Annotated in this window: 60 protein-coding genes (1 of these 60 only partly in view); 30 read left to right on the forward strand and 30 right to left on the reverse strand. The window is 54.1% G+C overall.

What is annotated here, in order from left to right; genetic code table 11:
• Positions 1–196: 196 nt before the first annotated feature.
• Together groES and GOX73_RS13235 are read right to left on the reverse strand one after the other, a co-directional pair.
• On the reverse strand, positions 197–508 hold the full coding sequence (groES, locus tag GOX73_RS13230; RefSeq protein ID WP_171127108.1) for a co-chaperone GroES: 312 nt from the start codon (positions 506–508) through the stop codon (positions 197–199).
• 221 nt (positions 509–729) lie between these two features.
• Complete coding sequence (locus GOX73_RS13235; RefSeq protein ID WP_171127107.1) at positions 730–921, reverse strand: hypothetical protein; 192 nt, start codon at positions 919–921, stop codon at positions 730–732.
• A 150-nt stretch (positions 922–1,071) separates the two neighbouring features.
• Between GOX73_RS13235 and GOX73_RS13240 the strand changes: the two genes are divergently transcribed.
• The 11 genes from GOX73_RS13240 (at position 1,072) to GOX73_RS13290 (ending at position 10,969) form a co-directional block, all read left to right on the forward strand.
• Complete coding sequence (locus GOX73_RS13240; protein WP_170619843.1) at positions 1,072–1,809, forward strand: Crp/Fnr family transcriptional regulator; 738 nt, start codon at positions 1,072–1,074, stop codon at positions 1,807–1,809.
• 446 nt (positions 1,810–2,255) lie between these two features.
• Positions 2,256–2,564: a hypothetical protein gene (locus tag GOX73_RS13245; protein WP_170619844.1), complete on the forward strand. Its 309-nt coding sequence runs from the start codon at positions 2,256–2,258 to the stop codon at positions 2,562–2,564.
• 3 nt (positions 2,565–2,567) lie between these two features.
• Positions 2,568–2,921, forward strand: a complete 354-nt coding sequence (locus GOX73_RS13250) for a hypothetical protein (RefSeq protein ID WP_170329075.1) — start codon at positions 2,568–2,570, stop codon at positions 2,919–2,921.
• A gap of 163 nt (positions 2,922–3,084) precedes the next feature.
• Positions 3,085–3,765, forward strand: a complete 681-nt coding sequence (locus tag GOX73_RS13255; protein WP_254429196.1) for a hypothetical protein — start codon at positions 3,085–3,087, stop codon at positions 3,763–3,765.
• Positions 3,714–5,057, forward strand: a complete 1,344-nt coding sequence (locus tag GOX73_RS13260; RefSeq protein WP_254429197.1) for a DUF1611 domain-containing protein — start codon at positions 3,714–3,716, stop codon at positions 5,055–5,057. Before GOX73_RS13255 ends, GOX73_RS13260 begins: the two co-directional genes overlap by 52 nt.
• A complete protein-coding gene (locus GOX73_RS13265) occupies positions 5,054–6,175 on the forward strand; it encodes an alanine/ornithine racemase family PLP-dependent enzyme (protein ID WP_170619846.1) in 1,122 nt (373 codons plus the stop codon). The genes GOX73_RS13260 and GOX73_RS13265 overlap by 4 nt, the downstream gene beginning before the upstream one ends.
• A 379-nt stretch (positions 6,176–6,554) precedes the next feature.
• Positions 6,555–7,127 (forward strand): hypothetical protein, encoded by a 573-nt coding sequence (locus GOX73_RS13270; RefSeq protein ID WP_170743321.1) that lies wholly within the window; start codon positions 6,555–6,557, stop codon positions 7,125–7,127.
• A gap of 557 nt (positions 7,128–7,684) precedes the next feature.
• Positions 7,685–8,317, forward strand: a complete 633-nt coding sequence (locus tag GOX73_RS13275) for a tyrosine-type recombinase/integrase (RefSeq protein ID WP_170403722.1) — start codon at positions 7,685–7,687, stop codon at positions 8,315–8,317.
• 1,502 nt (positions 8,318–9,819) lie between these two features.
• Entirely contained in the window at positions 9,820–9,957 is a 138-nt protein-coding gene (locus GOX73_RS13280; protein WP_170613979.1) for a hypothetical protein, read from the forward strand.
• Positions 9,957–10,646: a hypothetical protein gene (locus GOX73_RS13285; protein WP_170743318.1), complete on the forward strand. Its 690-nt coding sequence runs from the start codon at positions 9,957–9,959 to the stop codon at positions 10,644–10,646. The genes GOX73_RS13280 and GOX73_RS13285 overlap by 1 nt, the downstream gene beginning before the upstream one ends.
• 74 nt (positions 10,647–10,720) lie before the next feature.
• On the forward strand, positions 10,721–10,969 hold the full coding sequence (locus GOX73_RS13290; RefSeq protein WP_170447556.1) for a ParB N-terminal domain-containing protein: 249 nt from the start codon (positions 10,721–10,723) through the stop codon (positions 10,967–10,969).
• On the opposite strand, the gene GOX73_RS13295 is transcribed toward GOX73_RS13290, so the two are convergent.
• The 3 genes from GOX73_RS13295 to GOX73_RS13305 form a co-directional block, all read right to left on the reverse strand.
• The gene (locus GOX73_RS13295) at positions 10,961–11,974 is read right to left on the reverse strand and encodes a fatty acid desaturase (protein WP_254429198.1); all 1,014 of its coding nucleotides are present in this window, start codon (positions 11,972–11,974) and stop codon (positions 10,961–10,963) included. The two genes, GOX73_RS13290 and GOX73_RS13295, sit on opposite strands and share 9 nt — an antisense overlap.
• A 72-nt stretch (positions 11,975–12,046) precedes the next feature.
• Positions 12,047–12,253, reverse strand: a complete 207-nt coding sequence (locus GOX73_RS13300; RefSeq protein ID WP_170430361.1) for a cold-shock protein — start codon at positions 12,251–12,253, stop codon at positions 12,047–12,049.
• 503 nt (positions 12,254–12,756) lie between these two features.
• Complete coding sequence (locus tag GOX73_RS13305; protein ID WP_170637988.1) at positions 12,757–13,146, reverse strand: MerR family transcriptional regulator; 390 nt, start codon at positions 13,144–13,146, stop codon at positions 12,757–12,759.
• A 98-nt stretch (positions 13,147–13,244) separates the two neighbouring features.
• Between GOX73_RS13305 and GOX73_RS13310 the strand changes: the two genes are divergently transcribed.
• The gene (locus tag GOX73_RS13310; RefSeq protein ID WP_170447553.1) at positions 13,245–13,568 is read left to right on the forward strand and encodes a hypothetical protein; all 324 of its coding nucleotides are present in this window, start codon (positions 13,245–13,247) and stop codon (positions 13,566–13,568) included.
• Between the two features lie 4 nt (positions 13,569–13,572).
• The gene (locus tag GOX73_RS20755; RefSeq protein ID WP_237217120.1) at positions 13,573–13,791 is read left to right on the forward strand and encodes a GDCCVxC domain-containing (seleno)protein; all 219 of its coding nucleotides are present in this window, start codon (positions 13,573–13,575) and stop codon (positions 13,789–13,791) included.
• A gap of 711 nt (positions 13,792–14,502) precedes the next feature.
• Here the strand turns inward: GOX73_RS20755 and GOX73_RS13315 are convergent.
• Positions 14,503–15,459: a helix-turn-helix domain-containing protein gene (locus tag GOX73_RS13315; RefSeq protein ID WP_170798918.1), complete on the reverse strand. Its 957-nt coding sequence runs from the start codon at positions 15,457–15,459 to the stop codon at positions 14,503–14,505.
• A gap of 276 nt (positions 15,460–15,735) precedes the next feature.
• Between GOX73_RS13315 and GOX73_RS13320 the strand changes: the two genes are divergently transcribed.
• Both GOX73_RS13320 and GOX73_RS13325 read left to right on the forward strand, forming a co-directional pair.
• The gene (locus tag GOX73_RS13320; protein WP_170386664.1) at positions 15,736–17,409 is read left to right on the forward strand and encodes a sulfatase-like hydrolase/transferase; all 1,674 of its coding nucleotides are present in this window, start codon (positions 15,736–15,738) and stop codon (positions 17,407–17,409) included.
• A 95-nt stretch (positions 17,410–17,504) separates the two neighbouring features.
• A complete protein-coding gene (locus GOX73_RS13325) occupies positions 17,505–18,242 on the forward strand; it encodes a hypothetical protein (protein WP_171127104.1) in 738 nt (245 codons plus the stop codon).
• A 639-nt stretch (positions 18,243–18,881) separates the two neighbouring features.
• Here the strand turns inward: GOX73_RS13325 and GOX73_RS13330 are convergent.
• From GOX73_RS13330 to GOX73_RS13400, 15 genes are all read right to left on the reverse strand, one after another.
• The gene (locus GOX73_RS13330) at positions 18,882–19,577 is read right to left on the reverse strand and encodes an RraA family protein (protein WP_171127103.1); all 696 of its coding nucleotides are present in this window, start codon (positions 19,575–19,577) and stop codon (positions 18,882–18,884) included.
• Positions 19,574–20,269 carry an alpha/beta fold hydrolase gene (locus GOX73_RS13335; protein WP_171127102.1) on the reverse strand — a complete coding sequence of 232 codons (696 nt, stop codon included), beginning with the start codon at positions 20,267–20,269 and terminating at the stop codon, positions 19,574–19,576. The genes GOX73_RS13330 and GOX73_RS13335 overlap by 4 nt, the downstream gene beginning before the upstream one ends.
• The gene (locus tag GOX73_RS13340; RefSeq protein ID WP_171127101.1) at positions 20,266–21,390 is read right to left on the reverse strand and encodes a cobalamin-independent methionine synthase II family protein; all 1,125 of its coding nucleotides are present in this window, start codon (positions 21,388–21,390) and stop codon (positions 20,266–20,268) included. Before GOX73_RS13340 ends, GOX73_RS13335 begins: the two co-directional genes overlap by 4 nt.
• Positions 21,391–21,464: 74 nt before the next feature.
• Positions 21,465–21,821: a class I SAM-dependent methyltransferase gene (locus tag GOX73_RS13345; RefSeq protein ID WP_171127100.1), complete on the reverse strand. Its 357-nt coding sequence runs from the start codon at positions 21,819–21,821 to the stop codon at positions 21,465–21,467.
• Positions 21,818–22,777 carry a cupin gene (locus tag GOX73_RS13350; protein WP_171127099.1) on the reverse strand — a complete coding sequence of 320 codons (960 nt, stop codon included), beginning with the start codon at positions 22,775–22,777 and terminating at the stop codon, positions 21,818–21,820. The genes GOX73_RS13345 and GOX73_RS13350 overlap by 4 nt, the downstream gene beginning before the upstream one ends.
• A 154-nt stretch (positions 22,778–22,931) precedes the next feature.
• A complete protein-coding gene (locus GOX73_RS13355; RefSeq protein ID WP_171124854.1) occupies positions 22,932–23,921 on the reverse strand; it encodes an ester cyclase in 990 nt (329 codons plus the stop codon).
• Positions 23,918–24,961, reverse strand: a complete 1,044-nt coding sequence (locus GOX73_RS13360) for a LacI family DNA-binding transcriptional regulator (protein ID WP_217351012.1) — start codon at positions 24,959–24,961, stop codon at positions 23,918–23,920. The genes GOX73_RS13355 and GOX73_RS13360 overlap by 4 nt, the downstream gene beginning before the upstream one ends.
• Positions 24,961–25,725 (reverse strand): SDR family NAD(P)-dependent oxidoreductase, encoded by a 765-nt coding sequence (locus GOX73_RS13365; protein WP_171127098.1) that lies wholly within the window; start codon positions 25,723–25,725, stop codon positions 24,961–24,963. Before GOX73_RS13365 ends, GOX73_RS13360 begins: the two co-directional genes overlap by 1 nt.
• A complete protein-coding gene (locus tag GOX73_RS13370) occupies positions 25,722–26,777 on the reverse strand; it encodes an ester cyclase (RefSeq protein WP_171124858.1) in 1,056 nt (351 codons plus the stop codon). Before GOX73_RS13370 ends, GOX73_RS13365 begins: the two co-directional genes overlap by 4 nt.
• Complete coding sequence (gene hisD, locus GOX73_RS13375; RefSeq protein WP_171127097.1) at positions 26,774–28,105, reverse strand: histidinol dehydrogenase; 1,332 nt, start codon at positions 28,103–28,105, stop codon at positions 26,774–26,776. Before hisD ends, GOX73_RS13370 begins: the two co-directional genes overlap by 4 nt.
• Before the next feature lie 10 nt (positions 28,106–28,115).
• Positions 28,116–28,646 carry an ester cyclase gene (locus tag GOX73_RS13380; RefSeq protein WP_170566240.1) on the reverse strand — a complete coding sequence of 177 codons (531 nt, stop codon included), beginning with the start codon at positions 28,644–28,646 and terminating at the stop codon, positions 28,116–28,118.
• A 127-nt stretch (positions 28,647–28,773) separates the two neighbouring features.
• Positions 28,774–29,928, reverse strand: coding sequence for a carbohydrate ABC transporter permease (locus GOX73_RS13385; RefSeq protein WP_171124864.1), 1,155 nt, complete (start codon positions 29,926–29,928; stop codon positions 28,774–28,776).
• 1 nt (position 29,929) lies between these two features.
• Entirely contained in the window at positions 29,930–30,952 is a 1,023-nt protein-coding gene (locus GOX73_RS13390) for a carbohydrate ABC transporter permease (RefSeq protein WP_171124866.1), read from the reverse strand.
• 67 nt (positions 30,953–31,019) lie between these two features.
• The gene (locus tag GOX73_RS13395) at positions 31,020–32,231 is read right to left on the reverse strand and encodes an ABC transporter substrate-binding protein (RefSeq protein ID WP_171124868.1); all 1,212 of its coding nucleotides are present in this window, start codon (positions 32,229–32,231) and stop codon (positions 31,020–31,022) included.
• 74 nt (positions 32,232–32,305) lie between these two features.
• Positions 32,306–33,352: an ABC transporter ATP-binding protein gene (locus GOX73_RS13400; RefSeq protein ID WP_171124870.1), complete on the reverse strand. Its 1,047-nt coding sequence runs from the start codon at positions 33,350–33,352 to the stop codon at positions 32,306–32,308.
• A 163-nt stretch (positions 33,353–33,515) separates the two neighbouring features.
• Here GOX73_RS13400 and GOX73_RS13405 point away from each other — a divergent pair, with 163 nt between their 5' ends.
• Complete coding sequence (locus GOX73_RS13405; RefSeq protein ID WP_371808186.1) at positions 33,516–34,517, forward strand: ester cyclase; 1,002 nt, start codon at positions 33,516–33,518, stop codon at positions 34,515–34,517.
• Positions 34,514–35,386, forward strand: a complete 873-nt coding sequence (locus tag GOX73_RS13410) for an amidohydrolase (protein WP_171127095.1) — start codon at positions 34,514–34,516, stop codon at positions 35,384–35,386. Before GOX73_RS13405 ends, GOX73_RS13410 begins: the two co-directional genes overlap by 4 nt.
• A gap of 184 nt (positions 35,387–35,570) precedes the next feature.
• Here the strand turns inward: GOX73_RS13410 and GOX73_RS13415 are convergent, their stop codons facing one another.
• Both GOX73_RS13415 and GOX73_RS13420 read right to left on the reverse strand, forming a co-directional pair.
• Positions 35,571–35,975, reverse strand: coding sequence for a DUF4345 domain-containing protein (locus GOX73_RS13415; protein ID WP_171127094.1), 405 nt, complete (start codon positions 35,973–35,975; stop codon positions 35,571–35,573).
• A gap of 28 nt (positions 35,976–36,003) precedes the next feature.
• Positions 36,004–36,831, reverse strand: coding sequence for an NmrA family NAD(P)-binding protein (locus GOX73_RS13420; RefSeq protein WP_171127093.1), 828 nt, complete (start codon positions 36,829–36,831; stop codon positions 36,004–36,006).
• 137 nt (positions 36,832–36,968) lie between these two features.
• Between GOX73_RS13420 and GOX73_RS13425 the strand changes: the two genes are divergently transcribed.
• Positions 36,969–37,976: an AraC family transcriptional regulator gene (locus tag GOX73_RS13425; RefSeq protein WP_171127092.1), complete on the forward strand. Its 1,008-nt coding sequence runs from the start codon at positions 36,969–36,971 to the stop codon at positions 37,974–37,976.
• Here the strand turns inward: GOX73_RS13425 and GOX73_RS13430 are convergent.
• Positions 37,943–38,428, reverse strand: coding sequence for a GNAT family N-acetyltransferase (locus GOX73_RS13430; protein WP_216598975.1), 486 nt, complete (start codon positions 38,426–38,428; stop codon positions 37,943–37,945). The genes GOX73_RS13425 and GOX73_RS13430 overlap by 34 nt on opposite strands.
• 54 nt (positions 38,429–38,482) lie before the next feature.
• Positions 38,483–39,130 (reverse strand): class I SAM-dependent methyltransferase, encoded by a 648-nt coding sequence (locus GOX73_RS13435; RefSeq protein WP_253282732.1) that lies wholly within the window; start codon positions 39,128–39,130, stop codon positions 38,483–38,485.
• Between the two features lie 96 nt (positions 39,131–39,226).
• On the opposite strand from GOX73_RS13435, the gene GOX73_RS13440 reads away from it, so the two are divergent.
• Entirely contained in the window at positions 39,227–40,126 is a 900-nt protein-coding gene (locus GOX73_RS13440) for a LysR family transcriptional regulator (RefSeq protein WP_171134970.1), read from the forward strand.
• 160 nt (positions 40,127–40,286) lie between these two features.
• On the opposite strand, the gene GOX73_RS13445 is transcribed toward GOX73_RS13440, so the two are convergent.
• Positions 40,287–41,186 carry a hypothetical protein gene (locus GOX73_RS13445; RefSeq protein ID WP_254429199.1) on the reverse strand — a complete coding sequence of 300 codons (900 nt, stop codon included), beginning with the start codon at positions 41,184–41,186 and terminating at the stop codon, positions 40,287–40,289.
• 138 nt (positions 41,187–41,324) lie between these two features.
• On the reverse strand, positions 41,325–41,846 hold the full coding sequence (locus GOX73_RS13450; protein WP_171123528.1) for a glutathione peroxidase: 522 nt from the start codon (positions 41,844–41,846) through the stop codon (positions 41,325–41,327).
• A gap of 559 nt (positions 41,847–42,405) precedes the next feature.
• On the opposite strand from GOX73_RS13450, the gene GOX73_RS13455 reads away from it, so the two are divergent.
• Complete coding sequence (locus GOX73_RS13455) at positions 42,406–42,903, forward strand: lactoylglutathione lyase family protein (RefSeq protein WP_170412909.1); 498 nt, start codon at positions 42,406–42,408, stop codon at positions 42,901–42,903.
• A gap of 213 nt (positions 42,904–43,116) precedes the next feature.
• On the opposite strand, the gene GOX73_RS13460 is transcribed toward GOX73_RS13455, so the two are convergent.
• Entirely contained in the window at positions 43,117–43,959 is an 843-nt protein-coding gene (locus tag GOX73_RS13460; RefSeq protein ID WP_170569478.1) for a cytochrome c, read from the reverse strand.
• Positions 43,960–44,223: 264 nt separating this feature from the next.
• Positions 44,224–45,285, reverse strand: a complete 1,062-nt coding sequence (locus GOX73_RS13465) for a LacI family transcriptional regulator (protein ID WP_170387231.1) — start codon at positions 45,283–45,285, stop codon at positions 44,224–44,226.
• 170 nt (positions 45,286–45,455) lie between these two features.
• Between GOX73_RS13465 and GOX73_RS13470 the strand changes: the two genes are divergently transcribed.
• The 6 genes from GOX73_RS13470 to GOX73_RS13495 all read left to right on the forward strand — a co-directional run bounded on the left by GOX73_RS13470 (position 45,456) and on the right by GOX73_RS13495 (position 51,564).
• Positions 45,456–46,682 (forward strand): ABC transporter substrate-binding protein, encoded by a 1,227-nt coding sequence (locus GOX73_RS13470; RefSeq protein ID WP_170387233.1) that lies wholly within the window; start codon positions 45,456–45,458, stop codon positions 46,680–46,682.
• 69 nt (positions 46,683–46,751) lie between these two features.
• The gene (locus GOX73_RS13475; RefSeq protein WP_170387234.1) at positions 46,752–47,645 is read left to right on the forward strand and encodes a carbohydrate ABC transporter permease; all 894 of its coding nucleotides are present in this window, start codon (positions 46,752–46,754) and stop codon (positions 47,643–47,645) included.
• Positions 47,638–48,543 carry a carbohydrate ABC transporter permease gene (locus tag GOX73_RS13480; RefSeq protein ID WP_170387236.1) on the forward strand — a complete coding sequence of 302 codons (906 nt, stop codon included), beginning with the start codon at positions 47,638–47,640 and terminating at the stop codon, positions 48,541–48,543. Before GOX73_RS13475 ends, GOX73_RS13480 begins: the two co-directional genes overlap by 8 nt.
• 6 nt (positions 48,544–48,549) lie before the next feature.
• A complete protein-coding gene (locus GOX73_RS13485) occupies positions 48,550–49,626 on the forward strand; it encodes an ABC transporter ATP-binding protein (RefSeq protein ID WP_170620711.1) in 1,077 nt (358 codons plus the stop codon).
• 52 nt (positions 49,627–49,678) lie between these two features.
• Positions 49,679–50,419 (forward strand): sugar phosphate isomerase/epimerase, encoded by a 741-nt coding sequence (locus GOX73_RS13490; protein ID WP_171123526.1) that lies wholly within the window; start codon positions 49,679–49,681, stop codon positions 50,417–50,419.
• An 11-nt stretch (positions 50,420–50,430) separates the two neighbouring features.
• Positions 50,431–51,564: a Gfo/Idh/MocA family protein gene (locus GOX73_RS13495; protein WP_171123524.1), complete on the forward strand. Its 1,134-nt coding sequence runs from the start codon at positions 50,431–50,433 to the stop codon at positions 51,562–51,564.
• 256 nt (positions 51,565–51,820) lie between these two features.
• Here the strand turns inward: GOX73_RS13495 and GOX73_RS13500 are convergent, their stop codons facing one another.
• Positions 51,821–52,384 (reverse strand): phosphohydrolase, encoded by a 564-nt coding sequence (locus tag GOX73_RS13500; protein WP_171123522.1) that lies wholly within the window; start codon positions 52,382–52,384, stop codon positions 51,821–51,823.
• A gap of 52 nt (positions 52,385–52,436) precedes the next feature.
• Here GOX73_RS13500 and GOX73_RS13505 point away from each other — a divergent pair, with 52 nt between their 5' ends.
• The 4 genes from GOX73_RS13505 to GOX73_RS13520 form a co-directional block, all read left to right on the forward strand.
• Positions 52,437–53,063, forward strand: a complete 627-nt coding sequence (locus GOX73_RS13505; RefSeq protein ID WP_171123520.1) for a TetR/AcrR family transcriptional regulator — start codon at positions 52,437–52,439, stop codon at positions 53,061–53,063.
• Positions 53,064–53,357: 294 nt separating this feature from the next.
• A complete protein-coding gene (locus tag GOX73_RS20615) occupies positions 53,358–54,299 on the forward strand; it encodes a hypothetical protein (RefSeq protein WP_174825669.1) in 942 nt (313 codons plus the stop codon).
• Positions 54,300–54,916: 617 nt separating this feature from the next.
• Positions 54,917–56,017: a glycosyltransferase gene (locus tag GOX73_RS13515; RefSeq protein WP_171134971.1), complete on the forward strand. Its 1,101-nt coding sequence runs from the start codon at positions 54,917–54,919 to the stop codon at positions 56,015–56,017.
• Positions 56,014–56,340, forward strand: partial view of a sulfotransferase gene (locus tag GOX73_RS13520; protein WP_171134972.1) — the 5' portion only. 543 nt of this gene lie beyond the right edge of the window; the window shows 327 of its 870 coding nt (coding positions 1–327); the start codon lies at positions 56,014–56,016; the stop codon falls past the right edge of the window. Before GOX73_RS13515 ends, GOX73_RS13520 begins: the two co-directional genes overlap by 4 nt.

Raw genomic sequence — 56,340 nt, forward strand, 5'->3', positions numbered from 1 at the left:
TGCGCGGCGCGCCGAAGGATTTGTCCAGAACCACGTTGCGGCCTTTGGGGCCCAGCGTCACTTTAACGGCATCAGCCAAAATATTTACACCGCGCAACATGCGATTGCGGGCATCGGTCGTAAACTTGACGTCTTTAGCAGCCATGTGACTTGCTCCTTAGTATGTTGTTTGTTGTTACCTGGTGAACCTGAGGCGTCAGGCGGCTTTTGCCGCGGCAGAATCCTCGATGATCCCCATGATGTCGCTTTCTTTCATGATCAACAGTTCTTCACCGCCGATGTTGACTTCGGTGCCCGACCATTTGCCGAACAGGATCCGGTCACCTACGGAAACGGCCATTGCGATCAGCTCGCCGTTGTCCTTGCGTGCGCCTTCGCCGACTGCAACAACTTCGCCTTCGCTGGGCTTTTCTTTTGCGCTGTCTGGAATGAGCAGGCCGCCAGCGGTTTTTTCTTCGCTCTCAACGCGACGAACCAGCACACGGTCATGTAGAGGTTTGAAGGCCATTCTGAATTCTCCTCAATTGGCGATTCATCCTATTAGCGCTCCCTGTTGAAGAGTGCTAACAAGCGGGATTTTGGAAAGAAACAGCACCGTTTCAAGAGGTATAAAGAAAAAAATCTTTACGCGAAGTCAAAAGAGAATTGTTGTGTTTGTTTTCAGAGCATTACCGTTGATGAAGTGTCTCGATATTCGGTCATCAATTTCGAAACAACCTCGTTATCACATCAGCGGTCGAACAGGGTAAGCATATCCTTTTCTTCCTTGTTGCCAACCGCTGCTTCGTGGGCAGCGGCTGCGTCACGCAGAACTCCCACAATCTCATGTTCGGGGAGGAGCTCACGATCTTTAATTGCAAGCAAAAGCGCTTCACAGATTGAGAGTGCGGCTATTCCTGAGTAGTCTTGCCGGTCGGCCATGGTAGACGTCCTTTTTTGACAGGCGTCCAAGCAAGGAAGCGCCACGATGAATTGCACCATTCTGGCATGGGTTGCAGTATACTTAACTGATCGAAAGCAGTCTTTGCGTGGTATAGTTTTGCGGACGGCTCATTGATGAAGGAAGAATAGTTGCCCACTATCAATAACAGCCCCCTCACCCGAAAGCTCTCAAACTTCGTCTCTCTGACTGAGGTTGAACTTGCGGTATTAGCGCGCCTGCACAAGCGTCGCAGGACCTTTGAAGCGGGACGTGACCTTGTGCATCAAGGGCAATCAGAGCAGGCTGCCTACGTTCTGTCCTCGGGCTGGGTTTGTTCCTACAAAACCCAGACAGACGGGTCGCGTCAGATCGTCGACTTCCAAGTGCCGGGTGACTTTCTGGGCTTGCGGAGCGTTCTGCTGCACACCTCGGATCACAGCATAGAACCAATCATGGAAATCCAAGCCATTGAGGTAGTAGTGGATGATCTCCTGGAAGCATTTGCGCAAACGCCCCGGCTGGCGACAGCAATCCTTTGGGCGGTCTCTAGAGATGAAGCGATGGTGGTTGAGCACCTGGTCAACATAGGACGGCGAGATGCGAGTGAGCGCATGGCGCATTTTCTTTTGGAACTTGGTGTGAGGCTGACTCAGGTCGGGATGGCAACCAAGATGGGATATACCTGCCCACTGACACAATACCATCTTGCCGATGCGCTGGGACTGAGTGCTGTACATGTTAATCGTGTCCTACGGCAACTGCGGGAGAAGGGGCTGGTTACTTTTCAATCCGGGCAAGTGGCATTTGATGATTATGACGGACTGGTGACGTTGGCCGGTTTTGACCCCACTTATCTGGATCAGGTCGGGCCACTGTTGAAACAATAGGTTCACCCCTTCGGCGATGCCGGGATTTTGACGATAGTTGCCTGGTTAGAGACGGAAGTCGCTTCGGCAGATTTGGGATTTCACTGAAAAAGAAGCGCAAGATAAATGCAGTCCGATTGCGGTACTGGATTTCCTGCGCTTCTTAAATACTCGTTAAGAACACGCCAGCAAAAATCCCGCCAACACATATCACGTTGCCGGAATTCAAACATCGTTGCACTGACGCAGGTTAGTCAATTTTTTGCAGTACCTGATCCTCGGGCACCAAATGTATTTGAGATTCCAACGAAATCTCAGGTCATTGGCCGCAGACTAACATCGATCAGCGCACGTCTGCCATTTGCACATTATTGTAAATTACAACGCCAGTACTACCGCGGCGCTTACGAGCGTGTTCCGCGGCAGACTGCGCGGGGAAGATCCAACAAACTATATGGAGGACCAAGGTGAGCACGAGATCGTCCAGTTCTTTGGTGACGTTTTCAAATCCGTTCTCTTTGTCCGGCTACCCGGATGAACTTCCTGCAGGCGAGTATGAAGTAGTTGTTGAAGAAGAACTACTACAGGGCCTGAGTTTCGAAGCATATCGCAGAACCGGAACCTACCTGACAGTTCAGGGCAAAGGCAGCAAGCCAGGCCGCACGGAAATGCGCCCAATTGACCCAGAGGATTTTGAACAGGCGCTCAAGCACGACCAGACCTTGGCCACATCTAACAATGACAGCGATGCGGCGCTTTCTCCGCAGGAGGAATAGATTATGAACACGCCCGAATGGCTTAAACCCGGAATCTACGGTGCCCTGATCGGAGGGGTTTTCGTAGGCGTCGTTGGATTTTCTTGGGGTGGATGGATGACCGGTGGTAGCGCGGACAAGATGGCCAACGCCATGTCCCGCGACAATGTAATCGCTGCATTGGTTCCGGTCTGCGTCGACATGGCGAGAACTGACGCCCAACGCGCCGAAAAAATAACGACGATCAAAGAGGCTTCTTCTTTCAAGCAGAAGGATGCCGTCATGGCGGCTGGCTGGGCAACGGTGCCGGGATCTCAAACTCCTAATAAAGATCTAGCACAGGCCTGCATCGAGGGGCTGAACCTGGATGGATCGTAATTCAACAACTCAACTCTCGGACGACGCCGTTTGCACTAGGACAAAACGAAAAAATCAGCACTGTTTTTGCTCTCACTTCATGACTGCGTTGATTGTTGCCGTTTTCAGCTGCTTGGCGGGCTCCTTTATCTCATCAAGTCCCGCATCGGCCGGAACAAATTCGATGCCGGATAACGCGCATCCCAAAAAGTATGGCGACGGTTGGGAATGCGATTTGTCCTATCGGTTGGAAGGCGAAGAATGCGTGGCCATTGTCGTGCCGGGAAATGCCTACCCCACAAACAGAACCTATGGTTCAGGGTGGGCATGTATGCATGGCTTTGTTGAAGTTGGCGGCACCTCATGCACTGAAGTGATTGTGCCTGAGGGTGGATATCTCGATCCATCAGGTGAGAGGTGGCGATGCCTGCGTGGATACACAAGAGTAGACGATAGCTGCCAGAAAATCGTGGTGCCGGATAATGCTTACCTGACGAATAGCACTTATGGATCTGCATGGCGTTGCAACCGTGGCTACGAAAAAGACGGAGAAGCATGCGTGGCAGTAGCGGTGCCGGAAAACGCTTTTCTGAACGCATCAACCAGCGGGCGTCCCTGGACGTGCGAGCGTGGGTATTTTGAGCGCGACGGACGGTGCGATTCCGTGTTTGTGCCTGAAAATGCTTTCTACGATGACGCGATCCATGGAGTTGGATGGAAATGCGAACGTGGCTACGAGGCGTCCGGTGATCACTGCAATGCAATCGAGCTACCGGCAAATGCCCATATCGACCGATCCGGCAATGGGTGGCAATGCCACAAAAACTATCATCGATCAGAAGGGCTGTGCGTTCTGAACGAATGAGGTTTCAGACAGAGAGCCCACTTTCCAATCTTCACAATTTGTGCCCGTTCTTACCAAGGACAGCGCGTTTCACACTCCAAAAAGGAACAGATATGAAACCCGTACCCATTGCGTCGGATGCCAAGCAGTTCATTGCCAGCGATGCGCAAAAGCTGCCGCCTGAACAAGCAGTTTTTCCAGAGCTTCACCGCAAGACACTTGTGACAGATACACCGACTGCAATTGTGTATTGCGAAGGAAACTTCGCAAAGATCGATGGCAAGACGGCTAATGGTCTCGTTCGACATTCACAGGCCTATCGCGTTCTTTCGGTGATCGACAGCACGTATGGCGGTTGTGACAGTGGCAAAGTGCTTGACAATGTCGCAAATCAGGTTCCCATCTTCGATGACCTTGATGCCGCCGTCGCTAATGAAGCTACGATCCCGGACACGTTTATTTACGGAATGGCACCGGCCAGCGGCAGAATGTCCCTTGAGGATCGCGAAGTTGTTGTGGATGCGATAACGCTCGGAATGAACATCGTCAGTGGGCTGCATGAATTTCTTAGCGATGACAAGGAGCTCGCCGGATTTGCCAAAATTCACGATGTCACGATACGCGACATTCGCAAGCCGCGGCCAAATCCCGACCTGCGCCTGTTAGATGGCAGTATTGGAGACGTCCAGGCGTTCCGCATTGCGGTGTTCGGCACCGATTGTGCAATTGGAAAGCGTACAACCGCGACAATCCTGACAGGTGCACTTAACGCGCATGGGATCAAAACAGTTTTGGTCGGCACCGGCCAAACTGGTTTGATGCAGGGCGCCAAGTATGGTGTCGCGATGGATTCGGTGCCGCCGCAATTTTGTTGTGGCGAACTTGAGCGCGCTGTCGTTGCGGCATCCGAGGGTGAGCACCCGGATGTAATAGTGATCGAGGGCCAGGGCGCGCTAAGCCATCCGGCTTTTTGCACATCAGCCTTCATTCTGCGAGGCAGTCAGCCACATGCAGTTATTCTTCAACACGCGCCTAAACGAAAACGTCGATGTGATTTCCCCAACATGACTATGCCCGACCCTTGCGATGAAATCACCCTGATCGAGGCTTTTGCGAACACAGAGGTAATTGGCATGACGATCAACCATGAAGGAATGAATGATGTTGAGATTTCAAAGGCCATCACAGACTATAACTGCAAATTGTATCTCCCGGTCACTGACGCATTGAACCGTCCTCCAAAAAACTTGGTGAATATGGTTCTATCTGCCTTTCCGCGCTTGCAACCCGTACGTGCTACGACGATTGAATGAGCAAGCTGCGTATCGACGTTGATCTGGACAAAATTCGGTACAACACACGGTTCCTGGTCGACCACCTTAGACCCCGCGGAATTACGGTGACAGGTGTGACAAAAGCCGTTTGCGGTCATCCTGAGATTGCGAATGCTATGCTTGAAGGTGGCGCGACAGGGCTGGCGGACGCGCGGATCAGCAATATCATGCGTATGCGCGATGCTGGAATCTCGTGCTCCATATCCTTGATCCGAACGCCCATGCTGAGCCAGGTCGCGCAAGTCCTTGATAACTGCGATGTCAGCTTCAACACTGAGATGGACATTATCGCCAGCCTGGCCATCGAGGCGCTGGGGAAGAACATTACTCACAATATTATCCTGATGGTGGAAATGGGGGATATGCGGGAGGGCATCTTGCCTGAACACCTTGAGGGCACTGTGTCTCAAATTCTTAGAATGGAAGGGATTTCTCTGAAGGGGATTGGCGCAAATTTTGCCTGTCTGGGTCATGTGGCACCCTCTGCAGGAGCAATGGAATTGCTTTCGTCGCTTGCCGCCGACACCGAACTTGCAAGTGGACCCGCTCTGGAAACAGTGTCAGGCGGCGGTTCTGCCAGTTTGCCATGGGCGCTTGGCAAGGGGGCGACCGGAAAAATCAACAACCTGCGTCTGGGTGAGGCCATCCTGCTGGGTACCGATCCCGTTTCGGGGTACGCGATCGACGGGCTTTACACAGATGTTTTCACGCTTTGGGCGGAAGTGATCGAAACGAAGACCAAATCAAATCCAAATTCCTTGCAATTGAATTATCCTATACCTTCTATGCAGTGTGTGACTTTAGACAGTCCTTCGAAAACTCGGTCGATCCTTGGCATTGGACTCCAGGACACCGATGCAGCGGGTCTAATATTCCCTGCTGGCGTCACGTTCGTCGGAGCCACCGGTGATCATATCGTTGTTGAAAACACCAATTGTCTGCTTCGCCCTGGTGGCGAGGTAAAGCTGAAATTGAACTATAGCGCGCTCTCGCGCGGCATGGCTGCACCTGATGTAGCAAAAGTCTTCCATGGTGATGGCGCATTGGTTGACTGCACCCCAGCGAACACTGATCGCCCATATTCGAAGCGAAAGTAGCGCGCCAGGGTTGCCGCCGCCTCGGTTCTGCTTCAGCCACCCGTCTTATTCTACGGCTTTACGTAGTAAATCAGGCACCCAATCCCTATATTGGATGTAGCCGCATTCACTTTTCACACCCTATCTGGGCTCGTGAGTGTTGCGGACAATCAAAGGATCAAAATGATGTCTTTCAAAGACCTGACGACCAGAGCGGCTGCCGCACTGAAGGAAAACGATGCGGACGCGTCAAAAAAAGAAGTGACGTCGAAAGGGCAGGACGCCGTCCCCGAAAAATCAAAGCCTAAACCTCAAAACTGATAATACCCTGCCGGGAGCGGGTGGCTTGTTCTTGTTTACATCTCCGAGCGAGCGGTATCAGCAAAGGAGAACTACCCAAATGAACCAACTAATCAGCAAGACAATCGCAGTCTTTTCCAGGCCGTTTACTTTCCCTGGCTTTGACGAATTACTCCCGGCGGGCGAATACGACATAGAAACTGAGCTTTCCGCACCACCAGATTATTTGGATCCAGAAGCCTGGAAAGCATCAGTGCTAATCTTTCTGCTTCCACGGAAATCTCACCCCGGTCTGGCGCGAACCTTGACCGTTTCTCTTACTGATTTGGAGAGAGCCCGCGCAAAGGATAAATTGTCTTCAAAGCAGTTGTCGCAGTTCTTGCTCGACCAACTTTTGGCCGATCCCATGGTGCAATTGATTATGGAAGCGGATGGTGTGTCTGAGACTCAACTTCGGCACCTCTACTCGGAGTCGCTCATTTCTGAGGCAGACGACGGATCATCAGATCAACGAGCCATACCACGAGGATGCGCAAGCGGTTCTCGGTATGCTTTCGCTGTCCAAGCTGCTGAGAACGAAGGAATGCCAGTTCGTCCTATTAAAACCCCTCGGATTACAGGCCGTCCCATCGGACAGTCTGAACCAGGCAGCTCCTTCAATCTCAAGGCTTAGGGCTCGGAACTTTCTTTTCCAGTCGCTGTATAAACCAAAACAGAAATCGAGGCTAAGAACTGATGGAAGACTTCGACAACGACGCAGATACGATCATGGCTCGCGCCCACAATGACGTGCCGCAAGAACGCCCGTGTCTTCGTTGCAGAACGCCATTCTGGAGCGAAGGGTTCGGAGAGCGGATTTGTCGACGCTGCAAGGGGTTGAGCGCGTGGCGAAATGGCGTATCAGTAAGCCCTGGGTTAGCTCGGCGTCGCTGATAACCTGACGCCGGTCTTACCAGCTTTTCTGATCATATCTCATTTTATCTTATTGGTGCTGACCCGGGCCTTTTAACGTGGAACCCGATCGGTAATCGGTGCTGAAGACGAAGCGTACGCGCGGTTTGGACTCGAACCGTTCTTATGCGTAGTGATATGGGCTCAAGCCGCCTAATGCACACACTTAAACCATGCCAGTATTCATAATCGGACAGCAGGCATTCACGCCGCTTGTACTACTCGGTGGTCAGCGCGGTGCTGTTGCTTGGGTGCGGAGGGTGGATCGGAGTGCAAAATATGCCAAGAGTCCAACTACCTGCAGTCACCCCAAAACCCAGAGCTTGGAACAAGGGGCGGATCATCGGTCAGAAACGACCGCTACTCCCAAAACAGGTCTGGGCGATCCGTGCCCGGCTCGAACTTTCTGGAAATCTGCGTGATCTCACAATGTTCAACGTCGCGATTGATAGCAAGCTACGCGGCTGCGATCTGGTCAAACTCGCTGTGACCGATCTTGTCAAAGACGATCGCGTCCGTGAGCGTGTTTCGGTGATCCAGAGCAAAACCAAGCGATCTGTTCAATTCGAACTGACGGAAAACACGCGAGAAACTGTATTGGTATGGGTAAAATCACCGGAAATGTTTGCTAGCCGGTTCATGTTTCCAAGCCGATTCCATGATCGACCACACATCTCGACGCGCCAGTATGGCAGGCTGGTTCGAGACTGGGTGACCGCAATCGGATTGGAACCGAGCGGATATGGCACGCATTCGCTTCGCCGAACCAAAGTAGCTGAGATCTACCGCAAGACAGGAAATCTCCGCGCGGTCCAACTTCTGCTTGGGCACACTAAGGTCGATAGCACCGTGCGATACCTGGGCGTTGAATTGGAAGACGCGCTAAGCATTGCTGAGCGCATAGACATCTGAGACAGTTTGGCGAGCGGCGCTGTCGGTCGCCAATCCATAGTGGTTCTAGTTCTTTTACGCAGGAGTGGGACGTAGCGTGCCCTGAGCGGAAGTGTCAAAATCTTGTTGCGTACGCTCGCAGCACAGTTTTCTCGGCTCAGGCGCAATTTACAGGGTGCGGGACCGAGCGGCCATTTGATCACGCCGCGAGTACTTGTGCAGAAGCGGCGCGAAAATCGCTGCGTTGCAGCCAATGTTATCAGGCCAGTCATTCATAGTCACGGGGAAGCCTTGATCACATACTCCTCTTTCGCCGCACTCAGGCCAGACAATTTCTTTCGGTAGTTCACCAAGGATCTTGGTCACCGGCAGTTTCAAAAACTACCTGCCCTGGCGGTACTTGCATTGCGACAAGGGAAACTTCCTTGACTCTATTCTGGCTAAGGACCACAAAAGTGCATTGGTGAAAGTTACTCGTCGCCGCGATGCTGCCGGCTTCGATGATCCAATGGCCTTCAGAATAACTGTAGCATGTGCCCCAGCATAGGAACGGGTTTCGCTGGGGTCTTCGCTATGAGCTCGTTCCTCGCAAGCATTCGCAACTGTCACCTGACAAGCCCCAGTCATCGCGTGAACCATGAAAGAAGGCGCCGTATGAACAGCACATGGCTTATAAATTGCGTGTTTGATGCCCGATAGATCAGGTCTCAGGCTCCTTTTCAATCAGTCATTCATCGTGTTTACGCGCTGCATTCTTTGTTTGATCCCGACACTCTTGGTGTTGCTCTCCGGAACGCAGCTTCTTGCCCAAGTCACAGGCAATGCTGATGGATCGGTCTGTGACGAAGGCTTCGAAAACAAGAACGGATCGTGTCAAAGAACAGACGTACCAAAAAACGCATATTTGACGGGTAGCTCCTATGGCAGCGGCTGGGAATGCAATCATGGTTTTCAAAACGTTGGAGAACTCTGTGAGGAAATAAGAGTTCCGGAAAATGCCTATCTTGCCTCAACCGGAGATCGGTGGGAATGCAACCGGTTGTTCCAGCGTATCGGGGACGAGTGTGAAGAGGTGATTTCACCTCAAAATGGGTACGTCGAAACTAGGTTTGGCGTACAAGAAATACACTGCAACTGGGGATTTCGTAAGGAGGATCAGGATTGTGTTGCGATTAATGTCCCGAGCAACGGCCGCCTGACTGACAAAAACAGCGCGGATGGTTGGGTGTGCCTCAGAGGTTACAGGGCAGCGGAGAGTAGCTGTGAACCTGTGGCAATTCCACAGCATGCATATCTTGCGCCTGAAACCTTTTCTGGATGGAAATGCAAACGAGGTTATCGCGCAAACCGGGACAGATGCATTGCGATCCTTGTCCCTTCAAATGCTCACTTGAATCGGAGAGGTGACGGTTGGGAATGCAATCGGCCGTTTACACGACAGAACGATAAGTGCACCGAAAATGTGCCGCGACAATAGGTTGGTGGGAACCAATACCTCCTGACATATCCGGAAGGACGAATCCGTGAACCATAACTCGATTGACGAAAACCTGGGTAAAATACTCAAAGCCGAAAAGGCGCAACGCTGGTCCTACAGCATAAAGATGTTTGTCGCATCGGCGGTGATTGTTGCGGCCATAATTGTGGTGGTGTTTCTCTGATGCGTAAAAGCACCCCTCAGGTTAGCCTCCGACACCCAAAATCGGCAATTCGCGACCTAGAACAAAGAGCATTTCAGGAACGCAGTGTTCGTAAGTCGCGGAACGCTGACGTAGCCGGTGTGATTGAGGAACAGTTTGGCAAGTACTTGATTAAGGCCGGCATTCTGAGCGGTAACAGCGTTGCGCGCGCATTCCCCAAGCCACCAGCTAAAACGCAGGCAATGATTGCCGATGCAGTTGGTGAAACACCAGAGTTGGCCATTGAAGCCTTAAAAGGAATTCTCGAAGAACGAGACAGGAAACGTAGCGGTCAACGACGTTTGGAAGGAAACTCCGGCACGCTCGTTCCCAGTGCAAGAGAATATGCAGAGGCATTGCGCCAGATCAGGCTCACCCCTGCGCAGGTCACAATGCTCAAAGCACTTACTATCGCAGGTAGGGAAGGTCTGACCATTGGTCACTTGTCTCAGGCAGCCGGTTACAAATCACGCGAGGCCTCCATCAAGGTTTTCAAGAAAATCGGACTATTGATCGCAGAATATCTGGAACTGGACCTACCCGAAGCCGGATCGGTACAGAATGATGGCGCCGCTCAGGTCCTGGCATTTTCTCACATCGAAAGTGACGATGAGCCAGCAACTTGGATTATGCATCAGGAACTGCGCGACGCTGTTCGTTCGGTTCTATGACGTACGTTCCAGCCCCCGCTTTTGTAGAGAACTCTGAACCGGAACAAATGCACGAAAGGTTGCACACGTAGCTTATGCTGGAGAAGAAACCATACCCGCTCGACCTGATCTATGTACCTGTGAAGCGTGCAAAAACACTTGATCAGCAAAAAGTCCTGACGCTGGCCGAAGATATCCTGAAGAACGGCCAGAAGACCCCGATTCAGATACGCGCGGACAACAAGAGGTTCGTGCTGATTGAAGGCCTTCACCGACTAGAGGCCATTCGCGCCCTCGGCGGTGATACTGTCGACGCCTTTTTGGTGCGCGCCAGATTACACTAAACTCTTGTTGGGATTGGCGTTCGACAAAGCCTGAGAAAACGTCAGCAGGCGCTGACTTTCTTCATCCCAAAGATGCAATCGTGCGCAATGAAGGCACTCATATAGAGTAATACGCTGGCAATTTTCCAACTCGGAATGGTCACGCAAAACCTCGTTTAGCCGATAAAACGGTATGCGGCTGGCAAGGTGGTGAACATGGTGCACACCGATATTGGCAGAGAACCACCGCAGGATGCCTGGCAGGGCGTAGTGAGAACTTCCATAGAATGCGGCGTTCTGAAGATTCCACACTTCTTCCCGCTCCCAAGTCGTGTGTTCAAACTGGTGTTGAATATAGAATAGCCAAATACCAATCGATGCGGCGACGATCATGGTTGGAAGGAATACAAAAACCAGTACATCCAGGCCTCCGGTCCAAAAAATCAGAGCCAGGACCACCGCAATCGCGGCGTTTGTTCCCATTGCACTTGCCGAATTCAGCCAGCCTGACCGCATGAAACCAAAGGGCAAGCGATTTTGAAAAAAGAACGTGTAGACAGGTACTATACAGAACAGGAAGAAGGGGTTCCGGATTAACCTGTAAGCGGCACGCCCGAACCAATTCCGTTTCAGGTATTCCTCAATGGTCAATGTAGGAATGTCACCCATACCACGCCGATCAAGGTTACCGGTTGAGGCATGGTGAATCGCATGGCTTTGCCGCCAGACGTCATAGGGTGTCAGGGCGAGAACACCCAGAACCCGGCCGGTCCAATTGCAAACGGTGCGGCTTCTAAAGAAAGATCCGTGACCACAATCATGCATGATGATGAAGATACGCACCAGAAATGCGGCGTTCAGGATGGCCAATAGAACAGTGACCCAGATACTAAGGGATAGCGCAAACCACGCTGCGCCCCATAGCGCGAAAAAGGGGATGACAGTGATTGTCAGTTCAATAACGCTACGCTTCGTATCGGGCACACGGTATTGCGCGAGCGCCCGGGTCAATTCCTGCTGTTGCAACTGACTTGTTCTCCAAGGGCTTTTAGCAGCCCATTGTGCAAACGGGCACCCCATAAGGGTGCCCGTAAAAGGTCAGGCCAGTGCCAGATTGGCGGCGCTGTCGCGCCCGTCACGGCCAGCTTCGACGTCAAAAGTGACCTTCTGGCCGTCCTTCAATTCGCTGATGCCGGAACGCTCAAGTGCTGAGATATGCACGAACACATCGCGCTTGCCATCTTCAGGTTCGATAAAGCCAAAACCTTTGGTCGAGTTGAACCATTTTACTGTGCCATTTGCCATGGTGGAAGTCTCCTAATACTTGCCGCCCGCATTATTGCGGCGACTCGGCGTGGTCGGTCTGAATCGAAAGACTGAACGCCGAGTTTGGGAGACAGCAGGTCGAAAAAGAAAAACGTAAGCCCTGTGTATATGGACTTCGAGTACACACGATACAAGCCTTGATACAACGGAAAGCAACAGAAGATCTAAGTCTGCCCAGCCCAATTTGGGACAAAGATAAGCAGAACCATTGCTCTGTGGTTCGGAAATCAGAGGTCGGCTTCCGATAAAACCTGCCGAATGCGTATGCAGCAAATTGATTGCTCAGGCACGGCAGGTAGGGCTCACTGTCCGAAATCGCCGCGTGCTTCAAGAACACCGCGGCAAGGCACAAATGTTCATTGAGTGATTGAAACATTGCTAAATCAACGAGTTGACCTCTCTAACGAACGGTAGATTCTGCGCGGCCCGAATCTTGGGTCATGCTGCGTTGGCATAGGGCGACTGCGAGCCTCAAAGTGCCATTAGTAGGTCCGTATCTGCGCAAGCATCGGGCAAGAAACGTTCCCGATGTTACAGTTGGCCGTAAGTTCATTCAGGGCGGCCTCCAATCGCTTAAGTTCGATTATCTTCATACGCACATTGGAGATATGAAGCTCGGCCAGTTCCTTAACGGATTGGCAATCCTCGCTATCACCTTCGGATAGGTTGAGAAGCACCTTTGCATCGGCAAGCGAAAAACCCATGTCTCGGCACTTCCTTAGAAAACGAAGCCGTCCAACATCGTGCGCGGAGTACATGCGTCGATTATTCGATGCCCTTTCTGGTTTCGGTACGATCCCTTCGCGTTCGTAGTAGCGGATAGTATCAATTCCGACACCGCTTTGCCGGGATGCCTCCCCAATCGCAAACATGTGAGATTTCCTGTCTTGATCCTGTAGTGGCTACAGAAGTTAAACGAGAGGTTGTTGTCTCTACAACTCCGCGCGACGTAGTCCATCAGGGAAACAGAATGCAGAAGTACCTTAGCCTCAGCTATTTGGGATCGCTATCAGCGCTTGGCGTCGCGACTTGCTGCGTTTTGCCCATGACGATGATGTTACTGGGGCTGGGTGGCAGTTGGTTGGCAATCTTTGGGAAGGTTGCCGCAGCGAGTTACTATGTGCTGACGATGTCAACGGCGCTCGTCGTGATATCATGGATGGTATCTTATCGGCGCGGTTCCTTGCCGACGTTGAAATGGTGGCTTGCAGGAACGACTCTAATCACCGGCGTGGGTTGGGTCGTTGTGTTTAACGAGGCATGGATTAACGATTACCTGATCATGCAGATGTGAGACTATGACAAAACAAACTGTAGTCCTAGAAAGCACCCTGATTTGCCCGAAGTGCGGCCACAGTGAAACCGAGCAAATGCCAACGGATGCTTGCCAGTGGTTCTATGAATGCAAGTCGTGCAAAACAGTTTTGAAGCCGTTGGAAGGCGACTGTTGTGTTTACTGTTCATATGCCACGGTCCCGTGTCCACCAATTCAGCTAGGCGATAGCTGTTGCGGATGAAGTGAAGGACGGTTTTGTTGAGCGAACTGTGAGCCGCCGCCGCGAGCATCGCTGCTATTTGCATGAATGGCAGTTTTTTCCGCTGCTTGGCCGCACAAGGTATTCGGCAGTTGCAGTGTCGTTACTGCTGCAAGCGCATGCAGCAATAAAATCCAGGGTACAGGTTGGGCTCTTTTCCCCTCGTCGCCGCGGCCTGCACGAACGGCTGCAATCCGGCTCAGACTCGACAGGTTTTTTGGGCCGTCGAGACGAGCGTCTGAAAAACTGGGGAAACCGAGCCATGAACTGCAAGGATCTAATTTGAGGTGGCCTTTCTTGCGCAGTTCACAATTGCGTGGCTAATCACCGTGTTTTCACACGCGGATTACCGAAACAGCACCCCCGTCAAGCGGAGGCGCTACTTTCCGGCCGTTTGGCTCTCATTTTCTCCATCGCCATATCCTTCGCTGACCGGCTTTTCCGCTTTGCGACCGTGCGCTGCGCATCAAATGCCGCCTGAAGTTCCTGATCTTTTTCCGAAACCTCTTTCACCGGGGCAGGGGCCGGTTTCGCTTCAGCCACCGCCTTTGCTGTGTCCCTGGCTTGTGGACAAAGCTGTCTTTCGCCCTTCGGCGGCCTTCGCCTGCTTGCAGCCCTAAGCGGACCTTCAAAATCCGACTTTGCAATTCTAGTGTTGCGGACAAGTTAGGCCGCGTACTGCCAAGCTCTGTTTCAGTTCATTTTGCCTGACAACGTTTGTGTCGGCAGTTGTCCAAAGAGTGCTCTGTAGTCTCGCGCGAACTGACCCATATGCCAAAATCCGTAAGCGTTTGCGATGTCTGATATACTCTCCTCTGGCGAGCAGGATACCAGTTCATGGCGCACAGCACCGAGACGGGCTCTTAGATAAAACTGCTTGGGGCTCACCCCATATGTTTCCTGAAACGCGCGACGAAGAGTGCATGCGGATACCTGAATATCTGTACATACTTCACCGATTGAAACGTTATCCATCAAATGGGCCCGCATGAACTCAACGGCTTGTTGTGCTAAACGGGTTCTATTTTTACTGTTTCGCCGATCACTCCATTTTTCGCCTACCACCAGCATTTCCAGAAGCTCTAAGATCATATCACTCTCTTCACTATCAGAGCTTGGTCCGGCCGCTGATCCAATTAGAAAGCGCGCTTTGTTTTTGACTAAGGAATGAAGCTTGCCAGCGTCGCTAACGAAAGATCTTAAAGCGTCATTTCGCACGGTGCTGATATCAAGACCGCAATCGTCGGCGATCCGTTGAGCCCTTCGGATGTCGATGCCAAAGGTCAGGCCTGTGAGCGTTGAATTGCTCACGCCTTCAAAAGGGTCTCCGCTACCAAAATTCATCAGAGCGGTGTCTGAGGGTGAGCCGTTAAGCCAAGTCCGTACACTCCCTTTGTCTGGTAAGCCAAACGCTAGAATGTCAGGGCGAGAAACACCGGTTTGGTACACAGCCTTATCAAACGACAAATCAATCATTTGAAGGTCAAGACCTGCCCAAACGGATACCGAAGAGTTCATAGTTCCCTCTTCAATTTGGCGTAGCTCGACATCCCATTGGGACAGCTCGCGGAATTGCGAAGGGTCCTGCAAAAAAAGTGTGTTTGGGGCGCAGGTTTTTTTGGGGGCTGATCGTTTTTTGATGTCGTCCATTCCGCCCCGCAAGTAGTTTTCATGAAATGTTATTCGAATATGTAGGCTTGGACAATTGCAAGACAAAGCAGACAAATCGAGAGGGAAGAGGTTCGGACGCCCATCGTTGCCTGACGATACTGCGCGCACCGAACGCGTCGTAACACTGCTAACCAAAAGCGAAAAAGAGTTGTTGCGCTCACAGGCTGAAGACAGCGAACTCTCCCTTTCGACCTTTTGCCATCATCTGATCCTTGAAGGTCTGAAAACAAGTAAATCATGAAACAGGGGTATCTCATGAAATCAAAACTGTTCCTCTCCGCGCTGGTCTTTGCCGGCTCCGCTATCACGGCGGCAGCTCAGGACAGCAATATCGTGCATGATGCGGAATACTATGTGCTGAAGCAGCAAAACGAAGCCGTTTGGGTCGAGAACGACGCACAGGTTGACCAACTGCTGGCCGATTTTCGTGAGAAAAACGGAGGGAACCCCCCAAACATCTTCTACATCCTTATTGACGATATGGGTTTTGGCGACATGGGTATGCCCGAGATGAACGCGATACGCGGGTATTCGACGCCCAATATCAACGCGCTCGCAGAGGAAAGCATGCGGTTTGCGCGCATGTATACCGAGCCGTCCTGCACACCGTCGCGTGTCGCCTTCATGACGGGTCGCCAGCCGTATCGCAATGGGATGGGCGATACCGCCGTCGATATTTCAGGTTTTGGCCTTGCCGATGAAGAAGTCACAATTGCCGAAGTTCTGAAATCCGTAGGCTACAACACCTCGCATGTTGGCAAATGGCACATGGGCGACATTCAGGAATCCTGGCCTACTTATCAGGGCTTTGACTACGCCGCGTTCCCCATCCATCAGCAGGGCCAGTTGGCCATCTTCAACGAAGATGCAGCCAAGGAAGAAATCACCATGGCCATAGGGGAAGACAACTACAACTCCAAATACACGCTGGATGATTGGTTTCGCCCTGATCCGGGACACATGATTACCGGCCTTGAAGCTGTTATTGGCGGGGAGGTCCGCGAAGTCCATATGGAACCGGGTGAGAAATGGACCCAGGACAAATATAATGAAATGAACATCCGCTATCAGGCACAGGCGATGGAACAGTTGCGCCTGCTAGCAGAACGGGATGAACCGTTCTTCCTGCAATACTGGCCGCTTGTCCCTCTGTCGACAACGCGCACGACGAGAGAGGCGTTCACGACACCCAACGGCGGTACATTCGTTGAAAGCATGGAAGAGCTGGATGAATGGATCGGGGTCATTCTGAACGAAGTCGATGCGCTGGGGCTCAGGGACAATACCCTAATCGTTTTGATGGGCGACAACGGTCACTTCACCAAATATGCCCCCGGCAGTGGGTTTTCGCCGCTGGTCTTCCGCGGCGGCAAGGCCGATACGTCTGAAGGAGGCGTTCGGGTGGACGCGTTTGCCCGCCTGCCCGGCTTGATCGAGGGAGACTCGATTGTATCTGACATTATTCATATCTCTGATTTGTTCACGTCAATTGCGCGTATCGGCGGAGCGATGGATGCCATCCCCCGCGACCGGATCATTGACGGTGTCGATCAGACGTCCCTGATGTTTATTGGCGATACGCATGGGCGCAGGGATCATGTACTGATCTACTCGATCAATTCGCTGAAAGAGGTGGTAAAGGAACACATCAAACTCAAAGTTCCGGCCAAAGGTGAAAATGCTATCGTGGCCAAGTTCTACAACCTGTTCCGCGACCCCCGCGAAGAACAGAGCGTATCGACCGAGATCGGAGCATGGGCTGGACACGAGTTTAACCGCATTATTGCCCGCCACCTGAAATTCAAGGAAATGTACCCCGATCAACCGGCCGCGACTGGACGTCCCTATGAAGGTATCGTGAACCTTCGTCCTGAAACCGTCGCAGCGGTGGATGCCTTTGTCGCCAAGCGGGACATTCAGCCCGACTAAAAGGTGAAGCTGATAGGAGTCATGCAAGCCCCGCATCAGTTGATAATATGCTTGATGTGGGGCTTGGCATCCACAACAAAAATTCTGGAAACAATATGAAAATCCAAGCGCTTGTCCTTGCATTGGCGACTGTCATTGTTGCGGCCTCAGCAATCGCCGATGAAAACGCTTCAAACCCTTTGGCCGCAGTCAATAACACGGACATCCGGTATCAGTATTTTGATTTGGGCAACGGTGCTGACAAGCAGGACGCCTTTATAGATGGCGCATTCATGCTGCGGCCTGATCTGAAACTGAAATATGAGTTGCACTACAACTCAACGGATGTGACTGGAACTCGGTTCACTGACTTTGAGAAATTGAGCCTCAAAGCGATCTATTTCCCTTCTCAGAGACCGCTCAACGAAACGTGGGCCATTAAGTCGGCCATTGGTCTGGAGTGGATACTGGACTTTGGCGACCCGGAAAAAGGGATCGGAACCGGGTCCGATCAAATTGCGCCTTTTGGCGGGTTCGCCTTTGCAAACACGAAATCAGGGCTGACGCTGATCCCACTGCTCCAGCATTTTGCTTCATACAATGGCCCGACGGACATAAACCAAACCGCGATGCGGTTGATTGCGCTACAACCGTTTGGCGATGGGTACTGGGCCAAGGCTGATATCAAAGCACCATACGACTGGGAGAACGATGCTTGGCCAGCGACCGCTGAGTTCCAGATTGGCAAGAACCTCAGTCCTGGCATCGCAATTTATGCTGATTTCCTCATCGGTATAGGTTCCGACCGCCCCTACGATAAAGGTGCCGGCTTAGGTTTGCGTTTCAACTACTAGTTCACCCACACCCAACCTCGGCGAAGATCATCTATGTCACAGTCCAGAACTCTGTTCAGCCATTTGTTTTCTGCGTCTATCTTGACCCTTCCTGGAACTGCCTTGAGCCAATCCCTGCCCGCTCCGGGTCGGTAGGAAATAAATTGGCGTCACGCCGCATCATTCTATCTGTTCACTCCGCTCTGAACTCGGGGAAGATCAACAGTCTATGGGCGATCCGCTGAGATGGATTTGAACCTTGAAACTGCATCCGTCGTTCGCGCTTCTAATCCCCAGCCATCGATGCTTAGGCCCAGAGTTCTGAGAAAATAGACTTCTAATACGATCTGTACCCAAGACTTTGCAAAGTCCGCTTTCTGCGCATTGCTGTCATTGGGACATCGCGCAGCATCGGTCAAAATGGGCTCCACGCGGTCATTCGCAAAATCTCGATGTATGTCCACTTTGCGGACAAAGCTGCCGATAAGTCAGCTTGTTGGGATGTATGAAAACTGCCCAAAGCCGACCTTCGGGTTTCAGCTTTTGCCGCAGCGCGGCATGCTCTAATTCTAAAGTGGTTTTTGATAGCCTCAGTACTAACCCTCACTTAGGCTCACTTTTGGCAAACCATTGCTGACGCAAAGACGAAGTGACCTAAATTCATACCCTCGCTTTCTCGAAGGCTGACCAAGCGGTTTCGAATACTTCAAAATCAAATCCCGGCTGGCTCGCCGCGTCGAGGATAATGTGCTCTGTTGTCAATAGCTTTTGGACTGCGGCTTCCAATTGATCGACGACATCCTCGGGAACCACCAGAGCACCGTGTCGGTCGGCGTGCATCAGTTCTCCCGAATTGACCGTCAGACCGAATACCGAGACCTGCGTGTCGATCTCGCGGACATGGACGAAACCATGGCTCGGCCCGATCGAACCGGCGACAACTGGGAAACCTTCGGGCAGGTCTCCGAGGTCGCGCATGACACCATTGGTCACCACGCCAGACATGCCAAAGCCTTTGTGAACCGTAGTGTTGACCTCACCCCAATAAGCTCCGATGCAGTCCGGGTAATCCACGTCCTCAATCACCGCGACTGATGGGTTTGGGCCTTCGGCCATATATTTATAATAGGCCATGCGTCGGCATTTGATGAGCTCCTGTGGCTCGGTCGGCGGATGGACCGCTGCAATTTTAGCGGTGCGCGCATAGCCGACGATTGCCGGTTCGTTCGGTGCCGAACTGAGCATGGTGCCACGCGTGAACCGGTCAAACCCGCGTTTGCCCTGCGCCACCTCAATGGCGTTGCAGACGGTGGGCGTGTCGACCTTGCGAAGCAGAGACAATAAGGATGGTGTCATGTGTCCTCCAGCCAGCGGATCAAGGCCGCTGTGGTTTCCTTGGGTTTTTCCAGTGTGGGCAAGTGACCTGCCCCGTCGACGATCTCCAACGTGCTTTGCGGCAGTAGGTCATGCATCATCTGGTGACGTTCAACCGGGCAAAGTCCGTCGTCCCGCCCGCACAGGACCAGTGTTTTGCCCGCGTAGGATGAAAGGGTCGCGCATTGGTCTGGACGGCCCATCAGCGCTTGCGACTGGCGCAGAAACACATCCGGGCCCAGATCGGTTGCCATTGCCATGCACAGGTCAAGAATAGCCCCTTGCCGGGGACCGTCAGCAAGGTAGTTGGGCTTCATCTCATCCCGCATCACATCCCATAGTCGACCCTCACTTACAGCCGCCATCTGCGGCGCGCGGCGGGCTTTGACCTCGGGCTTTTCGGCCAGCGGGTTGGTGTCGAGCAGAGCCAATTGCGTGACCCGGTCTTGTGCTTGACGCACCACCTCCATCGCCACGATACCGCCCATGGACAGGCCAGCGAGGGCGAAGTTTGGTGGCGCATGATTCAGGGTATCGACCGCCATCGCCTCTACATTGTCGTGCTGGCTCAATGGGAAGGTCATCACGGGCACCCTGCCCGACAAAGCCTGGATCTGAGGACCGAAGAGGCGGGCATCGCACATCATGCCCGGTAAGAAGATAAGCGGCGTCATGCACTGGCCAGCTTTGCGCCGTCGGACAGTGCGATGAGCTTGGCGTAGGCAATCTGCGGGTCCACCGCGCCGAACCCGGCGAAAGTACCAAAGCCGCAATCGCTGCCTGCGATCACACGATCCGTACCGACGATGTTGGTGAATCGGTCGATCCGTTGGGCGACAAGCTCTGGATGTTCGACAAAATTGGTGGTGGTATCGACCACGCCCGGCACCAAAACCTTGTCACCGGGGATTTCGGCTTTACGGTCGCGGAATACGGTCCATTCATGCGCGTGGCGCGGGTTGGACGTTTCGAACAGGACATAACGCGACTTGGTGGCCATCAGCGTGCTGAAAACCTTGTCCATCGCAATATCACAGCAATGCGGACCCTCGTAGTTACCCCAGCAGATATGCACCCGGACGCGATCCTGCGGCACGTTCTGCAGCGCATGGTTCAGGGCCTCAACATGCATGTTGGCGATCCTGACAAACTCCTCATCAGACAAATCAGTGAACAGCATATGGCGAGACAGGGCCAAATCGGGGCAATCCATTTGCAAGTCCAAACCGGCTGCAACGATAGTTTCGTATTCCTCTTTCATCGCATCGGCCAGGGCGGCCAGATAGGCCTCTCGCGTCGAATAGAAATCGTTCTGCAAGAAAAGCGAGATCACGCCCGGCGACGCAGCGTTCATAAACCCGCGCTTCACCCCATGCTGCGTCATCGCGGCCTTGAGATTGGCTATATCTTTTTCCAGTTCGCCCTGCCCCTTCGAGCGCACCTCTCCGGTACACATGGGGCGCGCGTATTGTGGTGTGCCACCGTCATCAGCCAACCGTTGCAGGAAGCCGGGGAACATTTTCAGGTCGGCGGGGGCGTTACGCGGGCTGTCACCGGAAAAGCCTGTATAACGGTCCTTTACGTAAGTCGCGTATGAAATCTTTGAGGTCTCGCCGTCACTGACAATGTCCACCCCGGCTTCAACTTGCTTGCTCACCGTTTCAGTTACGGCGTCGGACATGCAGGCATCAAACGCGGCTGCGTCATAGGGTTCGCCCCGTTCCCTGGCAAAGATGAAATCCACCACGTCCTGCGAACGCGGCAAAGACCCGACATGAGTAGTCTGGACCGACATTGAGCCCTCCTAATTCTTTCGCGCCATCAGCACGCTGTGGCTTTCGGTTTCCTTTTTCTTTGCAAGGAGCCCAGTCATACGCAGACCACTTTATCAAGGCACACGGGATAGCCGGTCGGAGACAACGAGGCGTGATAAACGCTTTCTGTTCCAACCGTGCCGTGCTCTACCCCCGCTTTGGGGCCAACGGTCTGCAACAACATTCCACCATGGCGCGCCATGCGGGCGATACCTTCTTTTTGTTGGTCTGCAGTCAGGTGGGAGAAATTGTTCCAGGCAATGATCCCATCGAAAAGTTGATCCAACTCAAAAGTACGCCCGTCCGCCTGGCGCCAATCAGCATTTGGCCAGCACTCACGCGACCGTTGATCGTCATAAGCCTTGGCCTGACGCTCGTAGACGGCGTGGGTATCTTCGGGATCCGCGATCATCCAGTCCAGGTTGCTCCTGCCGGGTCGTCAGTCGCCTTGATCCGGTATAGACCCGCCTGCCCGGTCATCGACGGTTCAACGCTATAGCGTTCCCCCGGCAGAACCAAGGCAGTATCCCCATTTGATATTGTGGTTTCAAACGCCTCGACCGAAACCCGCCAGTGTCCGCTTGCGGGCATCAGAACAACCGGTTTCTCAGCGACAACCGGATCGGTCACACTAGATCCACGCCCAAGGAAGTCGACCTCGAACCCGGGCTTATCCTTAATCAGACCGTTTTCACCGATCACTTGGGCCGGTTTATTGGCTGACAGCGCCATCAGGTCCCAGTAACGAGCAACGTATTTGCCAACCACATCTTCGACCGGAACCTCAGGGTAGTCTTTCAACTGTTCGTCGGTCAGCACCGGCATAGGATGCACGTTGTGAGGCAGTTCCTGCCCTTTCTTGGAGTCATAAAGAACCCCGTTGTCACCCAGCATCAGCCCATGCGCCTGCGCGTCCTCGATCACCTGCGGAGCCCATGTCACCCCGCCGCCTGCATCATCCCCGCCAAGGATCGACATGATCATGCCGTAGTCCTGGCCGACATTTTCAAAACCACGGAAGATACCCGTGGGAATGTTGAAGATATCACCCTCTTCGGCGATGAACTCGCCCGCTGTCCCATAGCGACCCCAGAAAAAGCGCCAACAGCCCTTGGCAACAAAGAACACCTCGGCAGTTGTATGGCTGTGCAGCGAGTTGCGGCACTTGGGCGGCTGTCCCGCCGCGCCAATGTTGAACCCGATCTTATCGGTGATGTGGACGTGCTGATCAGGCGACTCGGACACCCCGCCGCCGATGATCGTGAAGTTTTCCTTTTGGTCCGATCCCGGTGTGTGGGCGTCGATAAAGGCGGTTTTGCAGGGCCGAAGTTCGCCATAGCGAACGATGCGGTGTTGTATTGTGCTCATGATAGTCTCCGAAACGAATAGCAGTGCGGCAGGTCGATCGAACCCATTGCGCCCGGAGGACGATTGTTCAGCCGCCTTGCCCGCAAAGACGCCCGGTGACAATGCAGTCGCCGGGTTCCTTCGCTGGTGTCGAGCAAGGCAAGGCTTTGCGGCATTACACGTCCCCTGTGGCCAGCAGCACCTGTTTCCAAACAGCGGTTTCATCGAACAGGGTCCACTCGCGCCGAACCCTGATGTCGCCGCCAATCAGCTCTCCCCACTCGACATGGCTGATGCCAAGAACATAAAGCTCGGCCCCTGTCGGCGCGCCAAATGTGCCCCAACCGTCATGGGTTCCGTGCAGGCTCCACCGCAGGGCCGAGCGCGGCGGCATGTTGGGATCGTCGCGCCCGATCTGGTGATGGATGGTGAACGTGGCGTTGGGCATCGCGGCACGCAATGACATCCAGAACCGGTCAACCGGATCCCACCCATGCCCTGTCACACCACCTGGGTATTCGGATTGCACGGCCCTGTCATAGTCACGCTCGACCGCGCCCATATCCGCGTTCATCATCCGGGTCAGCAGATCGGCATGGCGCTGGCCCCACGCGTTGTCGTTTCCCTTTCCCTTATAGGGACCTTCGACATCGTTGGATGGGGTCAGGGGCCGGACGCATTTTTCAGGGCCGCTTTCCCGCGCGATCAGATCGGCCGCATAGCCCTTGGGATCCCAGCCCAACTGACGGACGATCGCCCCCTGATCCCGGATCAGCCATTCGTCATCGATCTTGTTATCTTTCGCATGACAATCCGCGAGGATCCGGTATTGCAGTCTGCTTCCCTTGGGCTTGCCATAGACGCCTTCGCTCAAATGTGTGGCCGTGGACAGAATGCGATGAGAGCTGAGCATGCCTTGTTCCGGGGTGCCGGACCAGATCACGTCCTCGCCCAGAAGCTGGCGATCCGGGAACTCTGCCAAGGTCGCCATGGTCGCGCCGATCACGTTCTGGTTCCCCAAAACGACGGAACCGGGCGACCGGACCACGATGTCCTCACCGTAGTAGTCGTGCAAGGTCGCGATACCGCGATCTTCCCAGATTTCCTTGGTGATACCGACGATATAGTCCGGGAAATCCCGGAATTTCGGATCAAAGCCCTTCATGTTTCTGTCCTTTGTGGAGTCCAGCCCCGCGGCAGCCGCGCCGAGGTTCGCACGACCAGTGGGCCGTCAATCGCGACCTTGCGTGGCTCGGCTGCATCGGGATTTTGAATGTGGTCCAGCAGGGCCGCGACGGTTTCCGCGACCATCAGATTGGCCCGTTGTCGGATCGTTGTCAGGTTATACGCTGGCCATCCAGCCGGAGGAACGTCGTCATAACCAACGACCGAGACATCTTCGGGGATGCGCAACCCCAGTTCAAACCGGATTACGTCCATCACGGCCAATGCCATGTGGTCGTTGGCCACAAATACCGCGTCGGGGCGTTCGTCGGGGTCTACATCAAACATCTGACGCGCAGCGGCTTGGGCGTTTTCGGTGTGAAACATCCCGTCCTGCACCGCAAACACGGATCGACCCGCTTCGGACAACACCGCCCGAAAACCCGCCTCGCGGTCACGCTGAGTCGAGGCGCCCTGCCACCCCGAGATATAGCCGATCCGTTCGTGCCCACCCGCCAGAAGGAACTCGGCCACCTTTCGGCCGCCTGCGTAGTTATCCGACGTGACGGTAGTGATCCCCTCGATATCCTGACTACGGTTGAACAGGACAACCGGGACACCTGCCTGCTGGCACCGCGTCGCGATATCGGAAGACATCGGGACCGAGGCCAGAACGACGCCGTCGACCTGATAATCCAGAATCTCCTCCATCACGTCGTCTATGTTGCCAGCCGACCGAGAGGCCATGAATATCAGAACGTGATAGCCATGCTCCTGCAAACCGTTCGACAGTTTCTCCAACGCTTCGGGATAAAAGTAGTTGTCCAGATAACCGACCACCAAACCGATGATGCGGCTTTTGCCAGAGACCATGGCGCGGGCCAGCACGTTTGGGCGATATCCCAACTCCTCAGCGGCTTTGCGCACTTTTTCCTCGGTCTTCTTGCTGACGGATGCTCCGGGCGTGAAGACGCGGCTGACGGCGGACTGGCTGACGCCTGCGCGCTGCGCGACCTGAAGGGATGTAATTTTCTCAGCCATCAGTCTGCCGTCCACCCGCCGTCAATCAACATGGAGGTGCCGGTCACAAGCGCCGACGCGTCCGACGCCAAGTAGCGCACGGCACCCATGATGTCCTCGACCTCGCCCACGCGGTCCAGCTTGATCATGTCCATGATCCACGCGGCGCGTTCGGGATTGTCGAAGGTCGATTGCGTCAGCGGCGTGCGGATGAAGGTCGGGCACACGGTGTTGATCCGTACGCCCTGTTTGCCCCATTCGATGGCCATCGACTTAACCATACCCTCCAGCCCGTGCTTGGTCGCGCAATAGACCGCCCGGTCAATCCCGCCGACATGACCCATCTGGCTTGAGATATGGACGATCGAGCCGCGTTTGCCCGCGTTGATCAAAGCCTTGCCTGCATAGGCCGACAGGAAATACGCGGATCGCAGGTTCAGATTTGCGACCGCGTCGAAATCCTCGGGCGTTGTCTCGGTCGCCCGGCTGTGCCGCGCCAATCCCGCGGAATTGACGACGACGTCAAACACACGGGACGCAAACAGGGTTTTCAGCGCCTCCAGATCCGTTTGATCCACGACCAATGCTTCTGCGGACCAGCCGTTCGATTGCAACGCGGCCACCGTGTCTTGCAACCGATCTGCCCCGCGCGCCGCACACACCACATGTGCCCCGGCCTCGGCCAGAGCAACGGCACATCCCTGCCCGATGCCCGATGACGCTCCGGTCACCAGGGCGGTTTTGCCGTTCAGGGAAAAGGATGGCGTTCGGGGCAGGTCTGTCATTGGCTCATTCCGTCAGGTATTTCGATACGGCCCAGATTGCGGGCCTTATTGAATTCCCGCAGACGGGCAAAGACGTCAACGCCAAGCTGCCGAAAAGCATCCAGAAGATCGACCAGCACCCAGTTTTCGCGAATTTTGCCGTCTTCGAGACGCCAGAAATCGAGGCTGCGCATGGTGATCTTTTTGCCTGAAGGCGCAATGCCCATCCAGCCGTCATGGGTCACAGTCTGGATCATGTTGGGCCAACCAGTGACGGCCGCATACTCTCCATCTCCGAAGAAGTGATAGGTGATGTCATCCACATATTGCCCGCGATCTGGCATGCCATTCAAGAAGGGGATCTGATGCCAGTTGCGGAACCCGGAAATACCCCGCCCTGTGCCGATCCCGGACGGGCCGTACCAGTTCATACGGGGATGCCAGAACCGCTCCATCTCCATCACTTCGGGACCGCCCTCTGATGGGTGTTTCTTGAGGTATTCCAGCATGTCGATGATGTGCTGACAGGTTTCCTTGCCCTTGGCCGCATCATAGGGGCCGGGCACGAACCCATCTTGGGTCGCAGGACCGGGCACGTGCCATTCGCGGCCAAGGCTGGGGGCCATGGGCCACGCATTTGCCTGCATCATCACCTCGGGGATGTCCCAAAGCGCCTGCATCTCGACCACTTTACCGTCCACGAACCGATAGAATTCGTGGAACCGCATCGTGACCTGATGACCTGTTGGCGGGATATCCAGCCATGGTCCGGTGAAGGTGCCGGTGTAGTACCCGCCGCAACCGACCCAATCAGCGCCAAACTCATCCGGTCCGGCCATGACGATATAGTCGCGCCGTTCCAGATCGGGCCACGCCGTCAGCAAGCCCTTGTAAACGCCATCGTAGTAGGTTTCGCTGCCGGTCATGTCTCCGAACGGATGACACAGGCGGAACAAGGCATCGGGCGCACAAAGATCAGCCAGGACGCGACGCACCCCGGCTTCGGAAAAGTCGTACATCGCTGCCCTCAGCGGGGCGATCAGGTCTTTGTGCAGACTGTGCTGGTCACTCATTCCGCCGCATCCCTATACGGCGCCGCCTTTCCGTATGGCACGTTGATGCCCCCATACCGGCGAACGCGCACGTTGCATTGTTCCGCGTGCCCCACAAACCCTTCCAGCATGCACAGGCGCGAGCCATATTCACCGATCAGAGTTGCCGCTTCGTCGGTCAGAACCTTCTGGTACGAGTGCGTTTTCAGGTATTTGCCGACCCAAAGACCGCCCGTGTATCGCCCTGCTTTCTTTGTGGGCAAGGTGTGGTTCGTCCCAATCACCTTGTCCCCGTTCGACACATTGGTGCGAGCCCCAAGGAACAGCGCCCCGTAGCAGGTCATGTTCTCAAGGAACCAATCGTCACGATCCGTCATCACCTGCACATGTTCCGAGGCAATGTCGTCGGCCACCTTCAGCATCTCGTCATAGGTTTCGCAAACGATGACCTCGCCATATTCCGCCCACGACACTTTGGCGGTGTCCGCCGTCGGCAGAATGTCCAGCAGCCGATCAACTTCGGCCAAAGTCTCCTCGGCCAGTTTGCGCGAGTTGGTCAAAAGCACGCAGGGGCTGTTATATCCATGTTCAGCCTGACCCAGCAGGTCGGTCGCGCACAGTTCCGCATCGGCCGCGGTTTCATCTGCAATCACCATGGTTTCGGTCGGGCCTGCGAACAGGTCGATGCCGACACGGCCAAACAACTGGCGTTTGGCTTCGGCGACAAAGGCGTTGCCGGGGCCGACCAGCATATGAACGGGGTTGATTGTCTGAGTGCCAAGCGCCATTGCGCCAATGGCCTGAATGCCGCCCATGACATAGATTTCGTGTGCTCCGCCCAGATGCATGGCCGCGATGACCGCAGGGTTTGGCTTGCCCTGAAACGGAGGCGTGCAGGCGATAATGCGTGGAACCCCCGCAACGGACGCCGTCGCCACCGACATATGCGCCGAAGCCACCATCGGGAACTTACCGCCGGGAACGTAACAACCAACGGACTGCACAGGGATATTCTTGTGGCCCAGTATAACGCCCGGCAGGGTTTCGACCTCGATATCCAGCATCGAATCCCGTTGCGCCTGCGCAAAGTTACGCACTTGCTCTTGGGCGAACTTGATATCCGTCAGCTCACGGTCGGAAAGCTGGCTGATCAGGTCTTCGATTTGGTCCTGCGACAGCCGGAACGAGGCCGGTGAATAATTGTCGAATTTCTCGCTCAGCTCGCGCACGGCGACATCGCCGCGGGTTTCAATGTCTTTCAGCGTCGCTTCGACCACGGCACGGGTTTTGGCGTCATCTTCGGCCCGGTCAGCGTCAGATTTACCGCGTTTGAGATACTCGATTGCCATTTTTCAATCCTCAGTTTTCGGGCCGAGGTGGAAGTTTTTCCCCTCGGTCAAATGCTTCCCAGCCCTGACCGTTGAACAGGTCAACGCCCAGTTGGGCTGCGACATGGGCAAAATCCACGTTCACCCAGTTGTCGACAATCTTGCCGTCGACGACTTTCCAGAAATCCATGTACCGGATCTCGACCCGCTTTCCTGTCGCGGCGATGCCCAGAAACTCGCCGGAATGGGTTGCTTCCTGACGGCCGAAGGCGGCAGCCCATTCCCCCATGTAAAGGCGGGCCTCATCAATGCAGACCTTGTCGGAAAACGCCGCCTGAAACGGGCGCTGCCAGTTGTTCTGGAATTCCTGCAGGCCGGTCTTCGTGCCGCAGCCCTGATTGCCCATCCAGCGAAAGCCCTGCGCGAAAAACTCGCCAATGTCGTCAATGCGATGGTCATTCAGACCATCCACCATGGTTTCGATAACCCGGCGCGTGTCGTCTGTTTTGCTCAGGTCAGTGTCACGGGTCAAAACCGCTTGTTCGGGGCGCGAACCTTTCATTTCCATATCCTTTCAGGTTGCCAGAGAGTGGTGTTGGGGGCGTGACCCCCGACACTCAGAAAATCTCTGGGCATCCTGTTCAGCGCCGGGTGGCGCGACATGGCGTTATGGCGGGCGTGGTTGCTCATCAGCCTTTCACCGCCCCTGCTGTCAGACCGCTGACGATCTGACGCTGGAAGATCAGGACAAGGAAGATCAGCGGCGCGGTGATCGACACGGCGGCGGCCACGGCGACAACCTGATCGGTGGTCGTGGTCTCACGGTTGAACATGCCGACGATAGCGGGAACCATCGTCTGGTTTTGTGCATCCAGCAGCAGCGCGGTGACGAGAAAGTCGTTATAGGCCAGAAGGAAACTGAACAGTCCGGTTGTGATGACCCCCGGCCACATCACCGGCATGATCACACGGCGGAACGCCTGAAAATGGCTGCACCCATCGACGCGGGCGGCCTCGTCCAGTTCGGCAGGGATATTCTGGAAGAAGGACCGCAGCATCCAGATTGTAAAGGGTTGGTTGATCGCAACCAGAACCGCGATGACCGCGAAGGGTTTGCCATACAGGGTCGGCGCGTTTTCCCCCAGAATGGGGCTGAGCCATTCGGCCGAATTGATGAAAACTGGCAGGTAGCCCGCAACCAGAACCGAATGCGGCAGTGCGCGGAACACCAAAGCCACAATCAGAATCCAGAATGCCAGCGTGGACCCGGACCGTGCCAGACCGTACCCGGCCAGCGTTCCGACGGTCAGGGACACGGTAACCACCCCGGTCGTAACGATCAGAGAATTCTTGAAGTTGTTCGAGAACCCCCGGTCAATCCAGACCGTTTTGTAATGTTCGGTGGTCAGGCCCAGCACGTCCCGCCCCAAAGGACCGAATACTGGATTCAGCACATTCAGAATGGCGGGAAGTACAACAAAAAACACCAATAGGAAGCCAACCAGCAAAGCCAGCACGCCGATCAGCCAGCCAAACCACTCCTGCCTGGGCTTGGTGTAGGATTTGATCATCGACGGCAGCTTTTTGGTTGCCAGAGTGATCGTTCCCCAGATCATCGCGATACCCAGAATGATATCCAGCAGGGACAATCCCTTTCCGACGCCCAAGGTCGCGGGGCCAAAAATCACGTTCAGCGCGTTGCTGTCAAAGGCATCGACGGGTGACTTGAAGCTCATCACCACGATCCAGAAGATCGGGAAGGCCGCAATCAGGCACCAAAGCGCCAGAAAGATGTTCGAGGTCAGCCGCAGGCTGAAAGGCTGGCGAAGCGCGCGTGAGGACATATCAGTGGCCTCCTTTGTGATCGCGCCATGTACGGCGCAGCGGCAGGATAAGCAGGATGACAACACCGATCATGGTCAACATCGAGTTGGCCGAGGCCCGACTGATCGACCGGTTACCCGCCTGATCCGGCGTCAGATAATCGAAGGTCAGCCATTGCAGCGAGATGACGTAGCCTTGGCTCGAGAAGCCGACGATCTCTTCAAACACCCGGTAGCTGTCCATCAGGTGGATCATCGACACGAAGATGATCAGCGGCATCAGATGCGGGATCACGATGTACTTCATCCGCTGCCAGCGCGTTGCCCCGTCGATGACGGCGCTTTCCAGACTGTCCTGATTGACGGTCTGAAGACCCGCATAGAAGACGATGGCGGCAAACGGCGCGACGTGCCAGACGCGGTAAAGCATCATCAGGATTTCGATCGTCCACGCCTGGGCAAACAACGCGATGTCGCGGTTCAACCACCATTCGATCAACGCTGTCATGATCCCGTCGCCGCGAAACAGCCAGTTGATCGACAAGACGCCGATCACAGGCGTGATGATGAAGGGCAGCAGCGAGATAAAGATCACGGGGCCTCGTATCGACCGGGCCGCATTGTTGATCAAAACCGCGATACCCAGACCGCATCCGACCACCAAAGGCAGCGTGATCAGCGTGAAGGTCAGCGTGAAGCGCAGCGCTTTCCAGAAGTTGATCGTGGATAGAACCTGCCAATTCCCGTCGCTGATCGCGCGCCAAGCTCGCTCGGGCTCTAGCACGTTACGGTAGCTTTGCAATCCGACATACTGGGTCTGGGTGATAATCTCGCCGTGTTCATCCAGTTTCGGCTGCGACACCAGCTCTGTCACGCAGGTCTGCGTGAGAAAGCCCGGCGTGCAGGTTTCCTTCTCAACCGTCTCATAGATCGGCTGGGTGACGTAAAAGCTCTGCTTGAACACGCTGACCAGCGGGAACGCGATAAAGAGAAGCATCATAAAGACAGAGGGGCCGACAAAGGCGGCAAATGTCCGGAAATTCATGGCTCTGCCTTTCTCATGGTTCTCGGGTGGAAAAAGCGGGAGGGCACAGGGCCCTCCCCAGAGAGGATCAGTTGCTGATCAGACCAGCCTCTTTCGCAGCGGTGATGTAATCCGCCTCAATGTCGGCCAGTGTGGTTTGCGCATCCTTGGCACCGGTCAGATAGTCCGCCAGACCATTGCCCAGAGAGGTGTGCATGATGCCCATCGGACCGGACGCAGGATAGGCTTTGGCGCCACCTTCGGCCGAGGCCGCGGCACCGGCGGCCAGATCGCCCGGGGTATACGCAGTGCTGAGCCAGACCGCCGTGTCGTTGTTGGCGCTGACCATGTCACCATCCATACCTTCCAGTGCGACACGGAAGGCGGCGTCGGCCTCTTCATCGCTCATGTTCGAGGCCAGCACGATACCGTCCCACCAAATCGTGGTCGCAGGAACAGCCGATCCCATCGGGGCTGCGGCCATCGTAACCTTACCAACCACCTGGCTTTCGGCTTCGTCGTTCATGGCAGCCGCGCGGCTGGCCCAAAGGTTCGCCATCGCAATCTTGCCTTGCTGGAACTGCTGCTGAACATAGGTCGAGTCCGACACCAGATATTCCGGGTCCATGAACTCGGTCATGGCCTTCATCGTCTCAAGCGCGGCTACGCCCTGTTCGTTGTTGATCGCGGGCATGTTGCCGTCGCCAAAGAACTGGCCGCCTTCGCCAAGGTACATGTTGACGAATTCCTGACCCAGATTCCAACCGGTCTTGAACGTACCGCCAATCGGATAGTCCATGGCGCCCGCTTCCTTGATCTTGGCGGCTGCGGCCAGAACGTCGGCATAGGTCTTGGGTTCTTCGATGCCCAGCTCGGCCAGAACGTCGTCGCGATACATCAGGTGCTGCGCGTTCACCATCATAGCAATCGCCATGGTTTTGCCGTCCACCTTGATCAACTGGTTCGGCAGAAGGTCCTGTCCGTATTTCTCAACCAGATCATCCAGCGGCCGGATAGTGCCCGCGTTCAGCAGCGGCACCAGCGTGGCGTTCGAGACGCCGCCAATCTGGTAGAGCGCGGGATCAGCCGCAAACGCTTCGGGCTGTTTTTCGCGGAATTCCTGATCGAGCGAGGCGCTGAAATTGCCGCACTCGGCCATCGCGTCGGTCACGGCTTTCCAGGCTTCAAACCCGGCCGAGAGCGACTTTAGCGGGACATCGTTTTCAAAGGCACAGTCCGACCACGCGCCTGCGGCGGCAAAGGACATGGCACCGGCCAAGAGGATTGTTTTGAGTTTCATGCGTTTCTCCCTGTCAGGATCGGTCCGTCGTCGACGTCCGGACCGGTTGTGTGCCCGGTTGGGCTGTTGTGGGGCTATGCCCCGATCCGCGCACCGCTTTCAGCTTCAAAGAGGTGACAGATGTCTTTCGGCACCGAGAACGAGACGCTTTCGCCGATCTCGGCGCGGAATGCTTTGTCGGCTTTCACGGACACCAGCGCACCACCGACGCGGACCGAGATCATGGTCGCGTCACCCAGCAGTTCGAGCGTGTAGATCGGAGCCGTAATTTCGCCCTGTCCTTCGGCAAGGCCCGCGTCTTCGGCCCGGAAACCCAAGGTCAGGGGGCCATCGGGGGCATCGACCGGAATCTGGACGTTCTCGGCGCGGAACACACCGCCCGACACCTCTCCGTCCATGAGGTTCATCGCAGGCGAGCCGATAAAGCTGGCGACAAATGTATTGGCAGGCCGGTCGTAAATCTCGGTCGGGCTGCCGACCTGCTGAACTACGCCCTGTTTCATGACGACAACGCGGTCAGCCAGCGTCATCGCCTCGATCTGGTCGTGGGTCACATAGATCGTCGTCACCGCCAGTTCATGGCTGAGGTTCTTGATCTGCGCCCGCGTCGACACCCGCAGCTTGGCGTCCAGATTGGACAGCGGTTCATCCATCAGGAACACGTTCGGCTCGCGCACGATGGCGCGGGCCAACGCCACGCGCTGACGCTGTCCACCAGACAGTTCGGCAGGTTTGCGATGCAGGAAGTCATCCAATTCCACCATCGCGCTGGCCTGGCGAACTTTTTCGTCATGGGTCGAGGGATCAATCCCGCGCACTTTCAGAGGAAAGCGGATGTTTTCATAGACGTTCATGTTCGGATACAGAGCGTAGCTTTGGAACACCATCGCCACGTCCCGATCCTTGGGCTCAAGATCGTTGACGACTCTGCCATCAACCAGAATTTCACCCTCGGTCACGTCTTCAAGCCCGGCAATCATCCTCATCGTCGTGGTTTTGCCACAGCCCGACGGCCCCAGCAGAACCAGAAACTCACGATCCGCAATTGTCAGGTCGAAATTATGAACCCCAACGAACGAGCCCCAGCGCTTGCCGACGTTGCGCAATTGAATTTCCGCCATGATGCCCCCTGCAAGGATTCGTTTTGCATACGTTTGCAAAACTGTAATATGCACTTATCAATTCTGGCAAGACATTTTTGCATACGTATGCAAGAATGCGCGGGACACCCGACTCACAACGGCTGTAAACCAACCGTAAAACTTGATCGCAATGGTAAATACCGTGACCTTTCAGACAGAAAAAAGCCTTGTCTCTGCATTTCACAACGCGCTGGAAACCGCGACACAGGAAGAAACCTCAAATGTCCTGAGCCAATTCTGCGCCCCTGATTTGCTGTGGCGCGGCTTTCATCCCTTCAACCAGATCATCGGTGCCAACCAAGTTGCCCGGTATTTCTGGCAACCGTTGAAAAGCAGCCTGACACGGCTGCAAAACCGCATAGATATCCTATTTGCAGGGCAAAACTCGCTGCGGGACGATGCGGATGTCTGGGTTGTATCCATGGGGCATCTGATGGGGTTGTTCGACCAGCCGTGGCTGGGCATCCGCCCCACTGGCAAGTTGGCTTTCCTGCGCTATTGCGCATTTTACAAAATTGTCGGTGACAGGATTGTCGAAACGGCAATGTATTTTGATATACCGCATCTGATGGTTCAGGCCGGACAGAACCCCTTTCCACCACAAACGGCGGCGCATCTGGTTCAGCCCGGACCAATGACCCATGACGGTCTGCTATGGAACAAACAACCTGTCGACGAGGGCGAAAAGACCTTAGCAGTCATCAACGCAATGATATCGGATCTCGGCCAATGGGACAGCGGGTTATCTATTGAGGATGAACTGGCCCGAGCCTGGCATGATGACATGATCTGGTGGGGCCCAGAGGGGATTGGCGCGACCTACTCAATCGACCGATACGCAAGGCAACATTCGGGCCCCTTCCGGGCCACTTTCACAGACCGGACAAAAACCAGCCATATCTGCCGTTTGGCCGAGGGGCACTATGGCGGCTTTTTTGGTTGGCCCAATTTCACTGCAATTCCTTCGGGTGGGTTTATGGGGATGCCAGCCACCAGAAAACCCGGTGAGTTCAGGGTGATTGATATCTATCGCCGCGCAGGCGACAAGCTGGCCGAGAATTGGATTTTCATCGACTTGCTGCATTTCTGGAAAGGGCAAGGGGTAGACATTCTGGGCCGCACCACAGGAATCGAAACACCATGAGAATAGATGCGCACCACCATCTGTGGGACCTTACGGCCGTAACCTATCCCTGGCTCATGGAAAAAGGTGCCGTCCGCTTTTTCGGCGACCCAGCCTCGATTCAACGGGACTATCTGTTGCCGGAGTTTCGCGCAGATGCCCAGGCTCAAGGCTTCACCGCATCGGTTCACGTTCAGGTCGGCGCAGCCGATCCTTGGGCCGAGGCGCAATGGGTGCAGTCAGTGGCCGATCAGTCCCCGGATTGGCCGTTGGTTCAGATTGCTTTCTGCGACCTGACTGCTGGTGATTTGAGCGAACAGCTTGACCGCCTCCAAACGTTGCCGTCTGTGCGCGGCGTGCGTCAAATCATTGGCCGCGCCCCGGGAGAGGATGCAAAAACGGGCACGAATGCGCTGCTTCAGGACCCAAGGTTCCTGTCTGGCCTGAGGCAACTGGGCGAGCGCGGTTTGTCCTTTGATCTTCAACTGTTGCCCGAGCTGATGAAAAAAACCGCAAGTGTGCTTGCGAAGGCCCCGGATACGCAGATCGCGCTCTGCCATGCTGGCTCGCCCCATGACCGGTCCGCAACGGGGATACAGAAATGGGCGGACGCGCTGACGGCACTGTCGAACCTGCCACAGGTCTATTGTAAGCTTTCTGGCCTCGGGATGTTTGACCACAACTGGAGCGCAGAAAGCGTCTCCCACATCGTTTCGACCTGCTTGTCAAAATTCGGCGCAGATCGTTGCATGTTCGGATCAAATTTTCCGGTTGATAGCCTTTCGTCTACTTACGAAGAGCTTGCTCATCGATATCAACTCCTTATCCCGAGGGAGAACCACACCGACGTTTTCTGCAACTCATCAAGGCACTTTTACTACATCGATTAGGGTAGGACGCACGCGAACTAAAAGGCTTCCGCGTAGTTTCAAGAGTGTCAGCTTTGCAGCCGCAGCGAATGGCCGCTTTCCGCCCATTGAGGAGGATGCTGCGCCAAGAAGCAAGGTCCACTTGGGCTCGAAGCAGTAATTCGCTGTAACTTGCATGAACGGCGGCTTTGCGGACAAAGCCGTCTCAGGCCGGCGCTGCAGATTTCGCATTTCCACCGACAACCCACAAACACAACACCGCAAGCAAAACCTCTATCGCAAATGCGGCAAGAATGTTTTCGGATGGCCAACCATCGAGGACGAAACTGATCGTCCTGCCCACGGCGAAAGCTGAGAAAACCGTAGCCCCAAGCAAGGCTGAGGCCTGAACCAACTTTTTGTAAAATGCTCCGCACAAAATGATCAGGCCAAGTACCGCGAGATTGGCAGCAGGTGCACGCAACTCACTCATCAGGTTTGGCTGCGGCGAGAGTACGATGCCGTAGTTGGCGTAGAAAGACTGTGGGTCCAGAGTGATGGCCAGACCTATGGCGAATGCAGTTAATCCGGACATGCCCAAGATAAGTCTGCCTCTAAGTTCAAGTTTCATGTTTGTCTCCAATGTCCTTTGGCCTGGCTTAAGCGGCTTTGGTCCACGCGCCAGACATTTCAGCTTTGTTTGCGAAGTCGGCGAAGTCGCGTGGCGCGCGTCCAAGCGCACGCTGGACCCCGTCCGCGAGGTTCGCATTGCGCCCGTCCAGCGTTTCACGCGCGATGTCCGTAATCACATCAGCAATCATCTCGCCATTCGCATGGGCAATTTCCGCGTGGAAGTCTTCGAATGAAATTGGCAGGTATTGCACAGTCCGTCCCATGGCACGCGAAAGCTCTGCGGCAATGTCAGCAAACGTCATGAGGCGTGGTCCCGTGACCTCGTACAGTTCGCCGTCGTGTCCTTCTTCTGTCAAAGCAGCTACGGCAACATCGGCGATGTCGTCCACGTCGATGATTGGTTCGCGTACATCACCGGCGGGCATCGGCAAGACACCTGCCATGACCGGACCAAGCAATGCCCCTTCAGAGAAGTTTTGTGCAAACCATGCTGCACGAACGATAGTGAACGGAACTCCGGAATTGCGTACGACTGCTTCCGCTCGTTCCGCATGAAACTCGCCACGCCCGGTTAGCAGCACAAAACGCCGTAATCCCTTTTCACGAGCCAATGCTGTGAAGGCTTCGACTTGCTCAACCGCGCCTGGAAAAGCGATGTCAGGAAAGTAAGAAATATAGGCAGACGAGACGCCTTCCAGGATTGCGGGCCAGGTCTGCGGTTGTTCCCAGTCAAATGGCGTTTCACTGTTCCGCGATGCGCGCCGGACTGTCTGCCCTTTTTCTTCCAGACGTGTCGCGATCCGCGATCCGGTTTTGCCTGTTGCGCCAAGTACAAGAATGGTTTGCTGTATCATTGGTCATCTCCATGAGTTCACTTGATGGCCCGAAATTAGGCAATCAATAGAGATGTTCTATTCTTCAGAATCCGATATTCTTATTCGATCGTCCAAATTCGATAGACGAAGAGCTAAATTTCAGCCAAGGTCCCCACATGAACAAGGTTGAACAGCATGTCCCTGACCCAGATGCACTGGCACAGCCGATCGGCGATCCGCTGGGGGAAATCCTCCATTTGCTGAAATTGACAGGTACATTCTATTGCCAGTCTCGCATGACTGCACCATGGGGCGTATCGATACCGGGATTTCCCGGCGTACTGAGTTTTGCGGTCATCACACACGGGCGGTGCTTGATGAAGGTCGGTGACGATGACCCGTTCGAGGTCGAAAAAGGCGATCTGGTCTTGATGACCAACGGAGCTCCGGTCGGTTTCTTTAGCTCAGATGACACGCCGCTTTTGACGCTGGAGGAGTTGCCCATTCGCAAGGTAACCGAGCTTTATGAAACACTGGAATACGGCGGCGGCGGCGCGGAGACGGGCATCATGTACGGCTTGGTCCGAATAGATCACGCCGCCAGTGATATGTTGATGCGTTTGCTTCCGGATGTACTCAAAATCGACCCGTGGGAGGAGGACGCCGGAAGCTGGTTACAGGCAACTTTGCAATTCATCGCAAAAGAGGCGCGGGAATTGAGACCGGGCGGCGAAACCGTGATCACGCGACTGGCCGATGTGGTTGTCATTGAGGCCATTCGTCGTTGGCTGAACAGCGCACCCGATGCAGATCGAGGCTGGTTAAAAGCTGCGCGAGACCCGCAGATCGGGCGCACGATAGTCGCGATTCACCGTGCGCCTGCTGCGGGTTGGACAGTCGAGTCTCTCGCGGAGGTTGCTGGTATGTCCAGATCCGCTTTCGCGGCACGGTTTACTGAGTTGGTAGGCGTTCCAGCAATCCAGTATCTTGCAACGTGGCGTATGCACCTTGCCAGCGAAAGGTTGGTGTCCACCGATCAACCAATCTCGCAGATTGCCGCTGACATCGGATACTTGTCAGAGCCTGCGTTCAACAAAGCCTTTAAACGGGTATTTGGCGCACCACCGGGAAAAATCAGAAAGAACGGAGTTCATTCCGTATCCAGGCGAAACTTGAGAAACTGAGCATCTTCGTATTCGATCTCGCCGATGTGTTTGGCACCGAGTTTCCGGAGCGCACCCAGATTTTTTCTACTTGGTGGCAGCAGAAACGTGACAAAGGGGATACGTTTGTCAGCAATCGCAAAGTCGATTGCCATTTTGGAAATCCGTTTCCCAAGGCCAAAGGCGTCGGGCCGCAAAACTAACCCAAAATCCCATTCGTCATCTTCTTTTTGAAAGCCCCCCCAACCAACATACCGACCGCCTGACAAAAATGCCCAATGTCCAAGACCGTCCCGTGCCCAGTAGCCTTCCTTCTTGGCGATAAACTCTCTTGCGACGTCAACATTCCATTTGAACGTCAAAAGCGGCATATGCTCTGCTACCCGGGGGTCGGACATATGAACCGCAATGTCATTCGGATCGATTTCCGAAAGGCGTGCAAATGAAATCCCATCTTTTATCATTATACTCATTTGATGGCCCGAGCTGTCCCTTGCATGCAAAGTAATTATGGCGCGAATACTGTTTCACAGCTTTCTCGCGACAATGTACCGGCTCGGCAATAACCCGGCTTGATCCGCTGTCTCGACGATATCGAAGCCCGCAAGTTCAATGGCGAGCTGGAGTTCAGCTACGGATACAAAATTTACGAACGGAGCTTTCCCGAGCACCTGCATAATCGGGATCGCTATTCGGCTGATTATGCCATATTTGAACCCTCCACTCTCTGGAGCGCAAACGGTCTTGGAAATGAATACCCCACCGGGTTTTGTAAGGGTCGCAATGTGTTCGAGTGCATGGCCCATATCGGGCACAAGGTGCAGTAGATTATGTGCGAGGACAGCGTCGTAAGAACCGTCGTTAGGATCGTGCTGCAGAACCTCGGCCACTTTGAACGTTACATTCTCCAGCTCTTCTTCAGCGAGTTTTTCGTTGGCGATTTCGATCATCCCCGGTGCGAGATCGGTGGCAGTGACTTGAGCCACATGTGGTGCCAGTAGCAACGCGGTTGACCCCGTCCCACACCCGATTTCCAGCACGCTGTCTTCGGCTTTCAGGTAGGACTTTGTACGTTCGAGCGTGTTCAGATACCCTTCCATATTTCGGATAGGATCAGCCGCATATTTGCGCGAAATCTTGCTCCAAAATGCGGTATCTTTGGACAATGCAGCCATATCGTTTCTCTTTTCCTTTGTTGTCACCGCAGCCAATATCTTAAAACGCCGATTTATTAAATTGCCAGATATTGCAGAACTGTTATGCATTAATGCATGAATTGGAAGGCTATCAATTTCGATTGGAACCAGGCTCGGTCCTTTCTTGCAACGGCAGAAGAAGGCTCGTTTTCCGCCGCGGCGCGCGTGCTTGAGCAGACCCAGCCAACCGTCGGTCGTCAGGTCGCCGCGCTGGAACAGGCGCTTGGCGTCACCTTGTTTGAAAGGGTTGGCAAGTCGCTTAATCTGACAACAGCCGGTGCTGAGCTTTTGGTGCATGTCAGTGAAATGGCAAATGTCGCTAACAGAATTTCTCTGACCGCAACAAGCCAGTCACAAGCAGTTGAAGGGCAAGTCAGGATCACTGCGTCCGACGTGATGTCAGCCTATCAGCTACCGCCTATTCTCAAACAGATCAGGCTCGCGGCACCGCGGCTTGAGATCGACGTTGTCGCAGCAAATGACATACGAGACATACAGCGGCGCGAGGCAGATATCGCAATTCGGCATGTGCGCCCGACACAGCCGGATCTGATTGCAAAGCTCGTGGCAGAAGCGACGGCACATTTTTACGCTGCCCCTTCATACCTCGAACAGGTTGGGCGACCACGAAATGAAGACGAACTTGCTAAGTTGGATTTCGTCGGCTTTGGCGATGTTGACACGATGATTGGATTTCTCAATCCGGCTGACATCGAAGTAACCCGCAAGAATTTTCGGATTGGATCGCAGAGCGGGATAGTGTCATGGGAGCTTGTGCGCCAAGGCTTCGGCATTAGTGTTATGTCAGACGATGTGGCGGCCCTTACACCCGGTGTGGAGCGTGTTCTGCCCGAACGCGAACCATTCAAATTTCCTATCTGGTTGGCCACACACTCTGAGTTACAAACAGCGCGAAGGATCAGGTTGGTTTTTGATCAGCTTTCAGACCATCTCGGCTCGCGGACAAATTATTGAACGTGCGTTGGTCTGGTGTCGTGAACCGGAGTCTGCTTCGGGCTCAGAGCAGCCATTCGCTATGTTCCGTCTAACTGACCTCTTTGCGGACAATGCAGTGGTTCAGCTCAGCCGCGAAAAAACCTCCGCACACATCTGGCAAACAGGCTCAATGCTGCGATCAGAACCTGACCCTAAACGCCAGCCCAACCAATGGTGCAGTGTCATACCTTTGCCGACTGATTTCTACTCCGTTCGCATCATCTAGCGTTAGGCGGCCATCAAATTCTGCTCCCGCAAATACACTTAATGAAATTCCAGGATTCGGATTGTACCCAAGAGAAAGAACCACAGGAATACTCTTATCTTCACCCACCCCATCCGGGGCGAGGCCATCCCCATCCAACCTGAAACGAATTCTCTCTGAGCGTGCGGTCAACGAAAGGTCGATAGCCTCATTTAGAGCGTAGCTCAGCGACAACCCGGGGCCTTGCGTTGCTCCGACACCAGAGCCAGTGTTCAAATTCCAGCGGTCATTTATGTCCCAGTCGATAAGCAGAGCCGGAAAAAAATCAGTACCGCTTTCGTCAAATTCAGAAAACGCGCCAAAGGCCGGACCTATCGTTAGGCGCTCGTTCAGTTGCCATGCAATACCTGCAAAAACACCGTAGGTTCTACCGTCAGATGAGGAGGCCCCGCTTTGGTAGTCCCACCTAATCTGTGGCGAAACAAAAACCGTTGTTGTATCCCCCACACGAAACCGGACAGGAACAGCTACGCGAAGGTCCCGGATGTTTTCCCAAGGCTGGTTGTTAGATTGGCTGAAATTATAATCCAGCTTGCCAAAGCTGGTGGAAAGCCCAACGCTGCTTCCGCCTTCTAGATTGTAAAGTGCGGTAGCACGTAGAAACGCTCGACTTGCAGAGAACTTCCCACCGCCACTCAAATCCGCATCCCCTTGAAACGCGGCAAGCCCATCAACCTGATACGCCCATCCTAACCGAGGCTGGGCAGCCGACGGAAACGCGGTGAACCCAAGAAAAACAAATCCAAAGCAGCACGTTAGAAGAAGATTTTTCATCTGACATTTTCCACGTGAGACTGGTTTCCTTTTGGGATGCCATTGCTGGACGAGCGGTTCAAGTCCGATACCCGCACAATCATCTGGGTGCTTGCGTTTTGTGACGAATGGGTAGTGTGATCCGTCTGGAGCGGTTTTTCATGGCAGGAGTTCCTCGATCTTGTTCGTAATGGACGCCGAAAGCGGATCAACGGTTGACCTGTAGGTTTCTACGACTGTGCCATCGGGGCCGATCAAGACCTTGTTGAAATTCCACCTTGGCATGAATCCTTCCTCCTCTTTCAAGGACCGGAAGAAAGGGTGAGCGTCAGGGCCGGTCACGTGTGTTATCACGCTCATCGGCAAATCGATTCCGTATTGCAGTTCGCAGAAATCGCGCACTTCGTCGTTGGTGGCCAGTTCTTGCTTGAAGTCATCCGAAGGGACCGCGACAACAACCAATCCGTGGTTGCGATACCTATCATAAAGGTCTTGAAGCCCCCGGTATTGACGGGTGAACGCGCATTGGGATGCCGTATTGACAACTAGAACCGGTTGACCGTTCCAATCTGACAAAGACAAGGTTCCCCCGTCAATCGAGTCAAACTTCGCGTCAAGTTCAAGGGCGCGCACTTGTTCGCCTAGCAATAGCAAGCCGCAAAGCACAATTATCCGCAACATTCCAAACCTCCAGTTTCATATTTGGATACGGAAGAACAATGCGGACGGATTTCATTTTGTGGACATAGCGAGCGGGCCGCGCGCAACTCCGAGATAGAAATTGGGGATGTGCGAAAGCTCAATACAAGTCCATGATCAGAAATTATCTGGTTCCTCAGTGGCAATGTTAAAACGGCTTCTTCCGAATGTCTTTGAAATCGGTCGTTGCTGAGACGCAGAAAATCATACCAGAACTTTGAATGCGCTCGACATTTTGCGAAGCGCAATACTGTTTTTGGCGCCTTTGCACTTTGAACTTCCGCGTTGCGACGGGCTCCAAACGCAATAGTGAAGAAGACGTATTCTGCAGCCTAAACAACGCCTGCATTGCTGACGTGGCCGCTCTCAATTCCGGGCAAATATTTACCCGCGGATCAACGCTGAAGTGTCAATCAATTTGCTGGCAGAAGCTGTGAATTCGGCAATCACAATTTGACTTTTCCTTTGTTAGGCAGACTTCTACTTGCAGATCATTTTATTGAAACTGAACCTTGGTCCAAAATAGTTGAAAGGAACTACAATGTCGCACACACCTCGATCCTTTTCTCACATAGGGCTTTCTGTGCCAGACGTTGATGAAGCCGTAAAATTTTATTCCGAGGTATTTGGCTTCTACGTCATCATGCCGCCGACAGACGTTCTCGAGGATGATAGCGATATTGGTGTAATGTGCACGGACGTCTTTGGACCAGAATGGAAAAAACTGCGCATAGCTCACATGGCGACTGCGGATCGCGTTGGGATTGAGATTTTCGAGTTCGACGGGAATTATGCGCCTGAAAACAACATGGACTACCGGCGCAATGGGACATTTCACTTTTGCATCCAAGATCCCGACGTGGAAGGTCTGGTGGAAAAAATCGTAGCGGCAGGTGGAAAGCAGCGGATGCCCATTCGTTACTATTATCCGGGCGATAAACCTTACCGGATGGTCTATGTTGAAGATCCATTCGGTATTGTGTTCGAACTGTACAGCCATTCCTATGAATTGACCTATTCGTCCGGTGCTTACAATTGAGAAACAGTTCAATTTGAAGACTGCTTTGGCTCCAAATAACCGTTCTCAGCGTTGCAGCGCCTCTCAAGTTTTTGAGCGACTGCTTTGAGGTCTGAGCGATCGCTAGTTTCAATTCGCTTCAACGACCGCTTTGCGGATAAAGCTGACGTTTGGACTTGCATCTATGACGTCGGTTTGCCTGAAAATTTTGACTTCGAATGGATGGCAAATGCGTTAAGTCGGATCCGACAACGAGGGAAGTTGGCGCAAGTAATAAATTATTGCATCGACGTCCTCGGGCGTCATACGGCTGTAGTACCCGTAGCCCATGGGCGGCAGCATCGGGTTTCCGTTGGGTCGGACGCCAGTTGTGATCATTTGCTTCAACTCCGCATCCGTCCACTCGGCAATTCCATCTTCTGCATGCGTTGTCAGGTTGGATGAAACTGAAACTCCCCATGGACCATGGAACTCAAAACCACCTGCACCAAGCTGATTGACCCAATCCGGCCCCATGGGGCCCATTGGACTGTGACACTCAATGCAGTGCGCCACCGGACCGGCAAGGTACTCTCCATACTCTACGGTCACACCTTCTTCTGGGTGCACGACGCTTGTGACGGGCGGTCCATATGCGGGAGGTAGCGGTATTTTGTAGACGCTCTCGCCGGGATCATTCTCGACCGCTGGCAAACTGCGCATGTACATCACAATCGACAGAACGTCGTCGTCCGACAGCCGACTGTAAAGTGCTATTGGCATTGGGGGCCCTATTACCCTCGACCCACCTGGGGTAATCCCCTCCCGAATTGCCCGAGCAAATTCCTCGTCTGTCCATTCTGCCACGCGTCCACCCGGGGTGATATTGGGCGCAATTGCCGTAAAGCCTGGATTTTTTTCCACCAGGCGACCGGCCTGGTTCAATTCGATCATTGGTCCTTCGGGTCCAAGTGGAGTATGACAGTTGCCGCAGGCGGCAGGTCCTTCAACAAGGTATTCGCCTCGCTCCAAAGATGGTTCGGCAAACGCCATTGCGCCGGAGACAATGGCAATACCTGCCAACAAATTGGTTTTCATGTTTCCCCCCTCGTTTCCCTAAGGATGGCATAGAAAGCGAAATTTCCAAAGGTTTTGGGCGGGAGCAGTACTCAGCGTTTCATCTAAAATGGCAGAATGCAGGTAGGAGAGCGACCCGCTGCATCGCGGCAAGTCCGCTCCGAGCCCATTCGCCGCAGCGCCGCGCGACGTGATCGCCTGAACGACCGCTGTGCGGACAAAGCAGTCGCTTGGCGACTGCGGTGCTTCTCTGGAGCTCTGCGTCGCGGCAACAGAGGGTTTCACTCAATGTCGCATTCGGTCAACGGGAATTTCGAGGTGCTGCATGGGCTTTTTCTCGGGTTCCAGTAACAACTGCAAAACGGCTTTGGCTAGAAACCGGCCAGCGTCACTGACATCCTCGAACTCGACGACAATATTCTCACGAAACATTTTCAGGACGGGGATTACTTCTTTGGAATACACGTCGATATCCTCGCCGAGCTTGCGCCCCATCTGTTCAATCGCAACGATTGCCGCAATCGCTGTTTTAGACGACGAACTGACGATTGCGTCAACTTCCGACGAGTTCTGTAGCCTGTGTTTTATCCAGTGCCGGAGCTGGTCCGAGGACTGATCGCTGTCAACGTTTTGAGCGATGCGGTAACTCAAGCCTAACCTGCTGCAGGCTTCTTCCAGCCCGCGCTTCATATCTTGCGAATAGTTCTGATTTAGCGGTGGCAGGATCGCATGGATGTTTTCCCGACCTCTTGCAGCCAAACGATTGATCGCCACACGCATGAAAGCGCTGTTGTCATAGTCGTAGTAGGCGTGCCGCTCGCACCATTTTGTCCGTCCATGCGTTGCAAAAGGGAAGTTGTGCTTAAGCAGGTATTCGACGCGCCGGTCTTCGGGTTCGGTCATGTTGAAGATGACGGCATCAGCAGAGCGTGTCTTGACGATATACTCGATGGGCCGCAGCGAATCTTCGTCGGGGAACCAAGGCAGCACGTTGAGATGAAACCTTGTGCCACGCAGTTCCTGCGCAATCGAACTGGTCAATCTTGAAGTGTTGTTGATGACGTCGCCCTCGGCGGGAACAACAAGTGAAATAACATTTGTACGTCCGGTTCTTAGACGTACTCCAGCGCGGTTCGGAACGTAGCCGATGGCATCCGCAACGTGGCGAACAAGCTGTTTTGTCTCTTGTCCTATGTCCGGTGCATCGCCCAACGCGCGCGAAACTGTGGCCACCGCTAAGCCACTGATGCGCGAAATGGTTTTCTGCGTCGGTCGCTCTCCCGGCAGAACTTGAGAGACCAACTCTTCAGTACTTAATTGCCTGACTTCGGCCACCGTTTTCTTCATCGACCCTCTCCGTTCACCAATAGTTGGCAACTTGCGCAAGATGTGTACTTCCATCGCGACCGGCTTCGGCAGTACTCAGATGGATTTATAGCGAGTCAAAAAAAATGCTTGCAAGGCATTTCTGTAACGATATAGATTTTTACTATAACGTTATAGTAAGGGAGGATGACATGAAGCGGATAAAATATCTGCTCTCGGCAACAGCGCTTGTTGTGGCGACAAGCGCGTCGGCAACTGAATTGGAAGTGATGCATTGGTGGACGTCGGGCGGTGAGGCCGAGGCGGTCAAGGAAATCGCGAACGCGTTCAACGCAACAGGCAACACCTGGGTCGATGCAGCCATCGCGGGCGGCGACAACGCAAGGCCGGTCATGATAAGCCGTATTGTTGGCGGAGATCCGATGGGCGCGTTTCAGTTCAATCATGGCAGGCAGGCTGAAGAGCTGATCGAAGCGGGCCTGCTCCGTGACATCACCGACATTGCCGAAGCAGAAGGCTGGACGGATCTGGTAAACCCGCCTTCTCTACTGGCTTCCTGCACTGTTGATGGCCGCATCTACTGCGCGCCTGTCAACATTCACTCCTGGCAGTGGCTCTGGGTCAGCCACAAGGCATACGAAGATGCAGGTGTTCCCATCCCGACAAATTGGACTGAATTCGTAGGCTCGGCCTCCGCGCTCGAAGCCGCGGGCAAGATCCCCATGGCCATGGGTCAGCAGGGCTGGCAGCAGGCCGGTGCGTTCAGTGTTCTGATCGCAAGCCTCTTGCCAAGTGAAGTTTATAACAGCGTATACGGTGACAAGAATACGGATGTTGCTGGTGGTGCCGAAGTCGCCAGCGTCTTCAAAGCTGCTGCCGATGCGCGGTCAATGGCCGCCAACTCAACGGTTCAGAATTGGAACGACGCGACTGCGCTGGTCATCAAAGGCGAAGCCGGTGGCCAGATCATGGGGGATTGGGCGCAGGGTGAAATGGCAGTCGCAAACGTTACCGCTGGCGAGGATTACAGTTGCCTTCCTGGGCTGGGCATGAATCCGCGTCTTTCAACAGGCGGAGATGCATTCTACTTCCCTGTTCTCTCGGACGAAGCCCAGATCGCCGCGCAAACCGAGCTGGCTAAACTGATGCTCGATCCCGAAACGCAAGTGGCCTTCAACCTCAAGAAGGGGTCGCTCCCTGTGCGCGGTGACGTAAACCTGGACGCGGCCAATGACTGCATGGCGAAAGGCCTCGATTTGCTCAAGGCGGGCGCGCTGTTGCCCGACGTGAACCAGTTGATCACGCCAGACACCAACGATCAGCTAAAAACGCTGTTCACAGAGTTCTTTGCGGATGCGTCGATGACACCCGAAGATGCGCAGAAAGAATTCGTTAAGATCATCGGTCGGGCTGAATAAATACTGACAGTGGATTGCGGGCTCACTTGCCCGCAATCCGACACCAACAGTTGAAGGGAGGGGGAGCAGATGGCTTCGCAACGCCCAAACCAACTGTTCCGCAACCTGAACGCAAAAATAGCCTCGATCCCCATGATCGTTACCGCTCTGTTTGTGTTCGTTGGTGGGACAGCCTGGACAGTGGTTTACAGCTTCACCAGTTCGGGATTGCTGCCGCGGCTGAATTGGGTTGGCCTTGATCAATACGACCGCCTCTGGGGTACGAAAAAGTGGCTGGTTGCGATCGAGAATCTTGCAATTTATGGCTTTTGTATGCTCGCTCTGGTGTTCGTGATCGGGTTCATCCTCGCGGCGCTGATCGATCAGAAAATACGTTTTGAAAACACCATCCGCACCGTCATCCTTTACCCCTATGCCCTGAGTTTTGTCGTCACAGGGTTGGTTTGGCAATGGATACTGAACCCTGAATTCGGCATCGAAGCCATCGTCAGGGGAATGGGGTGGCAAAGCTTCGAATTCGACCCGCTTTACAACCCGGAAATCGCCATATTCGGTGTCCTGATTGCCGGGCTCTGGCAAGGCAGCGGGCTGGTTATGGTCCTCATGCTCGCTGGATTGCGCGGGATAGATCAGGATGTCTGGAAAGCCGCACGCGTGGACGGCATTCCCGCATGGAAAACTTATCTGTTCATCGTCATTCCCATGATGCGCCCGGTGTTTATAACGACATTGGTTCTGACAGTAACCGGCATCGTCAAGCTATATGACTTGATCGTCGCGCAAACCAGCGGCGGCCCCGGTATCGCCACCGAAGTTCCCGCCAAATACGTCTACGACATGATGTTTGGCGCCAGCAACCTTGGTCAGGGCTTCGCTGCCTCGACCATGATGCTGCTCACAGTGGCCCTTGTCGTCATCCCTTGGGCCATCCTCGAGTTCGGAGGAGGGAAGAAACATGGTTGATGTCATGTCTACGACGCTCGAGGGGCCGCAGGGGCCCAAACCCACCAAGATGCTTTCGCGGAGAAACATCTTTCTCTATGGTACCTTGCTCGTCGCTGCACTCTACTACGCGCTGCCCCTCTACATCATGGTCGTCACGTCACTGAAGGGAATGCCGGAAATACGCGTCGGGAACATTTTTGCCCCGCCGCTCGAAGTCACTTTCGAGCCCTGGGTCAAGGCTTGGTCCGAAGCCTGTACGGGCTTGAACTGTGAAGGCTTGAAGGTCGGCTTCTGGAATTCAGTCAGAATAACAATCCCTTCAGTCCTAATTTCGATCGTCGTCGCATCGGTGAACGGGTATGCCTTGGCGAACTGGCGTTTCAAAGGTGCAAACGCATTCTTCACCATCCTGATATTTGGCGCCTTCATTCCCTATCAGGTGATGCTCTATCCGATCGTCATCATGTTGCGAGAAGTCGGTCTTTATGGATCACTCACCGGGTTGGTCATTGTCCACACGATCTTTGGCATGCCCATTCTGACCCTGCTGTTCCGCAACTACTTTACCTCGTTGCCGGAAGAGTTGTTCAAAGCCGCTCGCGTCGATGGTGCTGGGTTCTGGCGCATCTACTTTCGCATCATGCTGCCGATGTCTGTGCCCATTTTCACCGTCGCCGTGATCCTGCAGGTCACAGGCATCTGGAATGACTTCCTGTTTGGCGTAGTCTACACCGGCCCAGATACTTACCCGATGACGGTACAACTCAATAACATCGTCAATTCCACGCAAGGCGTGAAGGAATACAACGTCAATATGGCCGCGACCATAATTACAGGCCTTGTTCCGCTGACCATCTATTTTGTCTCCGGCAAACTCTTCGTCCGCGGTATCGCGGCCGGCGCTGTCAAAGGGTAAACCCTCATGAGCAACTCAGTTGAAATCAAAAATCTTGATCTGGCGTTCGGTTCGGTCAAAGTGCTGCAAAACCTCAATCTGGAAATCGGCAAAGGCGAGTTTCTAGTGCTTCTCGGCTCGTCCGGTTGCGGAAAATCCACGCTGTTAAACTGTATCGCCGGCCTGCTTGACGTGACCGCAGGTCAGCTCTTTATCAACGACGAGAACGTGACATGGGCGGAACCTTCCGAGCGCGGTATCGGCATGGTTTTTCAATCCTATGCGCTCTATCCTCAAATGACGGTCGAGGGAAACCTGTCATTTGGTCTGAAAAACGCCAAGCTGCCTAAAGCCGAAATAGCAGCCCGCATCAAACGTGCAGCAGAGATCCTGCAAATCGAATCCTTGCTTAAACGCAAACCGGCCGCTCTGTCGGGAGGCCAGCGTCAAAGAGTTGCCATAGGGCGCGCATTGGTGCGGGACGTCGACGTTTTTTTGTTCGATGAGCCGCTGTCGAATCTGGATGCCAAATTGCGCGCGGACCTGCGTGTCGAGATCAAGCGTTTGCACCAGAACCTTGGAAATACGATGATCTACGTAACCCACGACCAAATCGAAGCCATGACGCTTGCGGATCGTATTGCGATTATGCGCGGCGGTCAGATCATGCAACTGGCATCACCGGAAGAAATCTATGGTCGCCCTGTAAACAAATACGTGGCTGACTTCATTGGATCACCGTCAATGAACTTTCTGGAAGGCCACATCAAAGACGGCGCTTTTGAAACGGGCAACCTTTCGATCCCACTATCGGGGTACGAATTCTCCGCTGGCCCGGCGACAGGTCCTGCGACTTTGGGGATCCGTCCCGAACACGTCATCACCGGCGAACTGGTCGGCAAAGCCCCTTTCCAGACAGATGTTTCGGTCAGCCTTATCGAGCCTACAGGATCAGATACACTCGTCGACTGCGAAATTGCCGGTAGCCCGTTCCGCGTCCGTATGGATGGGCAGGCCAAGATCGCGGTGGGCGAAAAACTGCAGCTCGGGCTCGATCTATCAAAGGCCTCGCTCTTCGACACCAAATCCGAACTGCGGCTGTGAGCCAAAAGCGTCCGCCATCATTGAAACAGTCAGACAATCAAAGGATTGAGTTATGCCTGCCATCTCCTATCAGCTTTATTCTTCGCGCAACTGGGACGTGGAGGAAACCTTTGCCATGCTCGCGGATCTGGGGATCAATGAGGTCGAAGGTTTCGGTCCATACTTTGATGATGTTGAAAAGACAAAATCCCTGCTCGACGCCTATGGCCTGACCATGCCGACGGCACATTTTGCCTTGGATTTGGTCGAAACCGACCCTGATCGTGTGATCGACGTTGCAAAAAAAATCGGCATTCAAACAATTGTCATCCCGTTTGTGGCACCCGAAAATCGTCCATCCTCGGCGCAGGGGTGGAAGGAATTTGGCGAGCGTCTTGTTTCTGCTAGCAAACCTGTCTTGAACGCAGGTCTTGGCTTTGCCTGGCACAACCACGACTTCGAAATGGTGCCCGTCGACGGTCAGACACCTCTAGATCTGATTGCCGCGGCCTCAGAGGATATCCAGATCGAACTTGATCTCGCTTGGGTAAAATTCAGCGGCGAGAACCCAGTCCAATGGATTGAAAAATACTCAGGACGGCTGGTCGCAGTGCACGTGAAGGACATCGCTCCGGTAGGAGAAAACGCGGACGAAGACGGCTGGGCAGATGTTGGCTATGGCACGATGGACTGGCCTGCGATCAAGCGGGCGATGGATGCTGCTCTCGTGCGACGTTACGTGATCGAGCACGATAATCCCAATGATCACAAGCGGATGGCTCAACGGTCACTCGCAACTGTTCAATCATTCTGAGGAAGAACGCGATGCAGGTATATGGTGTCGGAATAATCGGGTGCGGCAACATCTCGACCGCCTATCTGAATCTTGCGCCTTTGTTCAACTATATTGAAATCCGGGCAGTCGCGGACCTGAACATGGAAACCGCGCAGGACCGGGCTCAAGAGTTCGGCGTCCGCGCGGATACGGTCGAAGGTCTGCTGACAGCCGACGATATCGACATCATCCTCAATCTCACGATTCCAGCCGCGCATTTCAGTGTCACAACGTCGATCCTCGAAAATGGCAAGCACGCCTATTCGGAAAAACCGTTTGTATTGACCCTTGAGGAAGCTGAAACACTGCGGAAAATGGCGCAAGAACGAAATCTGCGGATCGGATCAGCGCCGGACACTTTCCTGGGCGGTGCCCATCAGGCGGCCCGTGCGGCAATCGACAGCGGCGAGGTGGGCGAGATCATCGGCGGCACATGCCATGTCATGTCGCATGGAATGGAGTCCTGGCACCCGAACCCGGACTTCTTTTTTCAACCAGGCGGCGGCCCAATCCTCGACCTCGGCCCTTACTACATCTCCAATCTTGTGCAGTTGATTGGCCCGGTTAAAGCCGTGACGGCCATGGCTTCGGCAAGCTTTGCTGAACGCGAGATCGGCAATGGACCACGATTGGGTGAAATGGTTCCGGTCGAGATCCCAACAAACGTTCACGCGCTCCTGGAGTTCGAAAACGGCGCTTTGATCACATTTGGGGCAAGTTGGGACGTCTGGGCGCATCGCCACGACAATATGGAGTTATACGGCACCAGCGGCTCTTTGTTCATTCCGGACCCAAATTTTTTTGGTGGCGAGGTGTTGATGTCAATGGCGCAGGGCGAAATCACACAAGTACCAGACAACAATCATCCATTTTCTGTAGCAAATGGTTCGGATGGATCCGGGGTGCACCGTGCCAACTATCGTTGCGCAGGCCTCGCGGAAATGGCTCAGGCTATTCAGGAAAACCGTCCACACCGGTGCAGCCTTGAGATGGCGACCCATGTTGTTGAAGTCATGACCAGCATTTTGGCCTCAGCGCAGGATCGCGGCTGGGCATCCATGACGACGACCTGCGACCAACCATCTTGGCTTGGCCCCGAACAAGCAGTCCAACTAATGCGGTGAAAACCACAATTTGCGCGATAGACGCAAAGTCAGCAGCTTCCCGCGCGCCGACCATCAGGTGCTAGTCCCTACGATTGTGGAAGCTTTCCGCTGAGTGTTGATTTACTTGTTTGGCCCTTTATCCGTAGTGCGCTTCTCGCGACACTTTGAACGGGCTGCTTCGGGCTCCCTGCGGTCGTTCGTAGCAACTTGCTTGAATGTCAGCTTAGCGAACAAAGCGAAATTTCGCTGCGGCTGCGCCAATGACTGCTTTAAACTACCACTTGAACACGTGACGTAGGACGCGGAGGTTGCCGCTTAGCTTGTTGCCTCCCAGATCCCCGGCAAGCCTTTGCAAGACGTCGCCAAAACCATAGTTTGGGATTGCATCTTGCACGGCCTTAACTTGCGCCCGTGTCAAACCTTTACGAATTTTGCCATCGGTCGCATCGACCCAATCGCCCTTGCGAACGGCTTCTACGATACGCTGGTTTGGGCCGCGGTAAGGGAAAACCTTGTGATGCCAGTGAATCGCATCCCGCAGCAATTTAGGATCAAACCCCCAGCCGTATTTCTCGTTGTCGGCCAAGGCATGTTCTTCAGATGGTTCCAGATATGCAAGCTCGTTCTCTGTCCAGAGGCCAATGTCGTGGTAAACAAATGCGGTTTCGACCAAAGGTCTTGCTTCTTCGTCGCCATCAAGAAAGTGCATTGCATAGGTGATCACACGATACACGTGACCCCGATATGCCGGGTAATCGTCGCCAATGATGTCGCGATAAGGGGCAAACAGGCTTTCTACACGATCACTATGATCGATAATATGAAGGTCATCGGGCATCTTACAGCCTCGCTTGGAATTGGTTGGCATAAGTTGTAATCAGGTGATTACAATGGTGGGCAAAGATAAGTCAACAGGTGATTACTTGAGTGTTGCATTAAACCAGCCAAAGATGTCTAGCGCGAAGCAGCGCAATCCATCCGCAACCAAAAATGCTCTGCTTGATGCAGCGCGAACAGAATTTCAGCGGACGGGGTATGAGGCGGCGAGCACACGCAATATCGCGTCGGATGCCGGGTGCAATGCCGCGCTCATCAATCGTTATTTTGGCTCGAAGATCGGCTTATTCGAAGCTGTCATGGAAGAATGTATTGATCTTGCCCCCCTTCAAGGCCTGTCACCAAATGAGATGGTTGAGGCATTGGCTGACATCGCCTTGGGCAAAGCTGATCCAACGGGTGGCTTTGACCCTATGGTCGTCGCTATCAAGTCTTCCGGTTCCGAGGAAGCGCAGGACGTTATTCGCAACAAGCTCGGTAACCCGATGGTCCAGCAACTTGCTGCTTTGATCGGCGGTAACAACTCTGATCAAAAGGCTGGAATGTTACTCAGCATCGTCTCAGGAATGTTCGTTGGTCGTGTTTCGGTGGATGCTGATGCTCTTTCTGCAGAACATGACGATGCCTTGAGAGCGTTACTAGGTCACGCGATGACGGCCGTGTTGTTGTCAGGGACGTAGAACGTCTGGTCATTTGATATTCTGCTTCAAAACGGCCATTCGCGCATGGCTCAGCATTTGGAAAAAGGGCTCGAAGTAGCCTTTCGCAGCACTAATGTTGGTGGTCGGCTTCGCGGATGCAGCGCGCGATACAGTCGTTGATGAATGGCCCGATGTTTGGGTGTTCGGCACGATCCGCATGATCTACTTCGAGTTTTTTTTGATTGTTCAGCATCTCCCAAATGTTGCTTTGGGCGTCAGGGTATCTCGGGTAAGAATTTAAATCGCGAGCAACATAACGCAGAGTTACATTGAATGCCCGAAAGCATCTCCAAGAGGTTAATCTTAGGTGGATTGTTCGCCCTGGCTGCGCTCGTTGCCGGAGCCGTCATGTGGTTCGTACTGTATGGACCAGGGGTGTGGACCGATAACATATCCAATCGCGACCTCTCTGACACGACCGTGGATGCTGGCCTGCCGAGCGAGGTAAACGGTCAATCCGCTGAACTCCTGTCGGCCTTTCACGGGCTCGATGCACTGCCGCGGGTATCTAACGTGATTTGCAGAGGATCAAAGGGAAATACAGGAATGCCTGTGGTCTTCTCGACTGAGATAGACATTTCGACGATGCAAGCGGGGGATTTTCGCATCACGACCCGGTCAGGAGCGACAGGGACAATGCACTGTGCGTCGGTCCTGCCTGCTACAGACCCTGGTGAGTTGCGCACGGTTCTTTTGATAGGGCAACTGGGACCCGCCGACAGCGACCCGCCTGTCAGAGTTGACATCATCGGCCATTTGCATTCGATCGATGGGACCATAGACTTTCGGGGAGCCAGTGTGCCGGTGATACCCCTCGAAGACGGTCCATCAATAACCCTGGCTGAAGTCGTGGACGACTGGACACAAGTCGGTACGCTGGGGCCTCGCCGTGTCAGAGGCAGTCTTTGTCCGACAAAAGGAATCGTGCAGGCAGTCCGTGTCACGTGGGAGGGCGGCGTGACATTGGAAGACGGCACCGAACCGGGCGAGGCAGAGCGCGACCTTTACACGATCACCGTCACCACAGCCGACGGTACCCGGCGCGACATAAAGCCAGCTGCGCTGGCCAACTTGGGAGACGGAGACAACAATCACATGCTCTGCATGGACACGAGTGACATGCCCGTCTCGGTGTCTTTTCCCGCAAGCGTTCTGACTGACCCGAATGGCGATCTGAACCCGGCGACAAGGGCTGACGTTTCACCGCTGCGATGACCGCTAGTAGACCGCGATTTGGGCTTTGCGGCCTGCAGCTTTGGGGTTCATAAAAGCGAATACTGGATATGACTCGTATGATCATTTCTGTCAGCGGGCGAAAGAGACTGCTTTGGGCTCAGCGCGGCCGTTCGCTGCGTTCCGTCTGAATGACCGCTGCGCGGGACAAAACTGCCTTTTGTCGGCGCTACCCGAATGATTGTTTTGCACTGCTTTGTGGAAAGATGTGGCTTGCAACCTAACTTCCAAAATTAGTTAGTATCGGATTCTGTCTCATGCCCTTTTTTGAACCAATCTTCGCTTTTGTGGTCACCACAACCATTTTTCGTTGTCGGTAAAGAATGTCGAGACACCATTTGAAATCTCCTTCCAAAATATTGTTCATCTGCAGCCCTCTGGTTGGACGATTTCGGTCTGTTGATACTCTTGCTAAACGATTGCAGTTGGATGGTCATACGGTGGTATTGGCCGTTCCACCTCAATTGTTGAAGTACTTGGGCACAAGCTCTCTAGAAACCCGGGAGATAGAACACTTTCGTCTTGGCGGCTTGAACGGGGGCTCACCTTCTGGATTGCGTGATTTCCTTCCAAGCGCGCGACGCAATCGGTTGTCGGGCTTGGCAAACGAACTGAACATTGCACCGGTGAAACAGTTGATCGACTGCGAAGCCCCTGATCTGGTTGTCATCGACTACGAAATGCACCCACACATCATCGCGGCTGTTGGAACTTCAAAGCCAGTGGCTCTGTTTACCGATCACTTCATTACGCAACCGAGTGGTGATTGCCCGCCCTTGCATACTGTACTTGTCCCCGGACACGACACCTCTTTTGCAATATGGAGAGCTTGGATTAGGATTTGGCTTAAGTTACGAAGAAAACGTATAAAAGCATGGATCGCAACTGGCGGTACAGATTACTTGTCGCTCCTTAAACACATGGCAAAAAGTCAAGGTTTTCGCCTGCAAAACCATACAACGCACTGGTGGTGGCAAGCACCATGTTTCTGGCGTAGTGTGCCGCTTGTAATCGCACAAAGTCCGGCGCTCGATTTTCCCGCCAACTATGACGGCCAATTGCGTCACATTGGCCCGATGGTACCACCTACCACACCGAGCCAAATGGACGACGAGGTGCGTGAATTTGCTTTGCGAGCAAAGTATCAAGGCAAGCGGGTCGTCTATATTTCCTTTGGCACGACCTTTAAGGCCAAGCCAGATGTTGTTTGGAACACATGGAGCGCGATAGAAGCTTGCGAGGATGTCGTCGCCATCCAAAGTACAGGTGGGCGCGGTGACTTCGAAGCTGAAGACGTGCCGAAAAATGTGCTTCTTGTAAACTGGGTGGAACAGGGAAATCTGCTGAATATTTGTGACGCGGCCATTATGCACGGCGGCGTCAATACATTGATAGAGTGTATAGAGACAAGTACTCCGATGCTTTCAATACCTGACCGCGTAGACCAGCCGGGCACAACGGCTCGCATAGTCTATCATGGCTTGGGTTTGAAATGCTCAAAAAAATCAACGGCAGAGGAAATCAAAAAATCGTTACGCTGTCTTCTGGATGATCCCTCTTATCATAAGCGTTGCGCCGAAATGAGATCCGCTTGCAAAGCTCTCGAACACGACATGACGGCTGAAACAGTGTTTCGGGAACTTCTGGACCGTTCTGAGCCTAGGGCACAACCCATACTTTACAGTCAGAGAAATCAATGACCGACACGTTTTTAGTATCTTCCGTAGAAGACAAACGAGAAGAAAAAACCAGAAAATACAGAAAACTCATTCGGAAATTGCGTAGGCGCGACGCCTTCCGGTTGTGGAAATACACGCCAGGAGGCGTTCCGGGATTGATTGTAATCGGCGCTCAGAAGTCGGGCACGACGACGCTTCATCAGATGTTGTCGCAACATCCGGAGCTTTGGGGACACCCGCGAAAAGAACTGCATTACTTCAACGAAAACATGTTCCGAGGAGAGAAATGGTACAGAAGCTTTTTCCCTCCACAAGGCGCGCGCACGTACTTTGACGTGACACCT

It is taken from the genome of Ruegeria sp. HKCCD7221, assembly GCF_013031225.1.
Lineage (GTDB): Bacteria > Pseudomonadota > Alphaproteobacteria > Rhodobacterales > Rhodobacteraceae > Ruegeria.

Coding starts and splice junctions, on each gene's coding strand:
- GOX73_RS13490 (WP_171123526.1), top strand. CDS start 49,679: ATGCCTGCCATCTCCTATCAGCTTTATTCTTCGCGCAACTGGGACGTG.
- GOX73_RS13325 (WP_171127104.1), top strand. CDS start 17,505: ATGAAAATCCAAGCGCTTGTCCTTGCATTGGCGACTGTCATTGTTGCG.
- GOX73_RS13435 (WP_253282732.1), bottom strand. CDS start 39,130: ATGGCTGCATTGTCCAAAGATACCGCATTTTGGAGCAAGATTTCGCGC.
- GOX73_RS13320 (WP_170386664.1), top strand. CDS start 15,736: ATGAAATCAAAACTGTTCCTCTCCGCGCTGGTCTTTGCCGGCTCCGCT.
- GOX73_RS13475 (WP_170387234.1), top strand. CDS start 46,752: ATGGCTTCGCAACGCCCAAACCAACTGTTCCGCAACCTGAACGCAAAA.
- GOX73_RS13460 (WP_170569478.1), bottom strand. CDS start 43,959: ATGAAAACCAATTTGTTGGCAGGTATTGCCATTGTCTCCGGCGCAATG.
- GOX73_RS13305 (WP_170637988.1), bottom strand. CDS start 13,146: ATGTTTGCGATTGGGGAGGCATCCCGGCAAAGCGGTGTCGGAATTGAT.
- GOX73_RS13340 (WP_171127101.1), bottom strand. CDS start 21,390: ATGTCGGTCCAGACTACTCATGTCGGGTCTTTGCCGCGTTCGCAGGAC.
- GOX73_RS13330 (WP_171127103.1), bottom strand. CDS start 19,577: ATGACACCATCCTTATTGTCTCTGCTTCGCAAGGTCGACACGCCCACC.
- groES (WP_171127108.1), bottom strand. CDS start 508: ATGGCCTTCAAACCTCTACATGACCGTGTGCTGGTTCGTCGCGTTGAG.
- GOX73_RS13390 (WP_171124866.1), bottom strand. CDS start 30,952: ATGAATTTCCGGACATTTGCCGCCTTTGTCGGCCCCTCTGTCTTTATG.
- GOX73_RS13270 (WP_170743321.1), top strand. CDS start 6,555: ATGAACCAACTAATCAGCAAGACAATCGCAGTCTTTTCCAGGCCGTTT.
- GOX73_RS13360 (WP_217351012.1), bottom strand. CDS start 24,961: ATGGCTGAGAAAATTACATCCCTTCAGGTCGCGCAGCGCGCAGGCGTC.
- GOX73_RS13505 (WP_171123520.1), top strand. CDS start 52,437: ATGGTGGGCAAAGATAAGTCAACAGGTGATTACTTGAGTGTTGCATTA.
- GOX73_RS13335 (WP_171127102.1), bottom strand. CDS start 20,269: ATGACGCCGCTTATCTTCTTACCGGGCATGATGTGCGATGCCCGCCTC.
- GOX73_RS13315 (WP_170798918.1), bottom strand. CDS start 15,459: ATGGACGACATCAAAAAACGATCAGCCCCCAAAAAAACCTGCGCCCCA.
- GOX73_RS13350 (WP_171127099.1), bottom strand. CDS start 22,777: ATGAGCACAATACAACACCGCATCGTTCGCTATGGCGAACTTCGGCCC.
- GOX73_RS13255 (WP_254429196.1), top strand. CDS start 3,085: ATGCCGGATAACGCGCATCCCAAAAAGTATGGCGACGGTTGGGAATGC.
- GOX73_RS13290 (WP_170447556.1), top strand. CDS start 10,721: ATGCTGGAGAAGAAACCATACCCGCTCGACCTGATCTATGTACCTGTG.
- GOX73_RS13345 (WP_171127100.1), bottom strand. CDS start 21,821: ATGATCGCGGATCCCGAAGATACCCACGCCGTCTACGAGCGTCAGGCC.
- GOX73_RS13250 (WP_170329075.1), top strand. CDS start 2,568: ATGAACACGCCCGAATGGCTTAAACCCGGAATCTACGGTGCCCTGATC.
- GOX73_RS20615 (WP_174825669.1), top strand. CDS start 53,358: ATGCCCGAAAGCATCTCCAAGAGGTTAATCTTAGGTGGATTGTTCGCC.
- GOX73_RS13365 (WP_171127098.1), bottom strand. CDS start 25,725: ATGACAGACCTGCCCCGAACGCCATCCTTTTCCCTGAACGGCAAAACC.
- GOX73_RS13285 (WP_170743318.1), top strand. CDS start 9,957: ATGCGTAAAAGCACCCCTCAGGTTAGCCTCCGACACCCAAAATCGGCA.
- GOX73_RS13380 (WP_170566240.1), bottom strand. CDS start 28,646: ATGAAAGGTTCGCGCCCCGAACAAGCGGTTTTGACCCGTGACACTGAC.
- GOX73_RS13260 (WP_254429197.1), top strand. CDS start 3,714: ATGCCACAAAAACTATCATCGATCAGAAGGGCTGTGCGTTCTGAACGA.
- GOX73_RS13480 (WP_170387236.1), top strand. CDS start 47,638: ATGGTTGATGTCATGTCTACGACGCTCGAGGGGCCGCAGGGGCCCAAA.
- GOX73_RS13495 (WP_171123524.1), top strand. CDS start 50,431: ATGCAGGTATATGGTGTCGGAATAATCGGGTGCGGCAACATCTCGACC.
- hisD (WP_171127097.1), bottom strand. CDS start 28,105: ATGGCAATCGAGTATCTCAAACGCGGTAAATCTGACGCTGACCGGGCC.
- GOX73_RS13235 (WP_171127107.1), bottom strand. CDS start 921: ATGGCCGACCGGCAAGACTACTCAGGAATAGCCGCACTCTCAATCTGT.
- GOX73_RS13500 (WP_171123522.1), bottom strand. CDS start 52,384: ATGCCCGATGACCTTCATATTATCGATCATAGTGATCGTGTAGAAAGC.
- GOX73_RS13395 (WP_171124868.1), bottom strand. CDS start 32,231: ATGAAACTCAAAACAATCCTCTTGGCCGGTGCCATGTCCTTTGCCGCC.
- GOX73_RS13370 (WP_171124858.1), bottom strand. CDS start 26,777: ATGAGTGACCAGCACAGTCTGCACAAAGACCTGATCGCCCCGCTGAGG.
- GOX73_RS13470 (WP_170387233.1), top strand. CDS start 45,456: ATGAAGCGGATAAAATATCTGCTCTCGGCAACAGCGCTTGTTGTGGCG.
- GOX73_RS20755 (WP_237217120.1), top strand. CDS start 13,573: ATGACAAAACAAACTGTAGTCCTAGAAAGCACCCTGATTTGCCCGAAG.
- GOX73_RS13440 (WP_171134970.1), top strand. CDS start 39,227: ATGAATTGGAAGGCTATCAATTTCGATTGGAACCAGGCTCGGTCCTTT.
- GOX73_RS13275 (WP_170403722.1), top strand. CDS start 7,685: ATGCCAAGAGTCCAACTACCTGCAGTCACCCCAAAACCCAGAGCTTGG.
- GOX73_RS13265 (WP_170619846.1), top strand. CDS start 5,054: ATGAGCAAGCTGCGTATCGACGTTGATCTGGACAAAATTCGGTACAAC.
- GOX73_RS13410 (WP_171127095.1), top strand. CDS start 34,514: ATGAGAATAGATGCGCACCACCATCTGTGGGACCTTACGGCCGTAACC.
- GOX73_RS13420 (WP_171127093.1), bottom strand. CDS start 36,831: ATGATACAGCAAACCATTCTTGTACTTGGCGCAACAGGCAAAACCGGA.
- GOX73_RS13415 (WP_171127094.1), bottom strand. CDS start 35,975: ATGAAACTTGAACTTAGAGGCAGACTTATCTTGGGCATGTCCGGATTA.
- GOX73_RS13430 (WP_216598975.1), bottom strand. CDS start 38,428: ATGAGTATAATGATAAAAGATGGGATTTCATTTGCACGCCTTTCGGAA.
- GOX73_RS13450 (WP_171123528.1), bottom strand. CDS start 41,846: ATGTTGCGGATAATTGTGCTTTGCGGCTTGCTATTGCTAGGCGAACAA.
- GOX73_RS13465 (WP_170387231.1), bottom strand. CDS start 45,285: ATGAAGAAAACGGTGGCCGAAGTCAGGCAATTAAGTACTGAAGAGTTG.
- GOX73_RS13355 (WP_171124854.1), bottom strand. CDS start 23,921: ATGAAGGGCTTTGATCCGAAATTCCGGGATTTCCCGGACTATATCGTC.
- GOX73_RS13400 (WP_171124870.1), bottom strand. CDS start 33,352: ATGGCGGAAATTCAATTGCGCAACGTCGGCAAGCGCTGGGGCTCGTTC.
- GOX73_RS13385 (WP_171124864.1), bottom strand. CDS start 29,928: ATGTCCTCACGCGCGCTTCGCCAGCCTTTCAGCCTGCGGCTGACCTCG.
- GOX73_RS13300 (WP_170430361.1), bottom strand. CDS start 12,253: ATGGCAAATGGCACAGTAAAATGGTTCAACTCGACCAAAGGTTTTGGC.
- GOX73_RS13445 (WP_254429199.1), bottom strand. CDS start 41,186: ATGAAAAATCTTCTTCTAACGTGCTGCTTTGGATTTGTTTTTCTTGGG.
- GOX73_RS13310 (WP_170447553.1), top strand. CDS start 13,245: ATGCAGAAGTACCTTAGCCTCAGCTATTTGGGATCGCTATCAGCGCTT.
- GOX73_RS13455 (WP_170412909.1), top strand. CDS start 42,406: ATGTCGCACACACCTCGATCCTTTTCTCACATAGGGCTTTCTGTGCCA.
- GOX73_RS13425 (WP_171127092.1), top strand. CDS start 36,969: ATGAACAAGGTTGAACAGCATGTCCCTGACCCAGATGCACTGGCACAG.
- GOX73_RS13485 (WP_170620711.1), top strand. CDS start 48,550: ATGAGCAACTCAGTTGAAATCAAAAATCTTGATCTGGCGTTCGGTTCG.